Raw genomic sequence first — 57,113 nt, forward strand, 5'->3', positions numbered from 1 at the left:
GAACTCGGTGGTCATGCTCGGCGCGCACCTCGACAGCGTCCCCGAGGGTCCCGGCATCAACGACAACGGCTCCGGCTCCGCGGCCGTGCTGCAGACCGCGCTGGCGATGACCGCACTCGCGCCGGTGAAGAACAAGGTGCGCTTCGCTTTCTGGGGTGCCGAGGAGCAGGGGTTGATCGGCTCCACCCATTACGTGGAGACGCTGCCCGCCACCGGCCGTGCCTCGATCCGGCAGTACCTCAACTTCGACATGCTCGGCTCCCACAACGGTGGCTACTTCGTCTCCGACGGCGACGGGTCATCGCACCTGCCGGACTCCTATGCCGGGCCGCGAGGGTCCGGGGAGATCGAGCGGGTCTTCACCGACTTCCTCACCCGCAGAGGAGTCGGCCCCGAGCCCTCCGGATTCGACGGCCGCTCCGACTACGACGCGTTCGCGCAGGCGGGCATCGCCACCGGCGGCCTCGACTCCGGTGCCGACAAGGTCAAGACCCCGGAGCAGGCGACGCGCTGGGGCGGGACCGCGGGTGAGATCTTCGATCAGAACTACCACACCGCGCGCGACACCTTCGCCAACGTCAACCAGAAGGTGCTCGGCACCATGGCCCCGGCCGTCGCGTACGCCGCGGGGTACTTCGCGATGCTCTGACCCGGGTCGCCGCGATCGGCTACCCTGACCGCGTGAGACGAATTGCAGAATCCATCTCAGACGCCGCTGTCGCGGGCGGTGGCGACGTGGGCGCCGACGCCCTGCCGACCGCCTACCGCTGGCCGTTGGGTGACTCCGCGCATCGTCGCCTGGCCGAGCGGGTCAAGCGATGGACCGGCGTTGACCTGCTGCCCGACGAGCGCATCGCGCAGCGCTACGGCGAGTTGCTGTGTGCGGGTGACCCGGTGGCCGAGCGGTTCGTCGCCGACACCTACCGCGGCGAGCTCGGCCCGCAACGCAGTCGCGAGTTGCTCGACCGCGCGCTCGACGAGGGAATCGACGCCGTCGACGATGCACCGGAGTCCATGCGCGCGTTGTTCGCCGACTTCGACGCGATGCCCGACTGGGCCGATCCCGCCCAGATCGAAGCCGGCGCCGCGGTGTGGCGTCGGTGGGCGTACGCATTGGGCGGCGTGGGCAACGCCGGAACGATGGACACCTACACCGAGGGGTCTTTGGCGGTGCCGCTGTCGTTGGCCGGTGGTTATGCCGGTGAGCGCGCACTCAATCGCTATCTGGAGACCAGCCGCTGGTGGATCGAGGCCTCGCGGCCGGGAGCCATTGTGCGCCAAGGAAGTCTGGCCCGCGCGATCACCATGCGCGTTCGGGTGATGCACGTGTCGGTGCGCGCCGGAGTCCGGCGCCACGACGAGTGGGACGACCAGAAGTGGGGGCTGCCGATCAGCCAGAGCGAGATGATGCTGACCCTGCTCGGCGGTAGCGTGGGGCCCGCGATGGGGCTCTACGGATTGGGCTACCTCACCTCGAAGGCCGAACTCGAGGCATCGTTGGTCTTCAATCGCTACCTCGGCTATCTGCTCGGGGTGCGCGTCGACGACATCTATCCGCGGACCATCTCCGACGGTCTACGCCTGCTGTATCTGTTCGACGCCACCCGATCGCACGATTCCGGTTCTGCCGGAGCCGAACTCGTCGAATCGTTCGTGCCCGGCTTTGCGCCGCGACCCGATATGACCCGACGCGATCGATGGCGCGCCTGGTATCACCTGCAGGCACAGTCGGGATATGCGCGACTGTTCATGCTGCCGCAGAATCGCCGGCGATTCGATCTCCCGGCCGGCTGGATCGGCGTCGCGCTCCTGCTCGCGCAGGTGCCCCCACGACTCGTCGGTGAGGTGGCCCGACGACTCGTACCCGGAGTGGACGAGCGTCTGCAGCAATGGTCGGTGGCTCATTGGGAGCGTTGGCACACGTGGCAATCCGATCGTCCGGCGGAGTTCGCCGCGCCCTCGGAATTGCGGCGTTGACGGGGAGTGGTTCTGTCACCGCGTCGAATAGCGCAACAGCGCAAAGCCATTGGTGAACGACGTCGCTTCCAGTAGGCGTAGCTGCGGAGCGGACCCGTGCTCGGGAAACAGCCTGCGGCCGCGGCCCTGCACCGCGGGGTAGACGTACAGACGGAACTCGTCGACGAGGCCGGCCGTGATGAGCGCGTGGGTGAGCATGATGCTGCCGGTGACGACGATGTCGAGGCCGTCGCGTTGTTTCAGTGCCGCAACGGATTCGGTCACGGACGTGCCGGGCACGATGGTCGAGTTCTGCCACTCGGGTTCGGTGAGGGTGGACGACACCACATACTTGTCGACCGCGTTCAGGTAGTCGGTGATGCCCGTCGGATCATCGTGCTGGTGCGGCCAGTAGCCACGAAAGTCCTCGAATGTCCGGCGTCCGACCAGGAGTGCGTCGGATTCGGCGTCCTGACGGTGACTCTCGGCCATCAGGTCCGGGGTCTGGTCCGTCGGGTCGAACCACGACGTCAGCATCTCGATCGATCCGTCCAGGGTGACGTTCTGGGTGACGACGAGCTTGCGCATGACTTCTCCTCTGCCGGTGGTTGTGGCACAGAGACAGACCGCCCGGCGCGCGTGAACTCATCGCGAGGGCACCCGCTCACGCCCCCAACAGCGCCTCCCGATGTGCATCGACGACCTCACGGATCGCCTCGACCATCGCGGCCACCGCGGGCCGGCGATAGGCCTCGGTCCGGGTCACCAGCCAATAGGTCAACTGGGCGTTGACATCCGGGAGGACGCGTACCAGATCGTCGTGTCGGTCGGCCAGATAACAAGGGAGTAAACCGATCCCGGCGTGGGCTCTGGTCGCCTCGACGTGGACGAAGACGTTGGTCGAGGTGAGTCCCTCGGCCATCTGCGGGACCAGGGTGCGGGCGAGGTCGAGATCGTCGACCTGGAGCATCGAGTCGACGAAGTAGACGAGCGGATGCGAGGTCAGCTCCGTGGCGGTGTGTGGCATGGCGTGTTCGGCGGCGTAGCGCCGTGACGCGTACAGCCCGAGCCGGTAGTCGGCCAGCCGCATGGCCTCGGCGCGGTGGACCGTGCGGCTCGCCGACCACGATCTCGATGTCGAGGCCGGTGCGGGTGTGTGAGGCCAAGCGGGTGGCGGTGACGATCTCGACCCCGATACCTGGATGTCGGGTGCGCACCGCGACCGCGGCGGGCGCGGCGAGCAGGGCGGAGAAGCCGTCGGTGGCCGAGATCCGGACCACGTCGTTGATCGACACACCGTCTCGCGCATCGGTACCGAGGTCGCGAACGGCAGCCTCGATCTGTTCGGCCGCGGCGAATGCGCGCCTGCCGAGATCGGTGAGCTCCCAACCGCCGGGTCCGCGCGCCAACGCGCGGCCGCCCAAGGCCTTTTCCAGGCTCTCGATTCGCCGCGCGACCGTCGTGTGGTTGAGGCCCAACGAGTCGGCTGCGGTGGTGAAGCGGCCGGTCCGCCCCACTGCCAGTAGCACCAGCAGGTCGTCGGAGCTGGGGCTGGTGGACGGCATATCTGCATATTTGCAGATTCGATGCGACGAAGAGGTCATTGAAAGCGCATTGCTGGGCATTGATACTCGGACGAGATGTGAGTGGCATCACACCCGGTGCCCAGAAGAGGAGTGATCATGGCCAACCGTGAGAGCGCAGACGGGCCGAATCCCGACGCTGCGCAGACCTATCGACCCTCGGGGCTGCGACGCGTGGTGGCGGCATCGATGGCCGGCACCGTCGTCGAGTGGTATGAATTCTTTCTCTACGGCACCGCCGCGACCCTGGTCTTCAGCAAGGTGTTCTTCCCCGCGGGCGGCAACGAACTCGACGCCATCATCGCCGCGTTCGTGACCTACGCCGTCGGTTTCGCCGCCCGCCCGCTCGGCGGGGTGGTCTTCGGTCACTACGGCGACAAGTTCGGCCGCAAGAAATTACTGCAACTGAGCCTGGTGCTCGTCGGAGTCTCGACATTCCTGATGGGCTGTCTGCCGACCTTCGGTGCCATCGGCTATCTCGCACCTGTACTGCTGGTGGTGCTGCGCTTCGTTCAGGGATTCGCCGTCGGCGGTGAGTGGGGTGGCGCGGTGTTGCTGGTGGCCGAGCACAGTCCCGACCGCAGCCGCGGCTTCTGGGCGTCGTGGCCGCAGGCCGGTGTCCCCGTCGGGAACCTGTTGGCCACGATGGTGCTGCTGATCATGACCTCGACGTTGAGCGACGCGGCCTTCCTCGGCTGGGGGTGGCGGGTGGCATTCTGGCTGTCGGCGATCATCGTGTTCGTTGGCTACTACGTGCGCACCAAGGTCACCGACGCCCCCATTTTCGTTCGCGCACAAGAGGAGATCGAGTACGCCAAGGCCACCTCGTTCAGCGTGCTCGAGGTGATTCGGCTCTACCCGCGCGGCGTGCTGACCGCGATGGGGCTGCGTTTCGCCGAGAACATCATGTACTACCTCGTCGTGACCTTCTCGATCACGTATCTGAAGGTCGTCGTGCACGCCGACACCGAACTCATCCTGTGGTGGATGCTCGTCGCCAACGCCGTGCACTTCGCGGTGATCCCATTGGTGGGGCGGCTCTCCGACCGCGTCGGCCGCCGACCCGTCTACGCCCTCGGCGCGTTCGCCACCGCCTTCTGGGGATTCTTCGCCTTTCCGATGATGGACACCGGTCATCACCTGGTGATCATGTCGGCGATCATCATCGGCCTGGTCTTCCATGCCTTCATGTACGCCGGTCAGCCGGCGATCATGGCCGAGATGTTCCCCACCCGGATGCGGTATTCCGGTGTGTCCCTCGGCTATCAGGTCACCTCGATCGTCGCCGGATCGTTGGCGCCGATCATCGCCGCCGAACTGCTGAGCAGCTTCCATTCCTCGGTACCCATCGCAATCTACCTGGCCGGCGCCTCGGTGGTCACCTTGATCGCCGTCGCCTTCGCCCGTGAAACCCGCGGTGCATCACTGGAATCCATCGACGCCGCCGACGCCCGGGACAATCTCGATGCGCCGCGGGCGCGGACGGAGGTCACCGCATGAGCGCCGCCGGAGTCGATCTGAGTGGCCGTCGCGCGCTGATCACCGGTGCCGCCAACGGAATCGGCGCCGCCTGCGCCCGTGGTCTCGCCGCCGCGGGGGCACAGGTGACGATCGCCGACGTGGACGGGATCGCCGCCAAGCAGGTCGCCGCCGACCTCGACGGCGAGGTCTGGACGGTCGATCTGACCGACACCACCGAACTCGACGATCTCACCCTCGACGTCGACATCCTCGTCAACAACGCCGGTATCCAATCGGTCGCGCCAATCGAGGAGATGGCGCCGGACACCTTCCGCCGGATGCACCGGCTGATGGTGGAGGCGCCGTTCCTACTGATGCGTGCGGTGTTACCGGCCATGTACCGCAACGGTTTCGGGCGGATCGTCAACATCTCGTCGGTCCACGGGCTGCGGGCGTCGGCGTACAAGTCGGCCTACGTCTCGGCCAAGCATGCGCTCGAAGGACTGTCGAAGGTCGCCGCACTCGAGGGCGCCGCACATGGTGTCACCAGCAACTGCGTCAATCCCGGCTACGTGCACACCGATCTCGTCGACCGACAGATCGCCGATCAGGCACGCGTGCACCACATGTCGGAGACCGAGGTGGTCGAGAACGTGCTGCTCGCCGAGAGCGCCATCAAGACCATGACCACCCCGGACATGGTGGCCTCCCTGGTGGTCTGGCTGGCCTCGGACAACGCGGCGATGGTCACCGGTGCGTCCTACCCGATGGACGGCGGGTGGAGCGCGAGCTGAGAAGGATTGCCCCGCAGACGATCCACAAAGCAACTGCGCGGTGTGCTCCTGGGGGCACACCGCGCAGTCGCTGGTGAATGACGTCGGTTACGTCACGGGGGTGCTCACCGCACCGTCGGGCGATCGACGCCGAGGCCGATGTCGACGGTGGTGCGCTCGCCGGTGACGACGCGCGCCTGCACCGCGGTCGGCTCATACATGTTGGCGACCAACGTGAACTGGGCGTCGGTGAGTCCCTCGATCCGGTAACGGCCGTCGGAGTCGGTGGTCACCGACGCGACGATCGTCTGATCCGGCCCGATCGCCGACACGGTTGCCCCGATCAACGGGGTGCCGTCGACGGTCCGGACCGTGCCCTGGACGCCGCCGGTGGCCGACAACACGATCTGCGCCTCTGCGGCAGAACCGGTTTCGACGGTGATCAGCTGGCTTGACGGCGCATAGCCGGGCGCCGAGGCCGTCACCGCGACGGTGTCCCCGGCCGACAGACCGGTGACGGTGAACCGGCCGTCCGAGTCGGCCTGCGCGTTGGCGATGACCGCACCCGACTGGTCGGTGACAACCAGATTCGCGGGCAGCGGACGATGCGCGTCGCGGACCCAACCCCGCAGTGACGCACCGCCACCGAGGGCGAAGTCACGGCGGAAGACGAGATCGCCGACCACCGAGACCGCCAGCGCCCGCGGGGAGAGCCCGGGAGCGGTTGCGATCACCGTGTAGGTGCCGTCGGCCAGATCGGTGACCGCGTACGACCCGTCCGGGTGAACCGCGGCGGCGCCGACCTGATGGCCACGCAGATCGGTGACGGTGATCGCCGCATCGGTGACCGGCGATCCGTCACCCGAGGTGATCAGACCCGCGATTCGCGGTCGCACCGGCTGCGTCCCGGCCTCGCCGGCCGAGGTCAGCAGATGCCGCGGAGCAGTGGTCGTGCGCGTCGACTCCTCCTCGGTGACCAGTTCGGACGGTGTGCCGAAGCCGACGTCGCCGGCCACGGCGGCCAACTCCGCGCCCAGGGTCTCCGGGGTCGCCGGCTTCTTCTTCGAGCCGGTGAACAGCGAGGCGATGGCGCCGAGGACGCAGCAGATCAGTGCGAAGGTGAATGCCGCGGTGAGGCCGTCGGAGAACGGATCGCTGATCAGGTGCGGGAAGAACTGCAGTCCCGTGAGGTGATCGACGCTGGACTGGGGGAGCCCTTGGAGTGCTTGGCCGGCGACTTCACGGATCGGGTTGTAGCCGAGGAATGCGGCGAACAGGATGCCGACGGTCGGGATGTGGGCGATCCCGTCGGCGGCGGGTGCGGGCATGCCGTTGGCCGTCAGACCCGAGTACATGGCGTCGGGCAGGTGGGTGGAGAGCCCGGCGATCATCAGCGAGAAGAACAGGCCGATGGACAGGACCATCGCGGCGTTCTGGAAGGTGGTCATCATGCCCGCGCCGGAACCACGCGAGGTGACCGGAAGCGAGTTCATGACCTCGGCGCGGTTGGGTGAGGCGAACAGGCCCATCCCGATGCCGTTGATCAGGAGCACCAGAGCGAACACCCAGTAGGTGAAGTTCACCGGCATCGCGATCAGCGCACCGAAGGTACCCGCGGTGATCAACATGCCCATGGTGGTGAACCACTTGGTGCCGAGCTTGTCCGACAACGCCCCGGAAACCGGTGCACTGATCAGGAAGCCGATGGTCATCGGGATCATGTAGATACCGGCCCACAGCGGGGTGCGGGAGTAGTCGTAGCCGTGCTGCGGCAACCAGATGCCCTGCAGCCAGATGATGAGGATGAACTGCAGGCCGCCTCGGCCGATGGAGCCGGCGAGGTTGGCGAGGTTACCGAAGGTGAACGACCGGTTCTTGAACAGGCTCAGTTCGAACAGTGGGCTGTCGACCTTGGTTTCGATGAACACGAAGGCGGCCAACACGATGACGCCGCCGATCAACCCGGTCAACACCCAGGGGTTGGTCCAGCCCATGGCGTGGGTTCCGTAGGGCTGGATGCCGTAGGTGATGGCGATCAGGATCGCGATCAGGCCGATGGCGAAGGTGATGTTGCCCCACCAGTCCATCTTGGCGTGCTTGCGCTCACCGAGATCGTGCAGCTTCAGATACGCCCAGATGGTGCCGATGACACCGAAGGGCACCGAGACGAGGAAGATGTAGTGCCACTGGATCGGGGCGAGGATGCCGCCGATGAGCAGGCCGAGGAAGGAACCGGCGATGGCGGCCACACCGTTGATGCCCATGGCCAGACCGCGCTGGTTGGCGGGGAAGGCGTCGGTGAGGATGGCCGACGAGTTGGCCATCAGGAAGGCGCCACCGACGCCCTGCACGATGCGCCAGAAGATCAGCCAGATCGCTGCCTCACTGCCGTCGAACCAGGTGATGGCCAGGAAGATCGACGAGATGGTGAAGATGGCGAAGCCCATGTTGTACATGCGCGCTCGGCCGAACATGTCGCCGAGGCGGCCGAAGCTGACCACGAGGACGGCGGTGACGACGAGGAAGCCCATCATCATCCACAGCAGGTAGCTGGTGTTGCTGCTGTCGAGGGGGTTGACGTTGATGCCCTTGAAGATGTCGGGCAGTGCGATGAGCACGATCGAGGAGTTGATGGTGGCGATGAGCATGCCCAACGTGGTGTTGGACAACGCAATCCACTTGTAGTGAGGACCGAGCTCCTCCAGCGAGCGCTGCCGGGACCGGCGTGGCGGTCCGGCAGCGGCGCCGGTCTCGGCGACTGCGGTATTCGACATGTCCTGCCTTTCAGATCAATATGTCAATTCTGTGCGGTCGGCGCTGACCGTGTCCGCGAACAACTGGGGTGACGGAGTCATCCGTCGGTCCGGACTGCCTCCACCTCGAGGGAAATCCGTGCGGTGCCACCGATCTGGGCCACACCGCTGATGAGTGTGTCGTCGAAGCTGATGCCGAAGTCGTTGCGGTGCAACGTCCCCGTCGCGCCGAAGGCCGCGCGACGGCCACCCCAGGGATCGTCGACCTCGCCCTGATAGCTCAGTTCCAGCTCGACCGGAACCGCATGTCCGCGCAGCGTCAGCGTGCCGGCCAGGGTCCAGGTGTCGTCACCACGCGGCCGGACGCCGGAGGCGGCGAAGGTCGCGACCGGGAAGCTCTCGACGTCGAAGAACGCATCCGAACGCAGGTGCTCGTCACGCGTCCGGTTGTCGGTGTCGATGCTGGCGGTCTTGATCTCGGCGAACACCGAGGACTGCTCGACCGATCCGGGGACCTCGATGTGCCCGGTGAAATCGGTGAAACGTCCACGGATGGTGGAGATCCCGAAGTGGCGCACGCTGATCTCGAGCAACGAGTGTCCCGGGTCGATCTCCCAGTGTCCGGAGCTCGGGGTCGGTGCGTCGCCTGCGCGCACCGCGGTGATCTCGCCGAGACTGACCGTCCCGGCGCCGGCCACCACGGCCACCCGCGCGGTCGGCTGGTAGCCCTCGGCGGCGATGACCACGGTGTAGGTCCCGGTGCCGAGGTCGTCGGCGACCGCGGTGCCGTTGTCGTCGGAGCGGGTGACGGCCTGCTGCGCGCCGGCGTCGGACATGATCGTCATGATGGCGTCGCGAACCGGCCGTCCGGCGGTACTGACGACGCGTGCGGTGATGGTGGCGTTCATGCCTGGCCCCTTGCGCCCAAGACGAATTCGTGGTTGGCGACGCGACCCGCCGCGACGTCGATGGTGGCCGCCACGGGTGCGTAGCCGTTGGCGACGACGGTGTAGTCACCCGGGGTGAGGTTGGCGAACAGGTAGCGGCCGACCTCGTCGGTGAGGGTGCTCGCGGCCATCTCCCCGGCATCGTTGAGCAATGCCACCTGGCTGTGCCCCACGGGGGTCCTGGCGCCGGTGGTGCCGTCGGTGATCACGCCGGTGAGTTCGGCTGCGGTGCGCAGCACGGTGGTGATCTCGCCGTCGGCGAGGTGCACGGTCTCGGCGACCGGATCGCAGCCCGCGGCGGTGACGATGACGGTGAGGGTGTCGTCGCCGAGCCCGCCGATCTGCCAGTGGCCGGCACCGTCGGTGACCGTGGTCGCCACGACCTGCCCGGTACGGTCGGCGATGGCGACGGTCGCACGGGCAACCGGCTCGCCGGTGGCCGAGGTGGTCACGGCGCCCGCGAGGGTCCCCATCGACGCGAGGATGACCTCGGTGTCGACCGGGGCGGTCCCCACGGTGACGGTGACCGCGGCCGGCTCGTGGCCGGCGGCCGATACGGCGAGCACATAGTGGCCGGCACCGGCGACCTGCACACCGAAGGTGCCGTCGGCACCGGCGATGGTACGGGCGGCCTGGCTGCCGCCGGGGTCGATGACGGTGACGGTGGCATCGGCGATCGGGCCGCCGTCCGGGCGGTGGACCACGCCCTGGATCAGACCGACAACCGAGTCGCCGCGACCCGAACTGTTGAGGCCTGAACCTCCGTGACCGTTGATGGCGGGTTCCATCAGGCTCCTTCCTCTGCAGTGTGTGGGGCTGTGGACGGGTGGTCGAGCTCGCAGACGGTGTCGGCGAGCAGTCGCATCGAGCGGGTGACCGCGAGGCGGTCGGCGGGTTCGAGGCGGTCGAGTGCCTCCTCGAACAGGTCCGACTTCCGGGAGGTGGCACCACGCATGTACTGGTAGCCGGTGGCGGTGGGGGTCAGTAGGCTCACGCGGCCGTCGTGCGGATCGGTGGTGCGGGTGACCATGCCGGATTGCTCGAGGCACGCGACGACCCGCGACATCGTCGGGCCGGCCACCGACTCCCGCGTGGCGAGTTCGGTGGCGCGGATCGGGGCGTTTTGCGCGATCGTCCACAACGCCGACAGCTGACCCGGCGACAACGGCCCGGCGTCGGACCGGGCGCGGATGGCACGTCCGATCCGGATGAGGTCGCGATGGATCGCGGCCGCGTCGCTGAGGGTCGCGACGGACGCTGCGCCGGACATCTCGTCCATGACTCACCACCGAACGGATTGATAGTTGACCTTGGGTAACTAATTACTTAGTTACTCTAAGCGAAGTACCCGTCAGATCGCTCGTCGGATCGGTGTGAAGTGGGTTACAAGTTTGCTGAAAGATTCTGCAGATCAGGAAGATTCGGACATTACGTACATCGGTGATGTCGGGTCTGCCCGATGGGGCGATCTTCGCTGACGTCCGAACGTGGTTCAGTGGGCGACGGCGTACGTTCGGAGCTGGGCGGCGCCCGGCCCGGTGAGAGCCCCGTCGGCGACCGGTCGTCCCGACACCGCGAGCAGGAGATCGATCGCCCGACCACGCACCGTGGGGCCCTCGCCGTAGAGCATCTCGGCGTCGGTGACCACGAGGTGCATCCCGTCCACCCGCTCGCGCCCGCCTCCCCAGGCGACCCGGGTGCGCGTCTGGTGGACCAGCGCGGTCATGACGTGCTCGACGGGGAGGTCGGCGTCGATACCGAGAGGTCGGCGGATGTCCTCACCATGGACGAACACCTCGACGAGCCGCGTCGCCGGTGCCGCCGGCGGGGTGCGGCGCAGCTGTGCCGACCGTGCCAGACGGGCAAGGGTCTCCCGTGGGTCCGTAGCCTTCGCCGAGACGATCCCGCGGTCGTTGTCGGCGTCGAAATCGAAGCGCGAGCGCATCATCCGCCACACGAAGGCGGTCCGGGTGGTGCGGGCGCCGTCGGTCAGATGGGCCAGCACGTCGTGGACATCCCAGCCCGGGCACAGCGAGGGTGTGGTCCAGGCGTCCTCATCGACGTTCTCGAGTGCATCGACGAGCCGTCGGCGTTCGGCGTGCACGACCGGCCATACCTCGCGCCGAGAACCCATCGGTCACCCTCCACTGCTGTTGATCTGCCGGCGGTCTGATTTCCTGCTCCGAAGATGCTGACTCGCCGGGCGCCCAGAAGTCATCGCGGTGCAAGCCGCCGACCGAATGACCGGAGGGCCGCTCCGATCGGTGATCACGCGATCTCCTGGGCTAGCGTGTTCGCCATGATCGGGATCGACGACTCGCGCCACGGGGCTCGCGCGGGTGGGCCCGTCTCGGGTCCCTGGTGGTCACGCACGTGGTTCCTGAATACGTTGTCGGCGCTGACCTTTCTCGGGCTGATCGCCTTTCACGTGTGGTGGTGGCAGGGTCACGGACGGCCCCTGTTGTGGGTTCTCCTGCTGGGCACCCCGATTCTGGCCTTCGTGCCGTCCGGGGTGATCATCAAGTGTGCGCGCCGGCGGTGGGTTCGGGAGTGGGCGTCCGCCAATGGTTTTCACCATCTTCCCGAGTCCGGGTGGCCGTTACCGCCGTGGGACTTCACACCGTTCTCTGTCGGGCGGGCCCGACGCAAGCGGGTGCGCGACGCGATGACCGGTCGCATCGGCGAGTATCCGGCGACGTACTTTCACTACACCTGGCTCAACAACAACCGGGTGAATCTGACGACGCACTACCGCAACGTGTTCACCCTCGGGTTGCCTGCGGCGCTGCCGCGACTGACGATGGGCGTCACCATCGACACCACCACCGGAGAACGCGTGCTGTTCGAATCGGCGGACTTCAACGAGAGATTCAGCGTCCACTCGACGAATCCGGCCTTCGCGCACGCCGTGTTCACGCCACGTACCATCGAGCGCCTCACCGCACTGGGCCGCACGAGCGGCGCGGTGATCGGGACGAAGTTCGAGATCGTTGGCGACAGCCTGGTCGGCGTGACGACCCTGGGCAATCGGCCACATCAGATATCGGAGGTGTTCGCCGCGATGGCGCTGATCGCCGACGGGATCCCGCGATTCATCTGGACCGACTTCGGTGCGTCATCCAGTGCGGGTGAGAGGAGCGTGTCGTGAGTACCTGGATCGTGGTGTTCGTCGTGGTCGTGCTCGCAGGTGTCGGAGTGTGGTACCTGTCGGCGTTCAACGCTTTCGTCCGACTGCGCAACCTCGTCGCCGAATCGTGGAAGCAGGTTGACGTCGAGTTGCAGCGCCGCCATGACCTCGTACCCAATCTCGTTGCAGCCGTGCGTCAGGCGGCATCATTCGAGCAGGGTGTGCTCGAGTCGGTCACGCGTGCCCGCACCGACGCACAACGGTTGACGGCGCGCGACGACGCCGACGTCGCCGCGGTCGCCGCGGCCGAGGAGTCGTTGAGCACCTCGCTGACCCGGATGCAGGCGCTGGCCGAGCAGTACCCGCAGGTGCAGGCGGTGCGTGGATACGACGCGCTGCGGCGTGAACTCGCCGACACCGAGGACCGGATCGCCGCCGCACGTCGGCTCTACAACGCCAACGTGCGCGCACTGAACACCAGGATCGAATCGATGCCGTCGGCGTGGGTGGCCGCCGCCCATCATGTGGGCCGCGCAGAGTATTTCGAGCCGACGTCGCCCGCGGTTCGTGACGTGCCCGACGTCGGCGACCTGCTGCGCCGGAACCGTCCCGAGGCCTGAGCGGCGGTGTCGTCGGCACGTACTCGTGCGGTTCACGTGCAGGTAGGCCGCTGATGGCGCGGTGTTCACACGCGCACGGCTCACTGGGCTCATGCGCATCGTGCAACTCGCGAACTTCTACGGAGAGCGATCCGGTGGACTACGGACCGCCGTCGATCGGTGGGGTGCGGGTTACGTCGGCGCCGGACACCAGGTGGTGCTGATCGTGCCCGGCGCACGATATGCCGAAGAGGTGCTGCCATCCGGCGTCGCGAAGGTGTCGGTACCCGCACCGCGGGTGCCGTTCGCCGGCGGCTACCGGCTGGCCCCACCACGACGTGTGGCCGATATTCTTGCGACGCTGCGACCGGACGCCATCGAGGTGTCGGATCGACTCACGTTGCGCGGCTTCGGAAATTGGGCCCGACGCCGTGACATCCACTCGACGATGGTGTCGCACGAGCGACTCGACCGACTCCTCGGCCTGATGCTGCCGGCCGCCGTGGCGCGAGTGCTCGCCGACCGCGCCAACCGTGCCACCGCAGACACCTACGACTCGGTGGTGTGCACCACCGCATTTGCCGCCACCGAGTTCGAGAAGATCGGTGCGCACAACCTCGTTCGCGTACCGCTCGGCGTCGACCTCGACCTGTTCGATCCGCGTCGGCTCGATCCCGAACTGCATCAACGGTGGACCGAACCGAATACCGCGTTGCTGGTGCACTGCGGTCGGCTGTCGGTGGAGAAGCGCGCCGATCGCAGCATCGCCGCGGTAGCCCGACTGGACCGCGCCGGGGTTCCCGCACATCTCGTCGTCGCCGGGGACGGGCCGATGCGAACAGCGTTGCAGCACAGCGCACGTGGTCGCGGATTACCGGTGACCTTTCTCGGTCACGTCCCCGATCGCGGGCAGGTGGCGGCGTTGTTGGCCAGCACCGACGTCTCGTTGGCGCCCGGTCCGCACGAAACCTTCTGCCTGGCCGCCCTCGAATCGCTCGCATCGGGGACGCCCGTCGTCGCCTCCCGCTCGTCCGCGGTCAACGAACTCGTCGATGACACCTGCGGTGCTGTCGCCGAGAACTCCGGTGCCGCTTTCGCTTCCGCGATCGAGCGGGTGCTGACGGTGCCGCGTGCGCAGCGTGAACGTGCCGCTCGGCAGCGGGCCGCCGCGTTCGCGTGGCCCGAGTCGGTGCGGCGGATGCTCGCGGTGCATCTCGGCGCACCCGACCCCGTGCTCAGGACTCGGCCGTATCACCCTGCATGACAGCCGGATCCATCCACGCGATCTGCCACGAGTGGCCGTCGGGGTCGTCGAAACTGCGGCCGTACATGAAGCCGTGATCCTCGGTGTCACCTGGCTTGGCGCCGGCCGCGATCGCCCGGTCGACCAAGGCATCAACAGCCTCGCGGGACTCGCCGTCGAGGCAGATGATGCACTCCTTGGTGGTCGTCGCATCAGCGGTGTTCGCGGCATGGAAGGAACCGAAGAAGTCGCGTGTGAGGAGCATCGCCACGAAGCTCTCGCCGAGGACCACGGTGATCGCGTTCTCGTCGGAGAACTTCTCGTTGATGGTGTAGCCGAGGTCGGTGAAGAACTTCCGCGAGCGGGCGAGATCGTCCACGGGCAGGTTCAGGAACATCATGTTGTGCATCGGAGGGCTCCTGCGGTTGTGCGGTGTCCTGTTCCGGACAGGGTCACACAGGTAGACCCGACGCGGTGACGGAACTCATCGCGACCCGTCTCCGCGCCGCATGACGGGTTAGCCTGGGGTGTGGTCTACCTCTCACTCCTCCTCGCCGCGGTCGCGGTGGGTGCGTGGGTGCTGTCGTATCGACGGTCGGCGCAGGTCCGGCGCGACCCCGACCTGTTCGTCGCGCTGGCAGACCTCGACGACGACGCCGCAGTGTCGGGCAGGGAGGTGCGTGCGGCCGCGGTCATCGAGGAGAAGCATCATCTCGAAGCACGCGCCGCCTGGCCGTCGGGTGCGGTGGCCGCGTTGGGCGTGGGGGCCGCCGTCCTCATCGTCCAGGACCCGTCCAACACCGTCGACGGTGGCCGATTATGGTGGCTGACAAGCGAATTGCTGACGCTGGCGGCGTGCTCGGCGATCTGGACGGTGTGGTGTGTCCACCGTGCCTCCCGGCTGGCGGTAGGGCAGCGGCAGTTGCATCGAGGGCCTCAGGGCTGAGCGGCTGGGTCGCCTTGGCGTCGACCGTGCGCTCATTTCCGTCGACCGTGCGCTGTTTTTCATCGATCGGGCGCTGTTTCGCATCGATCGGGTAGAGGGTTCACCTCGACCGCACCGCACGTTCGGCGACGGCCACCACCAGTCGCCGCGGCGCGAACCGACTGGAGCCCGCGCTGAGCCTGTTGAACGCCCCGTCGACGACGCTGGGCTTGCCCGCGTCGAGTGCCGAGAGCGCGGTGTCGACGACCTGCCGGGTGCTGCGTCGCGAGCCGACCGCCGCATCGTCGGAGCCTGCGACGTCGAAGAACGCGGTGTCGGTGGCGCCCGGGCAGAGTGCGAGCACGCGGACGCCGTCGCGCTTGGCCTCCCACCACAGAGCCTCGCTGAGCGAGAGGACGTAGGCTTTGGTCGCCGCGTAGACGGCCATGTGCGGCACGGGCTGGAAGGCGGCGGTGCTCGCGACGTTGATGATCGAGCCGGTCTTGCGGGCTGTCATGCGCTGCAGGTAGATGGTGGTGAGGTCGGTGAGCGCGGCCACGTTGAGGGCGACCTCGTCGCGGATCCGTTCGGCGTCGGCGTCGGCCAGATCGCCGTGGGTACCGAAACCGGCGTTGTTGATCAGGAAGTCGACGTCGACGCCGAGCGCGTCGACCTCGGCGACTAGCGATGCCGCGGCGCCGGGTACGGACAGATCCGACCCGATCACGTCGGCCCGGATCCCGTGCTTGCCACGCAGTTCCTCGGCGAGGGCGGTGAGCTTGTCGACGCTGCGCGCCACCAAAATGACGTTGGCGCCCTTGGCCGCAAGCGTCCTGGCGAACTCTTCGCCGATGCCGCCGCTGGCGCCGGTGATGAGTGTGGTGATGTTGCGATACTCCATGGTGATCACGTCCTGTCGGGTTTGATGTCGAGGCCGGAGGCGGCCAGCATCATGAGAATGTCGGTGTAGCGAGCCAGATCTCGATCCCGGCTGTCGGCGGCCCCCGCGTCGACCAAGGTCTTGATGCCGTCGAACGCGCCCACGAGTACGGCGGCAAGGGCGTCGGGATCGATGTCGGTGCGCATCTGTTCTGTGTCTTGGCCCTCGCGAATGATGTTGGCGACGAGCGCGATCCACGCGTCCACGGGTTTGACGAAGTCGGTGTCCTCGCCGGCGAGCTCGCGAACCAGACGGATCACGCTCCATGCGCCCGGGTTGTTCTGGAGGTGACTCAGCATGGCCGGGACCACCTCCATGAGTTGGAGCACCGGCGTCGGCTGAGCGAGTACTCGCGTCTGCACGGCCTCGATCCACAACTTTTCCTGATGGTCGACGACCGCTCGCGCAAGCTCGGCCTTCGACCGGAAGTAGAAGTAGAAGGCCCCCTTGGTGAGTCCCGATGCTGCGATGAGGTCGGCGAACTTGGTTGAGCTGTAACCGTTCTCGGCGAAGCGCTGGGCAGCGACCGTCAGCAGGTGGGCGCGGGTGGCGGCACCTTTGGCGGTCGATGGTTCGGCTGGACTCACGGGTCGAGAATAAACCAACCGGTAGGTTTTAACAAACCGGCAGGTATGTTTTGTGCGCTATCGGGGTGGCGGTAGCGCATGAATCTCGCGTGCCGGAGCCGAGGATGTACTCGGCTGGGCGTGTTGCTTCGGCGAAAGCGATACTCGAATCGAGCTGGCTCAGTCGAAGTAGTGCGGCTGACCGAGATCCTCGAGGAGACCTGGTTCGGTCGGCTCCCAGCTCAGCAACGCGCGAGTCGCCGACGACGAGGTCGGGTTGTCGACCCCGACGAACCCGGCGAGGTAACCGAACATCTGCGGAGCGTCGTCGGGTCCCACCGACTTCACCGGGAGGTCGAGCCCGCGTCCGATCGCAGCCGCGATGTCACGGAACGGCACCCCGTCGTCGGCGACCGCGTGCAGGCGCGTTCCCGCCGGGGCCGATTCCACCGCGAGCCGATAGAGGCGCGCGGCGTCGCGGGTGTGCACCGCAGGCCATCGGTTGGCGCCGTCGCCGAGGTAGCCGGCCGCACCATTTTGGCGGGCGAAACCGATCAGTCCGGGGACGAAACCGTGGCGGTCGAGATCGCTGTGCACGGTCGGTGGCAGCCGGACGATCGATGACCGAACTCCCTTGTCCGCCAAGCCGATGATCAGGTTCTCGGTGTCGATCCGAGGGCCGCCGTCGAAGGCGTCCGACTCGAGCCCGGGCCGTCCGGTGATCCCCATCAACGCGAGCATTGCGGTGCCGGAGGTTCCGACCAGCGCCTTGCCCGTTCCGGTCAGTTCGTCGGCGATCGCGTTCACCGCGGCCAGGTCGGCGTCGGCGGCTCCGGCCATGTCGCCAACCTGCATCAGGTCATGCCGGAACGCAAGGTGGACGACACCGTCGGCGGCTACCGCGGCCTCGCGGAGAACGTCTAGACCGCTGAGGTCACCGCGCACCACCTGAGCACCTCGTGCGGCGACCACCTCGGCTGCCTCGTCTGAGCGCGCCAGCCCGGCGACCTGGTGTCCAGCGGAAACAAGTTCTGGGATGAGTGCCGCCGCGACGTGGCCGGAAGCGCCGGTGATGAATACCCGCATGGAAGACTCCTGTGGTGTGTGATGTCACGTTCTGACATCACACACCTTACCTGTGATGTCAGAAACTGTCATCACCTATCATCGTCACATGGGACGATGGCCGGACGGTTCACGGGAGCGGCTGATGCTCGCTGCCCTGGATCTGTTCGTCGAGCGCGGGTTCGACAAAACCTCGGTGGCCGATATCGCCGAGCGTGCCGAGGTCACCGAGCGCACCTTCTACCGCCACTTCGGCGACAAGCGAGAGGTGCTCTTCGACGGCGGCGCCGGGCTGCGGGACGCCGCGATGTCGGCGCTCGACTCAGTCGCACCGGATGTGGGCCCGCTCGAAGCGGTGGGCGATGCCCTCGAAGCCGCGGTGGCAGCGTTCTTCACCATGGAACGCCAGCCGTTCTCACGACGCCGACAAACGGTGATCGACGCGAATCCCGAACTGCAGGAACGGGAATTGTTCAAGATGGCCACCCTCACCGCGGCTCTGACCGCCGGGCTGTGCGATCGCGGCGTCGACGAGACAACGGCCCGACTCGCCGCCGAAATGGGCATCACCGCGTTCAACTCGGCGTTCGCGCAATGGATCGACGAGGACGATGGGCGGGCGATGGATGTTCTCATCCGTGCCGCGCTCGACGACGTCCGCACCGTCGCCCGACGCTTGAGTTCCTGAACACCGGCGTTCCGCGGGACGTCAAGTCGGAGTCCGTGCCACCGGAGCCTCGTGCCGACGAAACCCCCGGCCTGAAAGTCTCTGACCAGGGGTTTGCTGGAGCCGATGACGGGAATCGAACCCGCGTATTCAGCTTGGGAAGCTGATGTTCTGCCATTGAACTACATCGGCGTGCGGACCCGCGGACCCGCGACGGCAATGCTAGCAAAGGATCTGTCGAGCGCGTCACAGCAGGTCGCGACATGCGGCGCGTTCAGGTCAGCGTCGCGACCCCGTCGCCGGTGAGATCGGCCATGGCGATGCCACGGCCCGTCATGACCAGCATCAACGACTCGGCGGGACCCCGGACCTCGGGCCCGTCGCCGAACGTCCAGTCGAGATCCGTCGCCACCCAGCGGACCGGGGCAAGACCGTCGGTGAAGCCGCGCGACGCCTTGGGGGTGACGAGGAAGTCCAGGACGGTCCGGCGGCGCGCGGGATCGGTGGTCGATGGCAGACCGAGTGGTCGGCGGATGTCGGCACCGTGAATCACGATGTCACTCAAGGGTGCAAGCGGCCCGTTGCCGGGCGGGGTGAACCGCTTGTCGGCCTTGTCGCGCAGCACTGCGGCCAGGTCGTCGTAACGCTGCGCGACCTTGGCCGTCACCGCGACGTTGGCCTTGTCGAAATCGCCGAACGAACGGATCATCGCGAGGACGATCGTCGGCGTCGATACCACCAGCGGCATCACCAGATGCGCCACGACGTCCCGACAGGTCCAGCCCGCGCACAACGACGGTGTGGCCCACTGTTCGTCGGTGAGGCCGCTCAGTTGGTCGGCCAGACGCCGACGCTCGTCGGCGATCTCGGCGAAGAGCTGCTCGTCGTCCATGGGTGTGACGGTACGTCTTCCCGGCGTCGTAGATGTAGTAGAACGTCACTCCCTGGGCGAACCTTCTGCTACGTCTGCGCACGCTGGTCCGATAGCCTCGCAGTGTGCTGCTCTCCGACCGCGACATCCATGCCGCCATCGACAGCGGGCGCCTCGCGCTGGACCCGTTCGACGCGGCTCTCGTCCAGCCGTCGAGCATCGACGTGCGCCTCGACGGACTGTTCCGGGTGTTCAACAACACCCGCTACACCCACATCGACCCCGCGCAGCGCCAGGACGAGCTGACGACGCTGGTCGAGCCGGCTCCGGGGGAGCCGTTCGTGCTGCATCCGGGCGAGTTCGTGCTTGGCTCGACGCTGGAGGTGTGCACCCTGCCTGACGACCTCGCCGGCCGACTCGAGGGCAAGTCGTCACTGGGACGTCTCGGGCTGCTGACGCACTCGACTGCGGGGTTTATCGACCCGGGCTTCTCCGGTCACATCACCCTCGAGCTGTCGAACGTCGCGAACCTGCCGATCACGCTGTGGCCGGGAATGAAGATCGGGCAGCTCTGTCTGCTGCGGCTGACCAGTGCCGCGCTGAACCCGTACGGAAGTGCCGCGGTCGGCTCGAAGTACCAGGGGCAGCGGGGGCCCACGCCGTCGAAGGCGTATCTGAACTTCGTGCGCGACGCGGACTGAAGGGTCGTGGGCGGGTTCCGGCTTCGGTGACGGTGGTCTCGAGGTTCGTCGCTATCGCTCCTCTCGCCTCGACCATCGGGGGAGGCGTCGGCTTTCGGGTGGAGGGCGGGTTCCGGCGTCGGTGACGGTGGTTGCGAGGTTTGTCGCTGGCGCTCCTCTCGCCTCGACCATCGGGGAAAGGCGTCGACCATCGGGGGTGGTGTCGGCGATCGGGGAGAGGGCATCTGCCATCGGGGGAGGCCTCGACCATTGGGGAGAAGGCGGGAGTTCACCGACGCGTCGCTGCGTCGCCACGCCATGGTGGGCTGTGCGCCCGACGCCACGCGTACGTCTACTCCTATGAAGCTCACCGTGATCGGATGTGGTTACCTCGGCGCGACGCACGCGGCCTGCATGGCCGAACTCGGGCATGACGTCCTCGGGGTCGACGTCGACGCCGAGAAGGTCGCCCGCCTGCGCGCCGGTGAGGTGCCGTTCTTCGAGCCCGGACTCTCCGACATCTTGCGCCGCAACATCGCCGCCGGCCGCCTCGAGTTCTCGACGTCGATGCAGGCGGCCGCCGACCACGGCGACGTGCACTTCGTCGGCGTGGGCACCCCGCAGCAGGCGCGCGGGTACGGCGCCGATACCTCGCATGTCTTCTCGGCGGTGGAAACGCTCGCCGGGCTCGTGCGTGGGGAGCACCTGATCATCGGGAAATCGACTGTCCCGGTGGGTACCTCGGCCGAGCTCGCCGAGAAGATCGCGGCGATCACAGGCGACCTCGCCGACGTCGAACTGGCCTGGAGTCCGGAGTTCCTGCGTGAGGGATTCGCCGTCGAGGACACCCTGCGTCCCGATCGTATCGTCGTCGGCACCGATCCGGCGCACGATCCGTCGTCGAGTGCCGCCGTTGCGGTGATCGGCGAGGTGTATCGCGAGATCCTCGACACCGGCGTCCCCATGGTCACCACTGATTGGGCCACTGCGGAATTGGTGAAGACCTCCGCGAATGCCTTTCTGGCGACCAAGATCTCGTTCATCAATGCCGTCAGCGAATTGTGTGAGGTCGTCGGCGCCGATGTCTCGGCCCTGGCCGACGCCATCGGCTACGACAACCGGATCGGTCGACGATTCCTCAACGCCGGCTTGGGTTTCGGCGGTGGTTGCCTCCCTAAGGACATCCGCGCGTTCATGGCACGCGCCGAGGAGCTCGGTGCCGGACGCACCTTGCGCTTCCTGCACGAGGTCGACGCGATCAACATGCGCAGGCGCGCAGCGATGGTCGATCTGATCGAGGACGCCTGCCCCGGTGATCTCATCGGTGCCAACATCGCGATCCTCGGCGCCGCATTCAAACCCGAGAGCGACGACGTCCGTGATTCGCCTGCTCTCTCGGTGGCGGGCCAACTCGCGTTGCGGGGTGCGTCGGTGACGGTCTTCGACCCGAAGGCCTCCGACAACGCGCGTCGCATGTACCCGATGCTGCACTTCGCCGACACTGCGCGCGCCGCGGCCGTCGACGCCGACGTCCTCGCACTGGCCACCGAATGGGCCGAATTCGTCCACATGAGCCCTGATGAGTTCGACGGCGTCGTCGCGCAACGCGTCATCGTCGACGGCCGCCGATGCCTCGCGGCGGCGCAGTGGCGGGCGGCCGGTTGGGAGTATCGAGCCCTTGGCGGCGAGGTCCGCCGACCATCGCCGGTGACCGCATCGGCGGGGGTCGCCGGTCCCGCCGACCGTATGACCGCCCTCGCATCGGTCCGGTCACGACGCGGTCACATGCTAACTTGACAATCGATGGGCGCAGGGGGGGCGTCCGGGCGACCGGGATTCATCCCGGTTCGACCGGGGTAATCGGTCGACGAGTGCAGCGCCCCCGACGACCGCAGGAATGTCACCCACGATGATCGAACAGTCACACACCGCAACCCGCGTGATCGACGCGGCTCTCACCGAGCCGGTCCGGCAGCGGGTCTCCACCCTCGGCGCGCATGTCGCCGCGGTCGTGGACCTTGACGTCACCGGAGCGGTGATCGTGGTCGCCGACACCGTCGATGACCAGGTACTTCTGGCCGCACCCCCGCTGCACGACATCACGCCGCGCGAGCTCGACCGCGCACTCGCCGACCACCTTGTTGCGGTCGGCCGGGTCAACCGCCCCACCGATGACGAGTGGCGCGACGAACTCCGCAAACTGGCCGGCCGGGCCCGCACCCGGCTCGCGGCGTCGGGCGGCGCGTTCATCATGGGCGAGCGGCAGGTCCGACTGTTCCGCGTGACGCGACGCGACGTCGAGGTGGCCACCGCCGCGTTGGTCGCCGACCTTGCGGCGCACCTCGACGACGTGCTCGCCCAGGCCGGGGCAGCCGAGGCGCCCGTCGTGCTCACCACCACCCACACGCAGTGGCCCGGATTGCCCGCGATGCTCGCCGACGCCCGCCGCAAGCCGGTCATCGTCGTCGACGACGAGGCGAGCCTGCACACGCCGACCCATGGCGTGACACCGACGCCGTCCGGCGATTTCCTGACTCCCGGCCCGGTCAGTGGTGACGTCGTCAGCGTCGTGGAGCCCGCACCGATCGCCGCAGGGCTTGCCACCGAGCCACCTGCCGCCGAGCCGCCTGCCGCTGAGTCGACTGCCCCAGGGGCGCCCGCCGAGCCGTCCACGCCGGAGGTCGCCGACGCCGTCACCGAGGAGATCCTCACGGTGACCGACAAGATTCCGGTACTACACGGCAGCGATCATCCCCACCGCGACGATCCACTTCTCGAGGATTCCCTCTTCGACGACCACGACGCGCTTGTCGGTTCGGAACTTCACCCGGCAGATCGCCGGTGGTATTCGCGTCCGCGGTGGCTGCTCGGTGGTGCGGTCGCCGGGGTGCTGCTCGTCTTCGGGGCCGCGATGGCCGTGTCGTCCGCTGGTAGCTCGCCCGCACCGTCGCCCCCCGCGGCCGCGGTCTCGACGACCACCGAGCAGGCCGCCGCGACGTCGTCGACGCCTACCTCGCCGGCACAGTTCGCCGACCCGTCCGATCTGGTGCAGGCGCGTCAACCCGCGGTCGTCTACACGACGCCGCCGCCTCCGCCGCCGGTCCAGACCAACTCGCGCACCCCCAACAACCCGCCGCGTCGGGCTCAGCCGCGACCCGCGCCCCGGCTGACCATCCCGATCCCCGGTCGCCCGCCCATCGTCATCCCGTGAGGCGCGCGAGCTCGGCGAGTTCTGCGCTCTCAGGTCAGTCGGCGAGCTCGGGATCCTGGCCGGATTCGCGTGCGGCGTCGAGGTAATCGGCGAGCTGGCGTGCCATGTCCCGGTCGAGTGCGCGGTCGAGCGCGTTGTGCGCCGAAACCTGGCCGGAGCGACGGAGTTCGGTGAGGAGCCGGGTGGTCTTCTCGGACTCCTCGGCAGTCTGCGGAATCCACCCGTCGGCGTGCCCCAGCGTCACCTGGCGCCGGCCCGCGGAGATGAGGGTGTTCGCAGCGGCATCCATCGCGCGATCGAGTTCGGCGTGGACGTCGAGGATGTGGCTCAGCGTGAGACCGAGTGCGACGAGACGGCCGTAGCCGGCGACGGTTTCGGGGTCGAGGATCACGTACCCCTGGGGATCGGGATCGTCGGAATCGGGGCGGATGAGGCCGAACTCGGTGAGTCGCGCGATGTTGTCGGGGTCGGTGGTGTGCAGCATCTCCGCGAGTTCGGTGGCGCTCACCGTCGCCGATTGCGTCGTCGACCACCGTTCGGAGACCACCTCGCGCAACCCGAGGACGTCGGCGAGGTCGTCGCCGCGCTGCACCCCGGTGAGGAATTCGCCGATGTGGCGGATCGTGAAACCACGCTTGAGCAGGTCGTTGATCACCTTCAGGCGCTTGAGGTGGGCATCGGTGTAGATGGCGATGCGCCCGCGTCGGAGCGGTCGCGGGAGCAGGCCCCGATCCTGATACCCGCGCACATTCCGGGTGGTCGTCCCGGCCGCGCGCGCCAGGTCGTCAATCCGGTATTCGGTCACGATTGCACATTCTCTCAGATGGGCCTCGACGTTCGGCCAGGTCGGCGAACTGCGAGAGTTCAGGGACGCAGTCCGCGTGCGATCAGTGCAATCACTGCGGCGTAGTTCTGTGCGGAGTCGATGAACGGTGGGCCCGAGTCCGCCAACTCGAGGCTGACCGCGCCGTGGACGCACGACCACACCTGCATGGCCAACCCCAGCGGGTCGCCCTCTCGGATCACCCCGGCGACCTGGCCGTATCGAATGACGTCGGCGAGTGCGTCGAAGGCCGACCGGGCGGCGTCGGTCGACGGATCGCAGTCCGCGGAGAACATCAGCGCGTAGAGCATCGGGTAGTCCAGGGCGAACTGCCGGTAGGCCCGCCCGCTGTGGGCCAATCGCTCGGTGGCGTCGGCCTCGGTGGTGGCAACCACCCGACCCAACTCGACGAAGGCATCGCTGACCAGGGCGTCGAGTAACCCTTCTTTGCCGTCGAAGTGGTTGTACACCCCCATCGGCGCGACTCCCGCGGCCTTCGCGACCGCCCGCACGGTGAGGCCGTTGACCCCGTCGGTCTCGAGGATGCGACGCCCGGCGCGGATCAGATTGGCGCGAACCTCGGTGGCAGGGGTGCGGCGCTGGGGTGAGGAAGTGCGCGTCGAAGGACCGGGCGTCGAGGGACTGGCCATGTTTGACAACCTACTAGAACAGTGTTCTTCTTGGGTAGAACAACGTGCTACAACAATGGATCGTCGTCACAGAACTCCTCTGGCCGTTTTCCGAAAGGACGTGTGATGCGGACTCGTTGGTGGGCGCTGGGCGCCCTGTGCTTCGCCGAACTACTCGTGATGATCGACAACACGATCGTCAATGTCGCGCTGCCGACCATGTCGCGCGATCTCGACGCCGGCATCTCCGGACTGCAATGGATCGTCGACGCCTACACCCTCGTGTTTGCCGGCCTCCTCGTCACCGGCGGATATCTCGGTGACCGCTACGGGCATCGCCGGATGCTGCTTTTCGGCATCGCCGGATTCGTCGCCGTCTCGGCGCTCGCGGCCGAGTCGCAGACCCTGGGACAGCTGATCAGCGCCCGTGGCGGGCTGGGACTCTTTGCCGCACTGGTCTTTCCGGCGACCCTTGCCCTCATCACCACGATCTTCGCGGAGGGGCGCGAACGTGCTGCGGCCGTGGGGGTCTGGGCGGCGACGTCGGGCGTGGCGGTCGCGATCGGCCCGGTACTTGGTGGGTGGCTGCTCGAGCACTTCAGTTGGTCGTCGGTGTTCTGGGTGAACCTGCCGATGGGCGTGATCGCGTCGGTCGCCATCCTCGCCGTCGTACCCGGAACACGTCCGACGACGGTGTCCCGCTTCGACATCGGCGGTCTGCTGCTCTCGATCGTCGGCCTCGGCCTGCTGGTCTACTCGCTGATCGAGGGCCCGCACTTCGGATGGGGCGATCCGCGCACCGTCGGCGGTCTCGCCGCTGCCGTGGTGGTGATCGGCCTGTTCATCTGGCGCCAACTCGTCATCGAACACCCGATTCTCGACGTCCGGCTCTTCGCCAATCGCCACTTCGCCACCGCCGCGGGCATGGTCAGCGTCGCATTCTTCGCGCTGTTCGGATTCATCTTCCTCATCACCCAGTTCTTCCAGGCGGTCAAGGGATACGGCCCGCTCGACGCCGGCGTGCGCACACTGCCGTTCGCGGTGGTGATGGCCGTCTTCTCGCCGGTCGCGATGACGCTGGCGCATCGCTTCTCGCCGCGGCCGGTGGTGGTGGCCGGAGCGCTACTGATGGCCGGAGGCTTCGCCCTGGTCGAATTCTCCACGCGCACTTCGGGTTATTGGGAACTGATCATCTGGTCGATGTCGCTGATGGCCATGGGATTGGCGTTCATCTCCGGCCCGTGTACCCAACTGATCATGGATGCGCTCAAGCCCGAACAAGCCGGTGCGGGCAGTGCCGTCAACGACACCACGCGGGAAGTCGGCGGCACGCTGGGGGTTGCGGTGCTCGGGTCGGTGCTCACCTCGGTGTACACCTCGGGGGTCGGGGACAAGCTTGCCGCACTCGGAGTTCCCCACGCGGCGGGCGCCATCGCCGAACAGTCGGTGATGGCCGGTGTCGAGGTCGCCGGGCGGGCGCCGGGCGCCGCGGCCGACGCCATGCGCGCGGCCGTGCAAGACGTCTTCGTCGACGGGCTGCACTCGGCGGTGTGGGTCGCGGTGGCCATCACCGCGGCCGCGGCAGTGGCCGCAGCAGCGCTGTTACGGGGAGCGCCGCGTGGTGTGATGCGCTCCGCGGATTCCATTGCTGCCGAAAGTGATACCGCCGACGACGTGTTGGTCAGAGATCGAGCGTGAGGTGATCGCCCTGGGCGCGTGAGACGCAGGTCAGGATCTGGCCTGCGGCGCGCTCGGGCTCGGTGAGGATGTTGTCGCGATGGTCGATCGCCCCGGCGAGGGTCCCGAGTTTGCAGGTTCCGCAGAAGCCCTGTCGACACGAGTACGGCACCGACGGGATCTCGCGCTGCACAGCAGACAGTAGTGATTCGGTTGCACCGACCGTGATCTCGGCGCCGGTGGAGGCGATGGTCGCGGTGAACTCGCGGCCGTTCTCCACCGGTGGCGGGGTGAATCGCTCATAGTGCAACTCGATGTCGGGGCGGTCGGCCAGATGTCGGCGCAGACTCTCCAGCATCGGCACCGGACCGCAGCAGTACACCGCGAGACCCGATGGGGCACGACCGGTCTCGGGGTCGACGTCACCGAGGAGCGCCTCCATCGACGGCAGTCCGTCGGCGTCGTCGGTGCGGATGGTCACCTTGTCGCCGAAGCGTGCGACCTCGTCACGGAACGGGATCGACTCGGGGGAGCGGCCGGTGTAGATCATCGACCAGTCCAGACCGAAGCGTTCGGCGGCGGCGAGCATCGGCAGGATCGGAGTGATGCCGATGCCCGCGGCGATGAACCGCAGCTTGGTCGCCGCGGAGCCGTGACCCGGAAGAGAGATCGGAAATGCGTTGCGCGGGCCCTTGATCGAGAGGAGATCGCCGACCTTCAGCGTGTCGTGCACTTCGATCGATCCGCCGCCGCCGTCGGGGATACGGCGCACGGCGATGCGATACGTGTACTGATCGGCGGGATCGCCGCACAGCGAATACTCACGCATCCGGCCCGAGGGCAACAGCAGATCCAGGTGTGCTCCGGCGTGCCAGCGCTGCAGCAGTCCGCCGTCGGGGTCGGCAAAGGTCAGCGCGACGACGTTCTCGTCCTCGGCGACCACCTCACGGCCGACGATGCGCACCACGGTGATGCCGTTGTCGGCGACGGTGTCGTGCAGCGGCGACAACGGCCGCCACAGTGGCCACCAGATCTTCGAGATGGCCGTGCCGACGGTCAGCAACGGGTCGTGGCGCCAGCGCCCGTAGAGATGCGGTGGCGGAGAGGTCAACGTCGTCGTGTGGGGATGTGCGCGCTGGTTCATTTCGTTGCGGCTCCTCAGCTCGCGTTCCGGGCCGCCGGTGAGGCCGCCAGATAGGCGACGGCCTGTGCGGTGGAACCGATTTCGTTGGGGTGGAACCCCGGACGGAAGTAGCTGAAGGTCGAGAAGACGATCTTCCACATCTTCGGCAGGACCCCGGCCCGGACGCCGCGGAAGTAGTGGTACTCGCGCTGGAAGAAGTTGTAGTCGATCGTCGGGTCGGACTTCATGATGAACCGGAACCCACGATTGACGAGTAGAAGCAAGACCGGCAGTGCCACCAACATGGCCCGCCCGCGACGCAGGTAGCTGTCGCCGAAATACACCGCGACCTCGTGAGCGACTGCCCGATGTTCGACCTCTTCCGCGCCATGCCAGGTGAACAGATCTGTCATCGCCGGGTCGGCGCCGTGCTCGACCCAGGTGTTGTTGAGCGCGAAGTCACCGAGGATGGCGGTGTAGTGCTCAAGCGCGGCGATCAGCCACAAACGTTCGATGAGGTGCTTCTGGCGTGCCGCCGGAGTGGCTTTCTCCAGTGGCCCCAACAACTTCCGGAAGATCCACTCCATCTGCCGACAGAACGGGCGCGGATCGATGCCGTGGTGGTCGAGGAACTCCCACAGCACGTGGTCGTGGGCCTCGGCATGCATGGCCTCCTGGCCGATGAATCCGCGCATCGTCGCCGCGAGTTCGTCGTCGCGCACCAGTGGCAGTGCCTCGTTGTAGGTCTGGACGAACCATCGTTCTCCCTCTGGGAGAAGGAGATTGAGCACGCTGATGAAGTTCGACGCGACCGGGTGTCCGGGAATCCAGTGCAGTGGTGTCTGCGTCCAGTCGAAAGCAACGTTGCGGGCGTGCAGTTCGACGGGGCCCGGGTCGGACCCGTCGGCGTCGGCGGGCTCGCGGGAGTCGTTGATGGAATGGGCGTGGGCAGGCATGGTCGTTCCTTTCACGGGCGCGTCGCGCCGACGTCCTGACGTCGGGCGATGACACGCGAGATCCACGGGGTGAAACGGTAGATGCGATAACCGATCCGGGCTTCGGGGGCCACCGGTACCACGGCCTTGTCGGCGCGGATCGCCGCGACGATCTGTGCGGCGACCTCGTCCGGGGCCGGTGCGTCGCTGACGGCGGGGCAGATGGTGCTGACGCCGATGTGATGCTCGGCGAGCTCTGCGCGCAACGATTCGCCGTAGAGCAACACCCCGGCCTTGGCTGCGGCGAAGATGCCCAGCCCCCGTTGCGGGGTGAAGGCCGCCGCGGACGCGAGATTGACGATGTGGCCGCCGGTTCCGCGTGTCACCATCTGCCGGCCGAACTCGCGGCACCCGGTGAGCACACCGCGCAGGTCGATCTCCAACAACCGATCGACCTGTTCGTCGGTGGCATCGAGCGACGATCCGGACAGGCTGGTCGCGGCGTTGTTCACCACGATGTCGGGGATCCCGTGCTCACGCTCGACGTCCTTCGCGAACTCGATGAAGGCGTCGGTGTCGGCGACGTCGAGGTGATACACCGCTGTGGCCGAACCGCTTTCCTTGCACAGGCGGGCGGTCTCCTCGGCGCCTGCGGTGTCGACATCGGCGAGGACGACGTCACATCCGAGTTCGGCGAGGGCCCGTGCCGTTTCGCGACCGATATCGCTGCCCGCTCCGGTGATCACCGCGAGCCGGCCCGTGAACGCCTGGCCGGGACCGAAACGTCGTGTTCGCGTGAAGCTCTCGGGGACGAGACGATCACCGTCGAGGGTGGCGAGGAGGTTGCGCACATTCTCGGCGATGTAGGCGGGGTGCGTCGAGGGCAGCCAATGCCCGGTCGCGCCGTCGCGGCGCCACAGCCGGGTGACGTAGCGGTGGGTGGTCGAGAATGTCGCCGGACGGATCGCGAAGTCGCGGGTGTTGAGCAGTTCGAGAACCGGTACCGCGACCGTGCGCGGTGACGGGAACAGCAGGCGCCGACCGATGTTGGCACGGTAATACCGGACCCCGGAGTTCATGTCGCGGCGCAGCGTCGCGGCGGTGGTGATCGCGTCGCGCGGTGTGCCGTCCATCAGGTGCAGGAACTCACGCCACACCCGGGGGGAGCCGAGAACTCCGAGGAACAGTCGAGGCAGCAGCGGCAGATGGAACAGGCCGATGTAGGTGGAACTGACCATCTGCGAGATGGAGGTGCCCAGATTGCGTGGCGTCGGGTGAGTGATGTTGTGGCGCAACAACGCTCCGACATGGTCGAGGCTCGGTCCGGAGATGGAGGTGAACGACGCGATCTGCGTTGCGGCGCCGCTGCGCGAGACCGCCTCCCAACTCTGGATGGACCCCCAGTCGTGCGCGACGACGTGGACCTTGCCGCCCGGGTTGACCGCGGCAGCCACGGCGAACAGATCGTCGGCGAGATTCTCGATCCGATACGCCGACACCGGCAGCGGGCGATCGCTGTCACCCATGCCGCGGGTGTCATAGGCGAAGACCCGTGCGTGACGGGCCAGATGGGCGGCGACGCCGTCCCACACCACGTGGGTATCCGGCCAGCCGTGCACGAGAAGGATCGTCGGCGCATCGTCGGCGGTGGCCGTGCCGTCGTCGGCGACCGCCTCGAACAGTGCGAGGTTCACCCCTGCGCTGTTGACGTTTCTGCGCCGCTTCCAACTCACCATCGACTCCTCGATCCCCTGGATGGGAGTACACGTTACCAACGGTTACAGGAATAGCCAATGGGCAGGCTCTGCATACGAGAACACCGACGTCCGAGGCTCCGACGTCGGTGTGTCGGTACCTGTGACTGCGGGTTGCTACTGGCGGTACGAGGAGAGGAAATTGCCGATCCGCTCGATCGCCTCGCCGAGCTCACGTGCCCACGGCAGGGTGACGATCCGGAAGTGGTTGTGGTCGTCGAGGTTGAAGCCGGTGCCCTGCACCACGAGGATCTTCTCCTGCAGCAGTAGATCCTGGACGAACAGCTCGTCGTTGTGGATCTCGTGGATCTCGGGGTCGAGATGCGGGAAGGCATACAGCGCGCCGCTGGGTTTGACGCAGCTGACGCCGGGGATCTGATTGAGCTTCTCCCAGGTGACGTTGCGCTGCTCGAACAGGCGCCCGCCGGGCTCGACGAGGGCGTCGATGCTCTGATACCCGCCGAGGGCCACCTGAATCGCGTGCTGGCCGGGCACGTTGGAACACAAGCGCGTCGAGGCGAGGATGCCGAGGCCCTCGATAAAGCCCTGCGCATGCTCCTTCGGGCCGGTGAGGACCACCCAGCCGGCGCGATAACCACACACGCGGTAGGCCTTGGAAAGTCCATTGAAGGTGAGGCACAACAGATCCGGGGCCAGTGAGGCGATGTTGGTGTGGGCGGCGTCGTCGTAGAGGATCTTGTCGTAGATCTCGTCGGCGAGGATCAGCAGCGAATGCCTGCGCGCGATGTCGGCGAGCTTCTCGAGCACCTCGCGTGAGTAGACCGCGCCCGTCGGGTTGTTCGGATTGATGATCACCAGTGCCTTGGTGCGGTCGGTGATCTTGGCCTCGACATCCTCGATGTCGGGGTTCCAGCCGTTGCTCTCGTCGCACCGATAATGCACTGGCTGACCGCCGGACAGTGCGGTCATCGCGGTCCAGAGCGGATAGTCCGGTGCGGGAATGAGGACCTCGTCGCCGTCGTTGAGCAGTGCCTGCATCGTCATCGTGATCAGCTCGGAGACACCGTTGCCGAGGATCACGTCGTCGACGTCGAAGTACGGGAAGTCGGGGATGAGCTCGTAGCGCGTCACGACGGCCCGCCGGGCGGACAGCACGCCCGCGGACTCGGAGTACCCCTGGGAGTAGGGCAGGGCGTGGATCATGTCGCGCATGATGACGTCGGGGGCCTCGAAGCCGAACAGTGCCGGGTTGCCGATGTTGAGCTTCATGATCCGGTGGCCCTCGGCCTCCAACCGGGCCGCGTGCGCGTGCACCGGCCCCCTGATCTCGTAGCACACGTTCTGCAGCTTCAGGGACTGCTCGAGCGGCTTGAGGTTCTGGTTCAGGTGGGATACGTAAGGCCTACTCACGGGTTCAATTGTCGCAGCCGCAGGCAAATCGATTTCTCGGGGTTGCTGAGTGCGCCGACAGCGCTCTTCCTTTCGCCGACAGCGCCCTCTGTTTCGCCGACGGCGCTCCTCATGGCGTCGACAGCGCCCTTCGACGAGCCGAAAGCAACGAGCCCGTCCGGAATCAACCGGGCGGGCTCGTTGCGAGCGGAGCTTTCAGGCGTCGATCGTCACGACCGGTGACCGGGTCGCTTCTTGCCCGCGGCCAATCCGAAGCCCTTGGCCTTCGACGCACCGACCTCGCCGATCGTCCGATCGTCCGATGTAGAGCCGTTCGACGCCGATCCGTTGGACGACGCCGGAGGGGTTTCGTCCTCGGCAGGCGCCGTCGGCTCCTCAGCGGGCGCTGTCGACGTCTCTTCGGGCGCTGTCGCGGGTGCGGCGGGTGCGGCGGGTGCGGCGGCAGTCTTCGCTCCGGGGCGTTTCTTGCCTGCGGCCATGCCAAAGCCCTTGGCCTTGGCGGTGCTCGCCTGCGTGACTGCATTCGCCGTGCCGGCCGACTCCGTGTCGGCGGTCGCCGCGGCGTCGGGCGCGGACTCGGCGTCGTCCACCTGGTTTTCCGCGGGGGCGGTCACTCCGGCGTCGGCAGCGGCCGCATTCGGTTGCGCGGGGGACTTTGCGGCGCCCCCGGGCTTCTTCATGGGCTTCTTGCCGCCACTCATCGCAAAGCCCTTGGCGGCCGCCTTCTTCGGGGCACCGCCGGTTTCACCGGACTCGGTGGCGGCGTCGGCGACGGCGGCCGACGACTCCTGCTCGGCCGGTGCGGGTGCCGCAGACTTCGCGGCGGCGCCGGGCTTCTTGCCGCCCTTCATGCCGAATCCCTTGGCGGCGGGCTTCTTTTCGGCAGCTGCGGTCTCGGTTGAGCCGGTCTCGGTTGAGCCGGCGTCGGCAGCGGGCGCCGGGGCGGAGCTCGCGGCGGCACCCGGCTTCTTGCCGCCCTTCATGCCGAATCCCTTGGCGGCGGGCTTCTTCTCGGCGGCTGCGGCCTCGCCCGAGGCGGTCTCACCCGAATCCGCTGGAGCGGCCTTGGCGGCGCCGGGCTTCTTGCCGCCCTTCATGCCGAGGCCGACCTTCGGCTTCGGCTTGGCCTCGGTCGTGGCACCCGCAGATGCGGCGGCCGCGGCAGGAGCCTTCTCCTCCTCGGGTTCGGGCTCCGGCTCCGGTGCGGGCTTGGGAATCGGACCGAGGAAACGTCCACCCCGCTTGACCTCGGGGGCCCCACGCGTGACCGACTCCAGCAGCAACTGCGCGACGTCGACGACCTCGACCTTGCCCTCGTTCTCGGTGCCCGAGGTCCGGGCGGTCACACCGTCGGTGAGCATCACGCGGCAGAACGGGCAACCGGTGGCGACCTTCTGCGGGACGTCGCCGCCGATCTTGTCGCCGAGGGTGTCGAGTGCCTCGTCGACCCGATCGATGTTGATGCGCTTGCCGATCTGCTCTTCCATCCACATGCGGGCGCCACCGGCGCCGCAGCACATGGATCGTTCGCCGTGTCGCGGCATCTCTCGCAGGTTCGACCCGGAGGCCGCCATCAGCTCGCGCGGGGCGTCGTAGACCTTGTTGTGGCGACCGAGATAGCAGGGGTCGTGATAGGTCACGCCCTCACCCAGCGGTGCGACGGGGACCAGACGCTTCTCCCGAACCAGGCGGTTCAGCAGCTGCGTGTGGTGGACGACCTCGTACTTTGCGCCCAGCTGCGGGTACTCGTTGCCCAGCGCGTTGAAGCAGTGCGCACAGGTGACGACGATCTTCTTGCGCTGCTGCGGAGCGGTCGCGAAGACCTCGTTCATCATCTCGATGTTCTGCTGCGCCAACATCTGGAACAGGAACTCGTTGCCCGCGCGGCGAGCCGAGTCACCCGTACAGGTCTCGCCCTCGCCGAGGACCAGGAAGTTCACCGCGGCGATGTCGAGCAGCTCGGCGACGGCCTTGGTGGTCTTCTTCGCGCGGTCCTCATAGGCGCCGGCGCAACCCACCCAGAACAGGTACTCGAAGCCCTCGAACGATTCGACGTCCTGGCCGAACACCGGGATCTCGATGTCCATCTCGTCGATCCAGTTGGTGCGCGCCGAGGAGTTCTGGCCCCACGGGTTGCCCTTGTTCTCCAGGTTCTTGAACATGCCCGCGAGCTCGGTCGGGAAGTCCGACTCGATGAGCACCTGGTAGCGGCGCATGTCGATGATGTGGTCGACGTGCTCGATGTCGACCGGGCACTGCTCGACGCACGCTCCGCAGGTGGTGCAGCTCCACAGGGTTTCGGTGTCGATGACCGCACCGAGTTCACCGTCGATCGCCCCGGTGCCGGCCGATTCGCCGACCAGCTTGCGGGCGGCCTCGGCGCGCGCGGCCTCGGGGATCTTGGCGAGCTTGGCCTCGTCGGGATTGCCGTCGGCGTCGACGAGACCCACCTCGTCGCCACCCATGTCGGTGCGCCCACCGGCGATCAGGTAGGGCGCCTTGGCCTGCGCGTGGTCGCGCAGCGACATGATGAGCAGCTTGGGGCTCAACGGTTTTCCGGTGTTCCATGCCGGGCACTGGCTCTGGCAACGGCCACACTCGGTACACGTGGTGAAGTCCAGCCACGCCTTCCAGGAGAAGTCCTCGGCCTTGCCGGCGCCGAAGGCGTCGACGTCGGGGTCGGCGGTCTCCATGTCGAGGACCTTGCCCGCCGACATCATCGGCTTGGCCGCACCCAGTGCGACACCGCCGTCGGCCTCGCGCTTGAGATAGATGTTGAAAAACGCGGCAAAGCGGTGCCAGGCCACACCCCAGTCGATGTTGGAGCCCACCACGGCCAGCCAGATCATGCCGCTCATCAGCTTGATGACCGCGGCACCGGTGACCCAGTACTCCGAGGACCCTTCGAAGAGCTGGGCGAAGTAGTGGGTGAAGAAGGAGGTCCAGATGGGCGGATTCTCGAGGCCGGCCGAGATCTTGAAGGTCTTGACGAAGACCATGCCCAGACCCTCGAGCAGCACCACCCACTCGACGAAGTACGCGGCACCGAAGCGGGAGCCGGAGAAGCGCGACAGGCGCTCGGGTACCCGCGGGTGATTGAGCTGGCGGATGATCATCAACACGGTGATGCCGATGACGGTGCCGAGGCCGAGGACCTCGTCGGCGAAGATGTAGATGTTCCAGGCGCCGATGATCGGCCAGTGAAAGTGCGGGTCGAAGATCTGCCCGTAGGCCTCGAACCAGAAGATCGCGCCGATGAGGAAGCCGAACATCACCAGCCAGTGCGCCCAGCCGACCGTTCGGAATTTCACCATCCGGGTGTGGCCGACGAACTCTTTGAGCATCGTCCACAGTCGCGGGAGGATCGGGAAGTAGCGTGAACTGTCGACGCGCTGGCCCTGTGCGATGGCGCGGACCATTGTCCACACGCCTCGCAGGAACAACGCCCAGCAGAACAGGCTGATGACCGCGGCAATCGTGCCGATGGTGATCGTCGTGGCATTCACGGCGTCACGGCCCCTCTCTGGTTGTCTAGAGACCTTCCGGCGCGGGCTGACGTGCGCGGGGTCCGACGTCTACTACGGGTAACCGTAATTGCTGAGGTCGTGCAAGCGCTGCCAAGGCTGACCTAAGTAACGTTCGGTCGGTCTCCGGGGTTGTCCAAAAGAGAATACTCGCCGGTAACTTACTGTCTAGTCAGTAGTGGCGGGTGTGACATTCGCGACCTTCTCGAGTTCCTCGAGGGCGGTGTCGAGATGGGTGAGCAGCCGCTGCAGGCTCGGCAATTCCTTACGCGCGCCGATCAGGCCGAAGTTCACGTGCTCGGCGGTCGTGGTGACGGTGATGTTGAGCGCGAGGCCCTCCATGGCCACCGACACCGGATAGACGCCGTCGAGGCGGGCCCCGTTCCAGTACATGTGCTCGCTCGGACCCGGCACATTGCTGATGATGATGTTGAACTGCGGCGGCGTGTAGCGCACGAAGCCGGGGATGGTGGCGAACGCCAGCGATGCGATCGTCGCGGCGCCGTACGCGAGCGCCTGCAGCGGGGCGAGTCCGCGGATCACCTTCTTCGACTCGCGCATCGAATTCACCAGGGTGTGCAGCCGGCGCTCCGGATCGGGCTGATCGGTGGCCATGTTCGCCAGGATCGCGGTGATGGAGTTGCCGTCCTTGCCGTCGGGTCCGCCGAGGTGCATCGAGACCGGAACCGCAGCGATCAGTGGCGACGACGGCAGGGCGTCGCGGTCGATGAGGTAGGACCGCAGCGCACCCGAGCACATGGCGATGACGACGTCGTTGAGAGTGATCTCCAGCTGCTGGGCGACCGACCGCAGGCGCTCGGTGGGCCATTGCTGGGCGGCGAACCGGCGTGCACTACCGATCGGGACGTCGAGGATCGTCTTGGGTGCCGGACGGAACGGCGCGGCGAAATCCTTGTTGGTCATCGCCGTCCACGCGATCTTGGTGGTGGCGGGGACCATGCCGACGAGCTGTCCGCCGACGTCGAGAGCCGCACCCGTCAGCCCCATCGCGCCCGACAGGCCGGGGATGCGGGAGGGGCTCGGCGCCTTGGGTTTACGCGAGCGTCGATAGAGTGCCGGATCCCACGGCGCCGACCCGTTGCGGTCGCCGGGATCGGTGGACAGGGTCCGTTGCAGCATCCGCAGCGCCGAGACGCCGTCGATGAGTGAGTGGTGGATCTTCGTGTAGAGAGCGACGCGGCCGTCGTCGAGGCCCTCGACGATGTGCACCTCCCACATCGGACGATTGCGATCGAGCAGCGCGCTGTGGTGCAGCGATACGTAACGCAGCAGTTCGCGGACGCGGCCGGGCCGGGGCAGTGCCGCACGACGCACGTGGTAGTCGAAGTCGATCTCCTCGTCGAACGACCACGCGGTATATCCCATGACGCTGGCCGGGCTGGCCGGGCGCTTGCGGAACAAGGAATGCAGCTCGGTGCAGGCGTAGAACCGCTCGACCATCTCCTCGGCCAGCTCGTTCGACGACTGGCCCTCGCGCGGGACGAACAGCTGCAGCCCTCCGACGTGCATCGGCTGCTCGCGGGTCTCGGCGATGAGAAACATCGATTCCGTGATCGGCATGTACGGCATGCGGGCCACCCCCTCCTGCTGACTCGAACTGTGGCTGGGATCACACTACCGCCTCTTGCGGCAGGCGCCCACACGAGATCCATCGACGCAGGCCAAAGGTCCCGGGTGCTGGCGGGCCGGGCTACGGTGGGCTGGTGGATCTGCGGAGCGCGGCCCGGCGTGCGATCCCGGTGGTGCTGATCGTCGTCGAACTCGTCGTCACCATTTCGGCGACATGGGTGTTCGTCGCCGCCCACGGTCGTGTGCCGGCGCCGGATCGGGTACCGCGAGGCTCGACGGTTGTCGTCTTCGGGTCGCTGGTCTCCGACGGCGAGCCCGGTGATTATGTACGGGGCCGACTCGACACCGCGCTGGACCTGTACCGATCCGGAGTGGTCGCGCGGATCATCAACTCCGGCAACGGTTCTGCCGATGCCGGAGACGAGCCCGCGGTGATGCGCACCTATCTCGAACAGCGGGGTGTGCCGTCGGGGGTGATCGTCGACGATCCTGCGGGGTTCGATACCGCGGACACCTGCCGACGCCTGCACACGGTGTACGACGTCGAACGTCCGGTGCTCATCACGCAGGACTTCCACGTTCCGCGAGCAATTGCGTTGTGCCGCAGTCTCGGTGTCGACGCCATCGGGGTGGATGCGCGCTGTGAGTGCTCGGTGATCACGCAGGCGCGCAACGTGATCCGTGAGGCGCTGCTTGCGCGCCCGAGGGCATTGGTGACGGCGGTGACGGGATGGTGACTGTGCCGATCTGGTTCTGCAGTGCCGATCAGGCTGTGCTGCGGGCTGATTCGGACACCATCTCGGCGATCGCGGCCTTGCCCGCGGGACTCTCGTGATAAGGGGCCGACCCCTGGTATCCGAAGAGCCACGGGTCGGGCGAGCACACCCCGTGGTCTCGCCCGGCCGTCGACACCGCCACGACGCGTGCGTCGCCGCGTCTCGACGCGGTCGCGATGGCGGCGTTCAGCCCGCGATACACCCCCTCGGTCTCGGTCTGCTGCTCGGTGGTCAAGGGCAACTGGCCGCACTGGGTGCCGTCGACGAGCGGGAGATAGTCGACGAACAGGACCGACGCCCGCGGCGCACGTTGGTGAATCGCACGCAGCATGCGAACCAGATCGTCGGTGAGATGGGCGAATTCGCGCGCACCCGGAGGCGGGGACGGCTTGGCATTGCAATGTTCCGGTCGTACTCCGACGACCGGGCCGACCGCCTGGCAACTGTAGGCCATGACTCGTCCGACGTAGTGGACGTTGTTGCCGCCCACCGTGACGGTCACCAGCGAGGTGTCGGGGGTGAGGGCGTCGATCTGCGGTCGACTCGCCCGTCCCGGCTGGGCGCGGTCGACCACGTCGGCCACGACGGCGCCCGAGCAACTCGCATCGGTGAGTGCGAGTGCGAGGTGTCGTGCGACCAGGCTGGGATAGTTGTCGGCCGAGCGCATGCACCGCTTGTCGGTCAGCTGCGTCCCGCCTGGTCCAGCCGCATATGAACTTCCCAGTGCCACATACTTCTTCGTCGGTGACACCGATGGTGACGGCGATCTGCCCGACGGCGACCCATCCGACGATGATGCCGGGCCTGCCGGGTCGGGCGCGCCGCAAGCCGCGACGAGACCCGTGAGGATCACCAAGAGCGTGACGAGGTATCGACCGGCGTGGTGTGTCCCCGATGACGTCACACAGCCATTGTGCCTTCGCGTGGCTGTGTGGACGGCGCGCCTCGCCCGGACCGGCTACCTGCCGGCGTCGTCGGCCGTGGTGTTCGCGGTGCGTCCGGTCAGCTCTGCGAGGCGCGGTCCCGGCGCCACGGCATCGGGATCGGCAATCGTGGGCGCCCGGTGACGTAGAGCGACCCGGGAAGGTGACGCAGAATCTCGACGAGGAGCAACGAACCGGCCAGGGTCAGCAGGTAGACCACGAAGGTACTCCAGGGCTCGCCGATGAGAACCAGCATCGCGGGCCGGCCGTTCATCTGCGGGTAGAGGATGAAGAACAACACCAGAACATGGCAGAGGAACACGCTGAAGGATCGGTTGGAGGCGAACGACACCGCGCGGGCGAACCGCGGCGTCATCTCGCGCCAGTGCTCACCCCAGTGCGCGGCCGCCGCATACAGGCAGGTCATCGCCACGACGAGAAATGGCACGAGCGCGGGGTAGAACGCGGAGTTGTTGTCGTGCACCGGCTTTCCGTCGTACCACACCCCGTAGAGGTACGTGCCCAGGGCGAGGGCGGCCGTGGCCAGCAACGCGCCGAACAGCCACCAGCCCTTACCGGACAGCCAGCGTCCGATCTCTTCGCGATGCACCGCGGCGATTGCCCCGTAGAAGATGAAGAACTGGTACGGGATGAAGGTCGCGTAGTTGTGCCACCAGTACGTGGCGACCGAGGCCGGCGGCTCCCAGTAGGTGATGGTGACGGTGATCGCGAGTTGTGCGGCGAGGCTGGCCAGCAGCACCCACTTGTGTTTGCCCACGGTGGCGCGCACCAGCCACAGGACCAGCGGGAAGAGCAGATAGACCTGCAACATCACGAACAGGAAGTACATCTGGAAACCCGAGAGGCCCCACATCGCGAGTTTGCCGAACTCGTTGAGGCTCGTCGGGACCTCACGCAGCCGTCCGTGTACCCACATGTCCTCGACGACCCAGTAGATGAACGACCAGATCACATACGGGAAGATGACGAGCTTGATGCGCCGACGCCAGAACGACAGCGTCGAGAAGTCACGCTTGTCGAAGTTCTGGTACATCAGCACGAAGCCGGTGAGCGCGAAGAAGGTGTTGCGGGTGAAGTGCAACAGCATCGAGGTGGTGTTGACCGGCAGGCTGGTGAATTCGTCGGTGGTCTGGGTGAGGCAGTGTACGAAGATGACGAGGGAGAACGTCGTCGCGCGGATCAAGTCGACGTGATGCAGATAGGCCCGCTTGGAGCGCTGCCCGACGGACGGGGCGGAGGCCGAAGGTGCCTGCGTGTGCACGCCGGTGGTGGTCGCGCGCGTGAGTGCTGTCGTCATTCCTCAACTCTCGAACGGCTGCTCGGGACGGATGATCGCCACGTTGCGCGGGGTGGTCCGCGACACGGCCGACGTGCGGATGCGCCGTCGCATCCGAAGACCGTCGTGATCTATCCGTGATCAAAAGTCACACTATCAGCGCCACCTTGCGGGTCGCTGAGACAATTCTGGACATACGTTCCCAAGTGAACAATGTCACATGAATTTCGCGAATCCGACATTTACTCGCCTGATTGGCGTCGTCCTGACGTCATCGTTCCCTGTAGGCGACCGATGGGATTGCACTGAACGAAATCCTGTTGCCGATCCAGCGAACCCGGCACCCTGGCTCGCGCCTGCCTGCCCCGGCGACGCGCGACGCGTGATCCGCGAGCCGAATCCGGGCGGACCACGAGGACATAAGGGAGAGGACAACACATGACAGATCAGCACAACGAGGGCGCATCGAAGAGGTCGGTGGCCATCGTCGGCGCCGGACTGGCCGGGACCAGCGCGGCACTGGGGTTCGCCGACGCCGGCTTCGAGGTCACCCTCTACAGCGACCGCAACCGCGAAGAACTCCGTGACAAGGTTCCGCCGACAGGGGTGGGCGTGCTGTTCGGCAAGCCGCGGGAGTCCGACGCCGAGATCATCGAAGATCTCTACGAGGTCGGCAACACCACCGGCATCAGCGTTCGCCTGCACGCGGGTGACGGGGACGAGCGCGCCGATGTGCTCGCATTCAATCCCGACTACGGCTATGTGGCGCAGGCGGTGGATCTGCGCCTGCGGGCCGACGACCGGCTCGGTCGCTTCCTGGATCGTGGCGGGCGTTTCGAGGTGGGGCATATCGACGCCGCTCGCCTCGACGAGATCGCCGGCGCCCACGACGTCACCCTCGTGGCCACCGGCAAGGGCGGGCTGTCGGCGCTGTTCGAGGTCGACGAGTCCCGCACGCACTATCGCGAGCCGCAGCGTCGGCTTCTGCAGGTGACGCTGGAGGGTGTCGACCACGGCCCGGACACCTTCGCCTACCGCTCACGCGAGGGTGGAAAGCACTCGCTGTTCAATCTCGACAGCGACAACGGGGAGATCTTCGTCGGCCCGTTTCTGCACAAGGATGCCGGATCGACGTGGTCGTTCATCGTGTTCGCCAAGCCCGACGGGCAGTGGGCCCCGCTCATCGACAACGTCGTCGACGCACGATCGGCACGCCAGACCGTCCTCGACATCTTCGAGAAGTTCTTCCCGAAGGACGCCCCGGTGGTCTCGCAACTGCAGGTGATCGAGTCCGATCCGTACTCCTGGCTGACCGGCGCGGTGACCCCGACGGTCCGTAAGGCCGTCGGACACACCGCGAGTGGTCATGTGGTCGCCGCCATCGGTGACACCGCGATCGCCGTCGACCCGGTTGCGGGTCAGGGTGCGGCGAACACCCTCATCCAGGTTGCCGAACTGGTGAAGGCGGCTCGCGCCCGGTTGGCCGACGACCCGAATGCCGCCCTCGACGAGAACTGGCTGATCAACGAGTTCGAAAAGCACTGGGAGCGGCGTGGTCACGCGGCCACCGAGGTCACCCGCCTGTACCTCGGCGATCCGGACTTCGCCACCCACCTCGAGCTCGCGTTCCCGGCGGCGGCGGTGAACACCGACATCGCCTCCGCCTTGTTCGGATTGCTGTCCGACCCGAATCCGTTGCTGTCGTTGAAGTCTCGCGACGACGTGTTGGGCTTCATCTCCGCCGTGGCCGGCGAGCCAGCCGACGATGTGCTGGCCCGGTTCACGCCGGCCGGGGAGTTCAGCGCCGCTCCCGAGCAGAAGGAGACCGTCCCCGCCTGAGCGACATCGCCGGTGGTCTCTGGACCGCCGGGGTTGTGCCATACGAATACAGATTCCACCAAGTTGGCCGAAAAACCCCGATTTCCGGGGTCGAGGGTCCGCTCACGTGGAATCTGTATTCGTATGCGGCGCGTTCGATCAGCGGTCGTCGTGCGCCGGCGCCGTCAGGCCGACCGCGGCGACGATTTCGTCCACGAGGCGATCGAAGGTTCTCGACGACGGCGAGACGATCGACGAATGTGTCTGTCCGGCAAAGACTATGAGCCGGGCGTTGCCGCCGGCCGCGGTGTCCGCGGTGACGTAATCCTGGGTGAGAATCGCCGGCACGGTGGTGTCGAGGCTGCCGACGAGCCCGATCACCGGGACCTGCGGGTCGAGGTTCTGGATCGGGTCGACAGCGGAGTACCGACGCGGTACCCGCTGCGGTGAGCCGCCGAGCACGCGCACCACATTGCGATCGCCGAGCGCCGCGGCACGACGCATGTCGAGCGGACCGGCGATCGACATCGCCACCGCGGGCCGATATCTCACCGGTACACCGAGAGCGTCGACGCTGCGGTAATCGCGGGTGGCGGTCCACACCGCGAGCTGGGCGCCTGCCGAGTGACCGACCACCACGGATCGTCGTGTGTCGATGATCGGGTATTCGCGGGCCACGGCCGGGATGTCGTTGACTGCGGCGGCGACGTCGGAGAATGTGGTCGGCCAGCCACCGCCGCTGCCCACACGCCGGTACTCGACGTTGAGTACCGCCACCCCGCGGTCGGCCACGGTGGCGGCGAAGACGTTGAAGCTGCCAGCGCCGATGGTCTTGCCCCACCCGCCGCCGTGGATCAGGATAACCAGCGGTATCCGGCCCAGGTGCTGACGGTCGGGGAGATACAGATCCATCCAGTTCTGAGTCGGATCGGGGTGGGGGACCGGGTAGTCGATGCGTTCTATCCGGAGCCCGGCGGGTGCCACGGGCACCGGGGGTGGTGCCGCGTCGTGGGTGGCCGCGCAGGCCGCGAGCCCGAGTACGACGCAGAGAGCCGCGACCGCATACGCGAGCGCCGACCGCACGCGCGCGACACGCGACGGCGGCGGGGATACGCGCTCGGTGGGCACCTCAACATTGTGTCGCCCTCGCGTCGGGACCGCCCATCCGACACCGACATTTCCGCTGTGTGATACCCAAAGGGCACAAAACAGGTCAGGAGGGGCAGCGATGCACGGTAGGGGTTGGGGTCTGGCGGAAGCGCCCTCGCAGCGCGGGCGGGTGGCGGTGGTGACCGGCGCCAACTCCGGCATCGGGCTGGAAACCGCACGCCAGCTCGCCGGATTGGGTGCGCGGGTGGTGTTGGCCTGCCGCAATCCGCGCTCCGCCGCCGAGGCTCGTGACTCCATCGCGGCAAGCGTGCCCGACGCCGACCTCGACATCGCTCGCCTGGACCTCAGTGATCTTGGGTCGGTACGGGAATGTGCGGAGAAGCTCTGCGCCGACTACCCCGTCATCGACATCGTCGTCGACAATGCGGGCCTGATGCGGCAGCGGCGCGAACTCACCGCGGATGGCTTCGAGATGGACTTCGGCACCAACTTCCTCGGCCACTACGCATTCAACGGCTTGTTGCTCGGCGCGGTGACCGCCGCCGAGGCCGGGCGCTTCGTGACGGTCGGTTCCAAGGTGTATCGCGCGGGCCTCATCGACTTCGACGACCTGACCATGGACCGGGGGTTCACCGCCGCGCGTGCATACTCTCGCGCCAAGTTCGCGCAGCTCGTGTACGCGGTCGAATTGCAGCGGCGACTCACCCGCGCCGGGCATCGTGCGCTGTCGGTGGCCGCGCATCCCGGCGCCACACAGTCCGGTGTCATGCGCGATCAGAACGCACTCCTGCAATGGTTGTTCACCACGCCGTCACTGCGCTGGGTGCGGCGCACCTTCATCATGGAGGCGCCCGGCGGGGCGCTCATCACCGTGCGTGCCGCCACCGATCCGGCGGTGCTCGGCGGTCAGTACTACGGCCCGCGTGGCGTCCTGGGGTTCAGTGGTCCGCCGGTCCAGATCCCGTTGGCCGAGAAGGCCACCGACCCGGCACTGGGTCGGCAGCTATGGGAGTGCGCGGAGAAGCTCACCGGGGTGCATGTCGATCTGTAGGTCGATCGGGCGATGGCGATTTCACCCGTAGACGTGACCGTCGACCCGTACGATCAGACCGATGACTCGATCAGCCGGCTTCCTGCGTATCGGAATCGCCTACACCGTGGCCATCGTGGTCGGCTTGGTCTGGTTGCTGTGGGGTCCGCACCTGCCGATGCCGTGGCTGGACGCGTTGATCGCCGACGTGCTCGCGACGCTGGTGATCTTCATCTTCAGTCGGGTGCACCATAATTCGAGCTTCTACGACGCCTATTGGAGCGTGATCCCGCCGCTGCTGGTGGTGTGGTGGTGGGTCGACGGCGACGCGGGGATCGCGGCGGTGCACTGCTGGTTGCTCACCGCGCTCGTGGTGGCGTGGTCGATCCGGCTGACGGTCAACTGGGCCAAGGGATTTCCGGGGCTCCATCACGAGGACTGGCGGTACCCGATGCTGCGCGATCAGGCCGGGCGCGCCGAGGTCGTCGTCGATCTCACCGCGATCCATCTGATCCCGACACTGCAGGTATTCCTCGCGCTGATGCCCGCCTACGTCGCAGTGCGCCAACCGGATACCGAGGTGCCGTGGCTGACCGCGGTCGCGCTGGTGGTCGGGGTGGCCGCGCTCGGTCTGGAGACCGTCGCCGATCGTCAGCTGCATGCGTTCGTTGCGACGGCCCCGCCCGGAGCGGTCATGGATCGCGGGGTGTGGTCGTGGTCTCGGCACCCGAACTACTTCGGCGAGTTCGGATTCTGGCTGTCGCTGGCGTTGTTCGGGGTGGCGGCGGCTCCGTCGGACGCGTGGTGGATGTTCGCCGGGGCGGTGGTGATGCTGGCGATGTTCCTCGGCGCCAGCATTCCGATGATGGAACGGCGCAGCCTCGACCGGCGCCCCGATTATGCGAGGGTGATCGGCCGGGTGTCGAAGTTCGTGCCCTGGCCACCACGACTGACCGTGCAGACCGATCCGGCGTGAGTGGGCCACGGGTAGTGATCGCCGGGCTCGGCGACACCGGCACCCTCACGGCGATCCACCTCGCACGTCACGCCGACGTCGTCGGGATCACCGTCGCACCAGGCCTGATCAGCGGGCAGGAACTCGGCATGCGGTTGACCCGTCCCGACGCGTGGGCACACGAATATGCGTTGCCCTACCGGCGATATCGCGCGCTCGACGCCACCACGATCGTGCACGGACGCATCACGTCACTGGACCCCGACGTGCGGCGACTCGCCGTCGCCCGACCCGACGGCACGACCCTCGACGAGTCGTATGACGCCCTGGTCATCGCAACCGGCGTCACCAACGGGTTCTGGCGGACCACCCGGTTCCGCGACGAGAAGCAGGTGTCCGCGGAATTGGCCGACCACCATCGGCAGATCCGCCAGGCGCGCTCGGTGATCGTCGTCGGCGGCGGGGCGTCGGCGGTCAGTGCGGCCGCCAACATTGCCGCCCACAGCCCGGATACCGAGGTGGACTTGTACTTTCCCGGCCCATCGCCGCTGCGGACGCATCATCCGCGCACCTGGCGCACCGTCGGCGGACGACTCGAACGCGCAGGGGTTCGACTGCACCCCGACCATCGCGCCGTCCTCGACGACGTCGACACAACCCGGCTCGACGGGGGCACGGTGTACTGGACCACCGGCCAGCCCCCGGCGCACGCCGACCTCGTGGTGTGGGCGGTCGGACGCGCCATCCCCAACACCGACGGGCTGCCCACTGCGCTGCTCGACGACGACGGCTTCGTGCAGGTGACGCCGACCCTGCAGAACCCGTTGTATCCGAACATCTTCGCGGTCGGCGACGTCGCCGCCACCGATCCGCTGAGGTCGTCGGCACGCAACCGCGCCGACCGGCTGGTCGCCCACAACGTCCGCGCCCATCTACGGGGCGGCCGGATGCGGACGTACCGACCGCCACACCGACGGTGGGGATCGGTACTCGGTCCGCAGACCGACGGTCTGCAGGTGTTCGCGCCGAACGGCCGCGCGTTCCGATTCCCCGCGTGGGCGGTCGAGAGAGTGCTCTGGCCGGTCATCGTGCGGCGCGGGATCTACCACGGTGTTCGTCGCGAACGGTGAGACCACGATCGGTGACGTCACGATCGCGTCCGTACCGTTACAGTCCGAGGTTCAACTGTCAGGTTTGTTCTGTATTCTGTGGTCCTGTCTCACGTGAAAGGGGGAGCCACCATGATCGACAACATCTTGTGGAACGCGATTCAATCCAACGACACCGTGCTCGCTGTGCTGCAGTTCATCTTCAGCGGAGTGAAGTAGAACATCACCCGACATGCCCCGATTCTCGATGAGGATCGGGGCATGGTGCTTGTCTGACGATATCGGCGCGCGAGGCGCTCACCCGGCGAATCGTCCGGCGAACGCGCGCAGAGGCAGGTCGGCGCTGGTGACGATACCGGGCGGCGCGGCGACGACCGCGCGGATCGCATGCAGCGCGGGCATTCCAGTGACCGTCATCCCGATCGACGCGAAACTCTGCGGATCGGAGAGATCGACGCCGGGCCGCGGGAAGATCATGTGCTTGTTGTAGACACAGGGATCGCCCTGGATCTGAGTCAGGTAGCAGCCCTTGATGTCCCACGAGGGATCGGTGTGTGGCGTCATCTGCCACTCCAGGTGCGACTCGACGCGAGGCACCCCGCCGACCATGCCCTGATACCGGATGTAGCTGCCGCCCAGCGAGCCCTTCAGCAGCTGGTACCACCCGAGGTCGACATCCTTCGTGCAGGCGCCGAGCTCATAGCCGAACGTGACCTCGTCGAGTTCGAGGTCGAAGGCGTCGGCCATCAGATACACCGAGTCGGCGAAGACCGCGGTGTATTTGTACAACATGTCCGGCAGACGCGGATCATTCACGGGCAGGCCATAACCCACTTCCCGCCAGGTCTGCGCGGAGTGATGGCAGGACACGTCGACCGACTCCGTGACGGTGATGTTCTCGATGTCGGCGACGTCGGCGGAGTTGACGATGCCGAGGATCTGGCAGAGCCCCGGATTCATCCCCGTGCCGTAGAAGGTCGACCCGCCACGAGCGCAGGCATCGGCGATCACCTCACTGACGCGTCGCCCCGATGGGTGCGGGTGGTTGGTGTCACGGTGGTAGCCGGTGATCCAATCGGCGGTGGTCACGACGTCGATCCCCGCTTCGAGGACGGCGACGTAGAGGTCTTCGTCGGGGAAGACGCCGTGGAAGGTCACCACGTCCGGGTGCGCGGCGATGATCTCCGCGACGGACCCGGTGGCGCGGACTCCGATCGGTCCGATGCCGACGATCTCTCCGGCGTCGCGGCCGATCTTGTCCTCGGTGTAGCAGTGCAGCCCGACGAGCTCGAGATCCGGGTGGCGCTGGATGCGCCCGATGGTCTCGGTGCCGAGATTGCCGGTGGCGACCTGGAATACGCGGATGGGAAGGCTCATCGGGACTACCTCTCGCCGTGGTGTGGTGTGGTGTGGTGCCAGGGATCAGGCGCTGGTGACGTGCGCGGACGGATGCAGCGGAACGATGGCCCCACTGTGCGGTGTGCGGGGGTCGGTTCCCAGATGCTCGCCGTCGGGATAGAACTGCTCGGCCCAGCGGCGAAGGGCGGTGAACCCGGCGAACTCCTTGCGGGACAACGCCGGTGGGTCGGAGTAACGCTGGTGTGACCAGATCTCGACGTCGGCGGCGAACTGCTCGATCACCAGGTCGGCCATCGTCTGCCCGTAGGGGGTCATCCCGACGGCATCCTCCTCGCCGGGTTTGCGTCCGATCCACACGGTGAACCGGACGTCGCAGGTGCGCTCGTCGACCGGGGTGACCGCGGGCATCGTCCGGTTGTCGATCATGCCCCAGGATCTCGTCACCGAGCAGCCGAGTCCGGCGTTGATGGAATAGACTCCGCTGTCGGCATTCTCGAGGGTCTTACCCTCCTCGAACGCGATCGTGAAATCCACATAGGAGACCGGGCCGTCGAAGTCGTGCCGGGTGAACTCCGGCATGAACGGTGTCTTGTGCACGAAAAGGAAATGCGCGAAATCGACACCGTTCTCCAGCACGTACTGCGGGTGCAGTTCGAGCCCGCGCCAACAGCGGATCGCCGCGGGCACCGGCGAATAGTAGCGGCGCGCGGCGTCGGCGTCGTCGCCGAACGCGGTGAAGATGTCGGGCACCTCGAAATACGGTGCGCGACCGTGCTTGTCGTACCAGATCCAGATCGACTCGTTGCGCTCGACGACCGGATGGCTACGGATACGACGCCCCTTGTTCGGGCGCGCCTCGTACGGGATGCACACATTGCGGCCTTCGCTGTTCCACTGCCAGCCGTGAAATGGGCACTCGAGGTTCTCGCCTTCGACATGTCCGCCGTATCCGAGGTGGGCACCGAGATGCTCGCAGTACGCGTCGAAGACCGAGACCCGGCCCGACGCCGACCGCCACGCGACCATCTCCTGGCCGAAATAGGTCATCTGGATGACCGCGCCGACCTCGACCTCCGCCGACCACGCGACCTGGAACCATCCGGTCGGTTCCATCGACAACGGAGTCTTGGCCACCTCGGGTCCTTCCGGCAGTTAGCCTCGCCCGCGGGCTGTCGCGAGCGGTGTTCCCACCAGAAAAGTAGAACCCTCTACGAAAAAATACAAGAGGGTTCTACGAAAAGCCTCGCGCAGTAGGCTCCAGGTCATGACAGAGGCTGCGGTGCGTCGCCCCAACAAGCGGGGGCAGGCGACGCGGGACGCGATGCTCGACGCCGCGGTGGCGTCGCTGGCCACCGGTGATCCGGGATCGGTCTCGGGCAACCGCATCGCCAAGGACATCGGGGCGACGTGGGGTGCGGTGAAATACCAGTTCGGCGACATCGACGGACTCTGGGCGGCGGTGTTGCGCCGTACCGCGGAGCGTCGCGGGACCCTGCCGGTGCGCGCCTTCGACCACCACACCACGCTGCGCGAGCGTGTCCACGCCATCGTCGACCTGATGTACGAGGGACTCACGGCGCCGGACTCGCGCGCGATCGAGACCCTGCGCGCCGCTCTGCCGCGCGAGTCCGCAGAACTCGAACGCCTCTACCCGCAGACCGCCGCCGAACTGCGCTCGTGGGCGCCGCAATGGAACACCGCCTGCCAGAACGCATTCGGGGATCTCACGGTCGACCCCCACCGTGTGACGGCGGTGGCCGCCTTTCTACCCGGCGCAATGCGGGGGCTGGTCTCGGAGAAACAACTCGGCAGCTATAGCGACCTCGATGTCGCGCGTCGCGGACTTGCCGATGCCATCGTCGCCTACCTCGCGCCGACCGTGGAGAGCGGTCAGGACGAGGCCTGATCCGACTCCGACTTCGCGATCTCGGCGCGGACCTCGTCCATGTCGAGGCCCTCGACGGCGTCGATGAGCTGCTCGAACTGCGCTGCGGGCAGCGCGCCGGGCTGATTGAAGACGAGGACGCCGTCGCGGAAGGCCATCAGCGTGGGGATCGACCGGATGCCCAGGCTCCCGGCGAGTTGCTGCTGCGCCTCGGTATCGATCTTGCCGAAGGTGATGTCGGGGTGTGATTGGGCGGCCTTGTCGAAGACCGGCGCGAACTGGCGGCAGGGCCCGCACCAGCCGGCCCAGAAATCGAGGAGCACGATGCCGTCCTGTTCGACGGTGGCTCCGAAGTTCTCGAGAGTGATCTCGTGTGTACTCATACCCCTGTCAAGGCCGACCCACCAGGGCCTATTCCCGACTCTCGGTCAATCCACCGGGACGCCCAGGCCGGCGCGCGCCTCGGCGATCTCCCGGGTGATCCGCGCCGCGTCCCATCCGAGCTCGGCGCCGGCGATCTGTGCCATCGCGGTGAGGTCGTCGTCGGCGGGCCGACCCACGGTCCCGATACCGGTGCGTCGCAGCAGCAGATCGAGCAAGGTGCGTGGCGATTCGTGTCGCGCGGAGTGGGCCACGGCCGCCAGGGGGATGCCGTCGCGTGTCATCGGGCGCGCCAGCTCCGGGCATTCGATCGCCCGCGCCAGCACGTCGTCGGCGTCGGTGCCGTAGATCTGCTCGACGATCGCGACCGTCCGTGCATCGAGCCCGCCGGCCCGACTGCTGTGCTCGCCGGTGGGTAGACAGCCCGCGAGAAGTGTTGACGCGCTGGAACTCCGGCGTACCGACAGTCCCTCGCGCTCGGACAGGGCGGTGACCGCCTTCTGCGCGAACGCCCGCGAATTGGTGTACTTGCCGCCCGTCGCGGTGACGATGCCGGCGAGTCCGTCCTTGCGGTGGTCGACGAGTTCCGAAGCGCGACTGGCGTTGTAGGTGTCCTCGCCGTTCTGCTCGGTCAGTGGTCGCAGGCCGCCGTAGGCCGCGACGACGTCGTCGAGATCGAGCCGGACCGGGACCATTGATGCGGAGTTGATCGCGTCGAGGAAGGTCTCGATCGATGCGCGGGTCAGCCGCCAGTCCTCGACCGCGCCCCGGTACGGGGTCTCGGTCGGTCCGATCAGTGAGAGCCCACGCCACGGCGCGAAACTGAAATGTCCGTGCCCGGAAACGGTGAGCACCATCGTCGTCGACAGTTCGCGGGTGACGAGATAGATGCCTTCGGATCGGACCGTCGGCGGTGGTCCGGCGATGTTTTCGGTGAGCGGGCTGCCCGCCAACACGTCACGTGCCCATGGTCCGGTGGCGTTGACGGTGACGCGTGCGCGCACCTCACCGGCCGCGCCGGTGAGCCGATCGCAGATGTGTGCCCCGACCACCCGTCCGCCGCCACCGATGATCGTCTGTACCGCAACACCATTGGCGACGAGTGCGCCGTGCTCGGCGGCACTGCGCAGAAACGCCAGGGTGAGGCGTTCGGGGAAGGCCATCATCGCGTCGTGGAACAGTGCGCCGGAATGCAGGTCGGTCAGGCCGCGTGCCGCGAGTTCGTCGTGATCGAGAATGCGATGGTGCGGAATGTGTTTGGTGGGATCGCCGATCCGGTTGCGGTCGGCCGAGAGGAGGTCGTAGGCGGTCAGTCCGACGCGTTCGACGATGCCGGGATCGGGCAGCACCATCGGGATCGGTGAGACCAGGTTCGGGGCGATCGACATCAGGGTCCGTCGCTCCGCCAGGGACTCGCGCACCAGCCGGACATCGAACTGCTTGAGGTATCGCAGCCCGCCGTGGATCAGTTTGCCCGTCGCCGCCGAGGTCGCACCGCCGAAGTCGGACCGTTCGACGAGTGCGACGTCGAGTCCGCGGCTCGCCGCCTCGTAGGCGATCGCCGCACCGGTGATGCCGCCGCCGATGACCAGGACGTCGACCGTCGTCGTGGAAGCACCGAAGTCGTTGCGCCGCAACCGGGGTGCGGTGCTCATCGGTCGGCTCCGGAAGGGGCGGAGCCGCCGAGATCGGCCCGGATGCGGGCGAGTAGATCGGCGCGTTCGCTCTCGACGTTGAGCCAACTCAGGCGCAGGACGCGTGCGGTGGTCATCCACGGCGCGATTCGCTCGGGCCCGATCCCGGTGCGGCGTCGGTACTCGGCGAGGTAGAACCGCAGCATCACCCGTCGAACCGATTGGTAGACAACGCGTTGCAGCGTCGAGATACCGGGGAACAATTCGGCTTCGGTGAACAGCAACGATGTCGCGGCGACGTCGGCGGCCGGGTCGCCGACCGCCGCCGACTGCCAGTCGATGGTGGCCAGTCCGCCGTCGTGTTCGAACACGTTGAGCGGATGGAAGTCCAGGTGCAGCACCGAATCACCGCTCGGCAGTGCGCGGATTCGACGGCGCAGCGCGTCGCGTTCGGCGTCGTCGAGGTCGGACAACGGGGCGGTGTCGAGCAGTGACACGGCCACCTCCCGCACGTCGGGGAAGGCGTCGCTGCGGACGGCGTGGATGCGCGCGTGCTCGGCGGCGAGCATCCGGGCCACCGCCGGGATGCGGTAGGGCCGCCGCTCGGCAACGGTGGTGAGGGCGACGCCGTCGAGGCGATCGAAGACGATGCCGACCCGGCCGTCGTCGAGCACGGTGGTGCCGTGACAGCGAATCGGGGTGATGCCCAACGTGTTCGCCTCGACCGAATCGCGGACCTCGGTGGCGATCGCGGCGTCGTTGAGGACGCCGGTGAAGACCTTGACGACCCGATCGGGGCCCCACTCGAAGATGTCGGCGGTGCGGCCGGTGGCCAGTTGACGTCCGGGCGTCGCGGTCATCCGACCTCCCTCGTGCCGCCGTATCCGATGCGCAGCGCGTGCTCGATGACGCCGTGCTGCTGGGTTTCGTTCAGGGTACGGGGCGCTCCGATGGCGTGTGCGCGCCAATAGATCTCACACAACCATTCGAGGAGCAGGGCGTTGTCGGCGGCGGCGGCGAGGTCGTTGCCGAGGGCCACCGCACCATGATTGGCCATCAGTGCCGCGAGGCGTTCGCTCAACGCCGAGTGCACCGCGGTGGCGAGTTCGGGGGTGCCGAAGGTCTCGAAGGGGGCGACGCGCAGCGATCCGCCGAGGGAGAGCTGTTGATAGTGGATCACTGGCAGTTCGGTGCACACGACGGACAGTGCCGTCGCGAACCGGGAATGGGTGTGCACCACCCCGGACAGGCCCGCGAACTGCGGCTGCCGGTACACCCCGAGATGGAGGTCCACCTCGGAGCTCGGGGAGAGATGGCCGTCGAGCACCACGCCGTCGAGGTCGACGACGGTGACCTCGTCGGCGTCTGCGGAGGTGAGATCGATCCCAGAGGCGGTGATGGCAACCACCCCGTCGACCCGGGCACTGACGTTGCCCGCGGTACCGATGAAGAGCCCGCGTTCGCCGAGGTGGCGGGACATTGCGGCGACGCGTTCGCGCAGAACGGTGGTGTCGATTCTCACGCACAACAGCGTGAGTCGGCGGAAAACCAAAGTCAAGTTTGGTTATGTGTTGCTCGACGTTCGGCGGATATGGTGGGCCGGTGTATTCCGCTCCAGATGAGCCGGCTCCGGCCGCTCCGCCGACAGACGATCTCTCGTCGGTACCTCTGAAGCGCACGCCCACCCAGTCGCGATCACGCGAGAAGGTCAGCAAGGCCCTCGCCGCCGCCGACCGGATCGCGGTGCGCGAGGGTGTCGACGCGCTGACCCTGACCCGGGTGGCCGAGGAGGCGGGGCTCTCGGTCGGCGCCCTGCATCAGTACCTGCCCGATCGTGACGCGATCGCCGCCGCCCTCGTCGCCCGCTACCACGAGCGCATCGAGAACCTGATGGACGACGTCATCGATCGCATCGAGGTCGAGGAGATCGCCGACCCGGTCGCCGAGGTGATCGGTCACATCGCGGGGATCTACACCGACGAGCGCAGTGTGCAGATCGTGCGGTCCATCGCGCGCCTGCCCGGCGGACCCGGCCGTGCGCACAAGGCGCGGATGGCGGTCAAGGTCTGCGAGCTGATGCAGGCGTGCGGACTGACCGGATGCGATATGACGGTGGCGCGCACCGTGTTCGCCGCGGCCGACGCGGTGATGCACGAGGCGTTCAGCGCCGTGGACGAGGACGGTTCGAGCACTCCGGATACGGCGCTGCTGGCCGAGTTGGAGGAGATGATCCGGGCGTACCTGGATCAGCGCTGACCCGGAGGGTCTTGATCAGCGCTGACCCGGAGGGTCTTGATCACCGCTGACCTGCGCGATGCTCCCCGGAGGAGTCGCCGACAACCTCGAGCGCCGACAATCCGACGAGCAGCGCGCGCAGACCGAGTAGGAGGCCCTCGACGTCGGTGCTGCCGGGATCGGCGATGCGATGCAGCGAGAACCCGTCGATCATCGCGAGCATGGCGTCGGCGGCCAGCGGGTTCTCGACACCTGCGGCGCGCAGTGCGCGGCGGGCAACCTCGCGGGTGGCCTCGATGATCGTGACGACCCGCTCGCGCAGCTCCGGCTTGCGCGAGGCGTAGAGGTAGATCTCGAACTGGGCGACGGTGTGCGGGTCGTGTTCGCTGCGGATGAAGTCGACGAAGCTGCCGATCAGCCGGCCCGCGGATGCGGGGCCGTCGCCGACCGCGCCCTCCAGTTCGCCGAGCCGGGCGACCTCGCGGTCCATCGCCTCGGTCACCGCTTCGGCCATGAGCTCGTCGATCGACTCGAAGAAGTAGCTGGTCGACGATGGGGGTAGTCCGGCCGCCGCGGCCACCGCCCGGTGGGTGACGGCGGCGAGCCCCTGCTCGGCCATGATCTCGATGGTCGCGTCGAGTAACTTCTGTCGTCGCTGACGGCTGCGCCCGCGGACGCCCCGCTCGGTGCTCTGGTGGCTGGTCATCACACCGCGCTCGGCGCGGGGCGCCAGCGTGTCGTGTCGATGCGCCGCGCCAGCGGGATGACCGCGATGAGGCCGGCCGCGGGGATCAGGAATCCGAGTCCGATCCCGGAGCCCGATGCGATGGCGCCGATGACCACCGCGCCCAGGATGACGCCCGCGTAGTTGAAGAGGTTCACCCGTGCGATGACCTCGTCGCGGCGTGCGGGCAGGATGCGTCCGGCGGCGGCGAAGGTCACGGGGATCAGGATGCCGCCGCCGATGCCGGCGATGGCCAGGCCCACGATCGCCCCGGCGAAGGCCGGGACGGCGGCGATCACCGCACAGCCGGCGATGCCGATGCCGATCGCGGCCAGGGCCAGACGTGTGATGCCCACCCGGATCTCCAGGCGGTCGGTCACCAGCCGAGAGAGCAGGGTGGTGACCTGATAGAGCGCATACCCCAGTGGGGCGAGGTGGGCGAGGTTGTCGAAGGCGTTGGTGAGGTAGACGGTGCTCCACGTCGACACCGCGGAGTCGAGCATGTAGATCGCCATCAGCGTGGCTCCGACGAGCCAGATCGCGCGGCGCGGCAACGGGATTCGTTCCGCGTCGGGCGCAGGTGACGGCTCGGCGTCGGGTTGGGCGTGGACCGCTTCCCGGGACGGATCGAGGCCGACGACGCCGAACACCGCGACCGCGAGTTGGGTCGCGCCGGCGGTCAGCAGCGCTCCGATCGCGCCGGCCGCGGTGGACAGGAAGGCGCTCATGGCCAGCGCACCGAGGGCGGCCGCCGCGGTGTAGGCGGCATAGAAGCGTCCGAGATGCGGTGTGGCGGTGCGGGCTTCGAGCATGGTGCCCTGCATGTTCGCGGCGGCATCCATGGTGCCCAGGCCGATGCCGTAGACCACCACGGCCGCGATGAAAGCGGCAAACACGGGCGCGAACGCCATCGTCGCGATCGCCGCCACCTGCACCGTCAGGGCGGTGCAGACTGCGACCCGGCTGCCCCGGCGTACCGAGATCAGGTCGGCGGCCACCGAGCCGATACCGGCCATGACGCACGTGCCGAGCAGGATCACCGCGACGCCCTGGTCGTTGATTCCCCAGGTGTCCTGGAAGGTCGGCAACGCCGTCATGACCGCGGCGTAACCGAGTCCCTGTGCGGCGTATCCGCAGGCCACCGCGGTCTTGCGGACCCGCAGTGAGGGCAGTCCCTCGACCGTGTCCGGTCCTGTCGGCGTGATCTGCATGCCTGGTCCCCCTGTCGGTGTGCGGGTCAATTATCACCGAGATTCCAGGGGAGGAACGCCGAATGTGGGCGAAGAACGACGCGAGAGCCGCACGCCGCTCAGGTGAGCCCGGACTGCTCCGCCGCAGCCACCGCAGCCTCGCCCGCGGAGGTGTCCTTCAGGGCGACGCCCGACGCGCCGAGTTGGCGGGCGCCGGCGACGAGCGCCGCGACGATCCGGGCGGCGTCGTCGTACCCGAGACCGTCGGGTGGGTGGATGTTGGAGATGCAATTGCGTTCGGAGTCACGCCGACCCGGCTCGGGGGCATAGGTGAGGTAGATACCGAGGCTGTCGGCGACCGACAGGCCCGGCCGTTCGCCGATGATGACGATCAGCATCTCCACACCGAGTGCCTCGCCGATGTGGTCGCCGAGGGCCACCCGGGCCTGGGAGGCGAGAACCGGTGGTGCGACGGTGAATTGCGGTGTCAGAGCAGATGTCAGGGCGTCGACGAGGGCGACGGCGTGGGTGTCGACGGCGGTCGCCGACAGTCCGTCGGCGATGACGATGCCGATGTCGGCACCCGAAGACTGGATCGACGACAGATCCGCGGGCATCCGGCCGAGGTCGGGCCGCCGCAGATATTCGGCGCGGGAGGAGGCCTGGCTGGTCACCGCGAGCGGTTCGCCGAAACCCAACTCCCGCAAGCCCTTGCCGACGGTGTCGATGTCCATCGGGGTGTGGACGGCGTCGCGGGCGGCGGCGTGATCGGCCTGGAAGGTCAGGACGTCGTGCGTCGAGAGGGTGTATCCGCTGCGCCGCAAACCGATTCGCGCCTGCGTGGTGCGGCGCATCAGATCCCACGGGTCGTGGGCGGGGGTGTTGTCGGTGGCACTCATGAGGCGGCCAGTTCGCGCAGCGGTGAGGTGTGCGGATCGAGTGGGGTGACCCGTCCGCCGTCGTCGGCCATGCCGATGGTCTGCATCCACGCCTCGAATTCCGGTGCGGCGCGCAGCCCCATGACCTCGCGCAGGTAGAGCACGTCGTGAAAGGACAGGCTCTGATAGCCGAGCATGATGTCGTCGGCGCCGGGCACGGTGATGACGAACGGGCAGCCCGCCAGGCCGAGCAGGCTCAACAGGGTGTCCATGTCGTTCTGATCGGCCTCGGCATGGTTGGTGTAGCAGACGTCCACACCCATCGGCAGGCCGAGGAGCTTGCCGCAGAAGTGATCCTCGAGGCCGGCGCGGATGATCTGCTTGCCGTCGAACAGGTATTCCGGCCCGATGAATCCGACGACGGTGTTGACCAGGAGCGGGTCCAGCGCCCGGGCGACCGCATACGAGCGGGTCTCCAGGGTCTGCTGGTCGACCGGCCGACCCCCGGTGCCCAGGTGAGCGCCCGCCGAAAGTGCCGATCCCTGACCGGTTTCCAGGTACATGACGTTGTCGCCGACGGTGCCGCGCCCCAACGATCGTCCGGCCTCGTTGGCTTCGCGCAGCACGGCGAGGTCGACGCCGAATCCGCGGTTGGCGCCCTCGGTTCCAGCGATGGACTGGAAGACCAGGTCGACCGGTGCGCCCTCCTCGATGAGCCCGATGGTGGTGGTCACGTGCGAGAGCACACACGACTGCATCGGGATGTCGAAGCGGGTGCGGATCTCGTCGAGCAATCTCAGCAGGGTGGCGGTGGCGTGCGGTGAGTCGGTCGCCGGGTTGATCCCCACCACCGCGTCGCCGCAACCGAGCAGCAGTCCGTCGAGCAGCCCGGCTGCGATGCCGCGCGGATCGTCGGTCGGATGGTTGGGCTGCAACCGCGTGGCCAGCCGGCCCGGCAATCCGATGGTCGTGCGGAACGCCGAGATCACCTCGATCCGACGGGCAACGGCGATCAG

General features: G+C 67.3%; 52 protein-coding genes, 1 tRNA gene and 1 pseudogene (2 of these 54 only partly in view). 20 read left to right on the forward strand and 34 right to left on the reverse strand.

Features of this window, described 5'->3' with window-relative positions; genetic code table 11:
- On the forward strand, nt 1–649 hold the 3' end of the coding sequence (locus QNM97_RS25650) for a M28 family peptidase (protein ID WP_283820894.1). The gene continues 770 nt to the left of window position 1, outside the view; only the last 649 of its 1,419 coding nucleotides appear in the window; the start codon falls outside the window, past its left edge; its stop codon occupies nt 647–649.
- An 86-nt stretch (nt 650–735) separates the two neighbouring features.
- Complete coding sequence (locus QNM97_RS25655; protein WP_283823330.1) at nt 736–1,977, forward strand: oxygenase MpaB family protein; 1,242 nt, start codon at nt 736–738, stop codon at nt 1,975–1,977.
- Between the two features lie 15 nt (nt 1,978–1,992).
- Here QNM97_RS25655 and QNM97_RS25660 read toward each other — a convergent pair whose 3' ends face one another.
- Together QNM97_RS25660 and QNM97_RS25665 are read right to left on the reverse strand one after the other, a co-directional pair.
- A complete protein-coding gene (locus QNM97_RS25660) occupies nt 1,993–2,544 on the reverse strand; it encodes a dihydrofolate reductase family protein (RefSeq protein WP_283820895.1) in 552 nt (183 codons plus the stop codon).
- Nucleotides 2,545–2,620: 76 nt separating this feature from the next.
- Nucleotides 2,621–3,521 (reverse strand): annotated as a pseudogene (locus QNM97_RS25665) (LysR family transcriptional regulator).
- A 117-nt stretch (nt 3,522–3,638) separates the two neighbouring features.
- Here QNM97_RS25665 and QNM97_RS25670 point away from each other — a divergent pair.
- On the forward strand, nt 3,639–5,039 hold the full coding sequence (locus QNM97_RS25670) for an MFS transporter (protein WP_283820896.1): 1,401 nt from the start codon (nt 3,639–3,641) through the stop codon (nt 5,037–5,039).
- Entirely contained in the window at nt 5,036–5,794 is a 759-nt protein-coding gene (locus QNM97_RS25675; RefSeq protein WP_283820897.1) for a 3-hydroxybutyrate dehydrogenase, read from the forward strand. Before QNM97_RS25670 ends, QNM97_RS25675 begins: the two co-directional genes overlap by 4 nt.
- A gap of 104 nt (nt 5,795–5,898) precedes the next feature.
- Here the strand turns inward: QNM97_RS25675 and QNM97_RS25680 are convergent, their stop codons facing one another.
- From QNM97_RS25680 to QNM97_RS25700, 5 genes are all read right to left on the reverse strand, one after another.
- On the reverse strand, nt 5,899–8,547 hold the full coding sequence (locus QNM97_RS25680) for an MFS transporter (protein ID WP_502874962.1): 2,649 nt from the start codon (nt 8,545–8,547) through the stop codon (nt 5,899–5,901).
- Between the two features lie 77 nt (nt 8,548–8,624).
- Nucleotides 8,625–9,434, reverse strand: a complete 810-nt coding sequence (locus QNM97_RS25685) for a YceI family protein (RefSeq protein WP_283820898.1) — start codon at nt 9,432–9,434, stop codon at nt 8,625–8,627.
- A complete protein-coding gene (locus tag QNM97_RS25690; RefSeq protein ID WP_283820899.1) occupies nt 9,431–10,261 on the reverse strand; it encodes an MSCRAMM family protein in 831 nt (276 codons plus the stop codon). The genes QNM97_RS25685 and QNM97_RS25690 overlap by 4 nt, the downstream gene beginning before the upstream one ends.
- On the reverse strand, nt 10,261–10,752 hold the full coding sequence (locus tag QNM97_RS25695; protein WP_006370039.1) for a MarR family winged helix-turn-helix transcriptional regulator: 492 nt from the start codon (nt 10,750–10,752) through the stop codon (nt 10,261–10,263). Before QNM97_RS25695 ends, QNM97_RS25690 begins: the two co-directional genes overlap by 1 nt.
- A gap of 213 nt (nt 10,753–10,965) precedes the next feature.
- The gene (locus tag QNM97_RS25700; protein WP_283820900.1) at nt 10,966–11,607 is read right to left on the reverse strand and encodes a maleylpyruvate isomerase family mycothiol-dependent enzyme; all 642 of its coding nucleotides are present in this window, start codon (nt 11,605–11,607) and stop codon (nt 10,966–10,968) included.
- Between the two features lie 165 nt (nt 11,608–11,772).
- On the opposite strand from QNM97_RS25700, the gene QNM97_RS25705 reads away from it, so the two are divergent.
- The 3 genes from QNM97_RS25705 to QNM97_RS25715 all read left to right on the forward strand — a co-directional run bounded on the left by QNM97_RS25705 (nt 11,773) and on the right by QNM97_RS25715 (nt 14,463).
- Nucleotides 11,773–12,621 (forward strand): DUF3137 domain-containing protein, encoded by an 849-nt coding sequence (locus QNM97_RS25705; protein WP_283820901.1) that lies wholly within the window; start codon nt 11,773–11,775, stop codon nt 12,619–12,621.
- A complete protein-coding gene (locus QNM97_RS25710; RefSeq protein ID WP_283820902.1) occupies nt 12,618–13,220 on the forward strand; it encodes a LemA family protein in 603 nt (200 codons plus the stop codon). Before QNM97_RS25705 ends, QNM97_RS25710 begins: the two co-directional genes overlap by 4 nt.
- Nucleotides 13,221–13,311: 91 nt before the next feature.
- The gene (locus QNM97_RS25715) at nt 13,312–14,463 is read left to right on the forward strand and encodes a glycosyltransferase (protein ID WP_283820903.1); all 1,152 of its coding nucleotides are present in this window, start codon (nt 13,312–13,314) and stop codon (nt 14,461–14,463) included.
- Here the strand turns inward: QNM97_RS25715 and QNM97_RS25720 are convergent.
- Entirely contained in the window at nt 14,435–14,851 is a 417-nt protein-coding gene (locus tag QNM97_RS25720) for a VOC family protein (protein WP_283820904.1), read from the reverse strand. The genes QNM97_RS25715 and QNM97_RS25720 overlap by 29 nt on opposite strands.
- Nucleotides 14,852–14,971: 120 nt before the next feature.
- Between QNM97_RS25720 and QNM97_RS25725 the strand changes: the two genes are divergently transcribed.
- Nucleotides 14,972–15,388: a hypothetical protein gene (locus tag QNM97_RS25725; protein ID WP_283820905.1), complete on the forward strand. Its 417-nt coding sequence runs from the start codon at nt 14,972–14,974 to the stop codon at nt 15,386–15,388.
- Nucleotides 15,389–15,488: 100 nt separating this feature from the next.
- Here the strand turns inward: QNM97_RS25725 and QNM97_RS25730 are convergent, their stop codons facing one another.
- From QNM97_RS25730 to QNM97_RS25740, 3 genes are all read right to left on the reverse strand, one after another.
- Nucleotides 15,489–16,268, reverse strand: coding sequence for an SDR family NAD(P)-dependent oxidoreductase (locus QNM97_RS25730; protein ID WP_283820906.1), 780 nt, complete (start codon nt 16,266–16,268; stop codon nt 15,489–15,491).
- 5 nt (nt 16,269–16,273) lie between these two features.
- Nucleotides 16,274–16,894: a TetR family transcriptional regulator gene (locus QNM97_RS25735; protein ID WP_283820907.1), complete on the reverse strand. Its 621-nt coding sequence runs from the start codon at nt 16,892–16,894 to the stop codon at nt 16,274–16,276.
- Nucleotides 16,895–17,053: 159 nt separating this feature from the next.
- Complete coding sequence (locus QNM97_RS25740) at nt 17,054–17,959, reverse strand: SDR family oxidoreductase (protein ID WP_283820908.1); 906 nt, start codon at nt 17,957–17,959, stop codon at nt 17,054–17,056.
- Between the two features lie 88 nt (nt 17,960–18,047).
- Here QNM97_RS25740 and QNM97_RS25745 point away from each other — a divergent pair, with 88 nt between their 5' ends.
- Nucleotides 18,048–18,626, forward strand: a complete 579-nt coding sequence (locus QNM97_RS25745; RefSeq protein WP_283820909.1) for a TetR family transcriptional regulator — start codon at nt 18,048–18,050, stop codon at nt 18,624–18,626.
- Between the two features lie 97 nt (nt 18,627–18,723).
- Here the strand turns inward: QNM97_RS25745 and QNM97_RS25750 are convergent.
- Together QNM97_RS25750 and QNM97_RS25755 are read right to left on the reverse strand one after the other, a co-directional pair.
- Nucleotides 18,724–18,797: transfer RNA gene (locus QNM97_RS25750), tRNA-Gly, on the reverse strand.
- Between the two features lie 82 nt (nt 18,798–18,879).
- Nucleotides 18,880–19,497, reverse strand: coding sequence for a maleylpyruvate isomerase family mycothiol-dependent enzyme (locus QNM97_RS25755; protein WP_283820910.1), 618 nt, complete (start codon nt 19,495–19,497; stop codon nt 18,880–18,882).
- Nucleotides 19,498–19,601: 104 nt separating this feature from the next.
- On the opposite strand from QNM97_RS25755, the gene dcd reads away from it, so the two are divergent.
- The 3 genes from dcd to QNM97_RS25770 all read left to right on the forward strand — a co-directional run bounded on the left by dcd (nt 19,602) and on the right by QNM97_RS25770 (nt 23,367).
- Nucleotides 19,602–20,177, forward strand: coding sequence for a dCTP deaminase (gene dcd / locus QNM97_RS25760; protein ID WP_014361808.1), 576 nt, complete (start codon nt 19,602–19,604; stop codon nt 20,175–20,177).
- A 339-nt stretch (nt 20,178–20,516) separates the two neighbouring features.
- A complete protein-coding gene (locus QNM97_RS25765; RefSeq protein WP_283820911.1) occupies nt 20,517–21,953 on the forward strand; it encodes a UDP-glucose dehydrogenase family protein in 1,437 nt (478 codons plus the stop codon).
- Nucleotides 21,954–22,065: 112 nt separating this feature from the next.
- The gene (locus tag QNM97_RS25770) at nt 22,066–23,367 is read left to right on the forward strand and encodes a hypothetical protein (RefSeq protein ID WP_283820912.1); all 1,302 of its coding nucleotides are present in this window, start codon (nt 22,066–22,068) and stop codon (nt 23,365–23,367) included.
- 34 nt (nt 23,368–23,401) lie between these two features.
- Here the strand turns inward: QNM97_RS25770 and QNM97_RS25775 are convergent, their stop codons facing one another.
- Together QNM97_RS25775 and QNM97_RS25780 are read right to left on the reverse strand one after the other, a co-directional pair.
- Nucleotides 23,402–24,172: a MerR family transcriptional regulator gene (locus tag QNM97_RS25775; protein ID WP_208793092.1), complete on the reverse strand. Its 771-nt coding sequence runs from the start codon at nt 24,170–24,172 to the stop codon at nt 23,402–23,404.
- Nucleotides 24,173–24,231: 59 nt separating this feature from the next.
- Nucleotides 24,232–24,840 carry a TetR/AcrR family transcriptional regulator gene (locus QNM97_RS25780; RefSeq protein ID WP_283820913.1) on the reverse strand — a complete coding sequence of 203 codons (609 nt, stop codon included), beginning with the start codon at nt 24,838–24,840 and terminating at the stop codon, nt 24,232–24,234.
- Nucleotides 24,841–24,945: 105 nt separating this feature from the next.
- Between QNM97_RS25780 and QNM97_RS25785 the strand changes: the two genes are divergently transcribed.
- The gene (locus QNM97_RS25785) at nt 24,946–26,517 is read left to right on the forward strand and encodes an MFS transporter (protein WP_283820914.1); all 1,572 of its coding nucleotides are present in this window, start codon (nt 24,946–24,948) and stop codon (nt 26,515–26,517) included.
- On the opposite strand, the gene QNM97_RS25790 is transcribed toward QNM97_RS25785, so the two are convergent.
- The 6 genes from QNM97_RS25790 to QNM97_RS25815 form a co-directional block, all read right to left on the reverse strand.
- Nucleotides 26,501–27,640, reverse strand: a complete 1,140-nt coding sequence (locus QNM97_RS25790) for a PDR/VanB family oxidoreductase (RefSeq protein ID WP_283820915.1) — start codon at nt 27,638–27,640, stop codon at nt 26,501–26,503. The genes QNM97_RS25785 and QNM97_RS25790 overlap by 17 nt on opposite strands.
- 14 nt (nt 27,641–27,654) lie before the next feature.
- A complete protein-coding gene (locus QNM97_RS25795) occupies nt 27,655–28,575 on the reverse strand; it encodes a metal-dependent hydrolase (RefSeq protein WP_123931526.1) in 921 nt (306 codons plus the stop codon).
- An 11-nt stretch (nt 28,576–28,586) separates the two neighbouring features.
- A complete protein-coding gene (locus QNM97_RS25800) occupies nt 28,587–30,290 on the reverse strand; it encodes an SDR family oxidoreductase (RefSeq protein WP_283820916.1) in 1,704 nt (567 codons plus the stop codon).
- A 135-nt stretch (nt 30,291–30,425) separates the two neighbouring features.
- Nucleotides 30,426–31,679 (reverse strand): pyridoxal phosphate-dependent aminotransferase, encoded by a 1,254-nt coding sequence (locus QNM97_RS25805; protein ID WP_283820917.1) that lies wholly within the window; start codon nt 31,677–31,679, stop codon nt 30,426–30,428.
- A 209-nt stretch (nt 31,680–31,888) separates the two neighbouring features.
- Nucleotides 31,889–35,185 carry a heterodisulfide reductase-related iron-sulfur binding cluster gene (locus QNM97_RS25810; protein WP_283820918.1) on the reverse strand — a complete coding sequence of 1,099 codons (3,297 nt, stop codon included), beginning with the start codon at nt 35,183–35,185 and terminating at the stop codon, nt 31,889–31,891.
- Between the two features lie 186 nt (nt 35,186–35,371).
- The gene (locus tag QNM97_RS25815; RefSeq protein WP_283820919.1) at nt 35,372–36,793 is read right to left on the reverse strand and encodes a WS/DGAT/MGAT family O-acyltransferase; all 1,422 of its coding nucleotides are present in this window, start codon (nt 36,791–36,793) and stop codon (nt 35,372–35,374) included.
- A 134-nt stretch (nt 36,794–36,927) separates the two neighbouring features.
- Here QNM97_RS25815 and QNM97_RS25820 point away from each other — a divergent pair, with 134 nt between their 5' ends.
- Nucleotides 36,928–37,530, forward strand: coding sequence for a SanA/YdcF family protein (locus QNM97_RS25820; RefSeq protein WP_283820920.1), 603 nt, complete (start codon nt 36,928–36,930; stop codon nt 37,528–37,530).
- Between the two features lie 28 nt (nt 37,531–37,558).
- On the opposite strand, the gene QNM97_RS25825 is transcribed toward QNM97_RS25820, so the two are convergent.
- Nucleotides 37,559–38,236, reverse strand: a complete 678-nt coding sequence (locus QNM97_RS25825) for an SGNH/GDSL hydrolase family protein (protein WP_283820921.1) — start codon at nt 38,234–38,236, stop codon at nt 37,559–37,561.
- Nucleotides 38,237–38,571: 335 nt separating this feature from the next.
- A complete protein-coding gene (locus QNM97_RS25830; RefSeq protein ID WP_283820922.1) occupies nt 38,572–39,810 on the reverse strand; it encodes an acyltransferase in 1,239 nt (412 codons plus the stop codon).
- Between the two features lie 417 nt (nt 39,811–40,227).
- Between QNM97_RS25830 and QNM97_RS25835 the strand changes: the two genes are divergently transcribed.
- On the forward strand, nt 40,228–41,628 hold the full coding sequence (locus QNM97_RS25835; RefSeq protein ID WP_283820923.1) for a styrene monooxygenase/indole monooxygenase family protein: 1,401 nt from the start codon (nt 40,228–40,230) through the stop codon (nt 41,626–41,628).
- Nucleotides 41,629–41,766: 138 nt separating this feature from the next.
- On the opposite strand, the gene QNM97_RS25840 is transcribed toward QNM97_RS25835, so the two are convergent.
- Complete coding sequence (locus tag QNM97_RS25840; protein WP_283820924.1) at nt 41,767–42,735, reverse strand: alpha/beta hydrolase family protein; 969 nt, start codon at nt 42,733–42,735, stop codon at nt 41,767–41,769.
- 100 nt (nt 42,736–42,835) lie between these two features.
- On the opposite strand from QNM97_RS25840, the gene QNM97_RS25845 reads away from it, so the two are divergent.
- The 3 genes from QNM97_RS25845 to QNM97_RS25855 all read left to right on the forward strand — a co-directional run bounded on the left by QNM97_RS25845 (nt 42,836) and on the right by QNM97_RS25855 (nt 45,832).
- Nucleotides 42,836–43,768, forward strand: a complete 933-nt coding sequence (locus QNM97_RS25845; protein WP_283820925.1) for an oxidoreductase — start codon at nt 42,836–42,838, stop codon at nt 43,766–43,768.
- A gap of 61 nt (nt 43,769–43,829) precedes the next feature.
- On the forward strand, nt 43,830–44,723 hold the full coding sequence (locus tag QNM97_RS25850; protein ID WP_283820926.1) for a DUF1295 domain-containing protein: 894 nt from the start codon (nt 43,830–43,832) through the stop codon (nt 44,721–44,723).
- Nucleotides 44,720–45,832: an FAD-dependent oxidoreductase gene (locus tag QNM97_RS25855; protein WP_283820927.1), complete on the forward strand. Its 1,113-nt coding sequence runs from the start codon at nt 44,720–44,722 to the stop codon at nt 45,830–45,832. The genes QNM97_RS25850 and QNM97_RS25855 overlap by 4 nt, the downstream gene beginning before the upstream one ends.
- Before the next feature lie 276 nt (nt 45,833–46,108).
- On the opposite strand, the gene QNM97_RS25860 is transcribed toward QNM97_RS25855, so the two are convergent.
- Together QNM97_RS25860 and QNM97_RS25865 are read right to left on the reverse strand one after the other, a co-directional pair.
- On the reverse strand, nt 46,109–47,188 hold the full coding sequence (locus QNM97_RS25860) for an NAD(P)H-dependent amine dehydrogenase family protein (protein WP_283820928.1): 1,080 nt from the start codon (nt 47,186–47,188) through the stop codon (nt 46,109–46,111).
- A gap of 45 nt (nt 47,189–47,233) precedes the next feature.
- Complete coding sequence (locus QNM97_RS25865) at nt 47,234–48,304, reverse strand: Rieske 2Fe-2S domain-containing protein (protein ID WP_283820929.1); 1,071 nt, start codon at nt 48,302–48,304, stop codon at nt 47,234–47,236.
- Nucleotides 48,305–48,434: 130 nt separating this feature from the next.
- Between QNM97_RS25865 and QNM97_RS25870 the strand changes: the two genes are divergently transcribed.
- Nucleotides 48,435–49,076: a TetR/AcrR family transcriptional regulator gene (locus tag QNM97_RS25870; protein WP_283820930.1), complete on the forward strand. Its 642-nt coding sequence runs from the start codon at nt 48,435–48,437 to the stop codon at nt 49,074–49,076.
- On the opposite strand, the gene trxA is transcribed toward QNM97_RS25870, so the two are convergent.
- From trxA to QNM97_RS25890, 4 genes are read right to left on the reverse strand one after another with little or no spacing between them, the layout of a single operon-like run.
- On the reverse strand, nt 49,061–49,438 hold the full coding sequence (trxA, locus tag QNM97_RS25875) for a thioredoxin (protein WP_283820931.1): 378 nt from the start codon (nt 49,436–49,438) through the stop codon (nt 49,061–49,063). The two genes, QNM97_RS25870 and trxA, sit on opposite strands and share 16 nt — an antisense overlap.
- A gap of 45 nt (nt 49,439–49,483) precedes the next feature.
- Nucleotides 49,484–51,091, reverse strand: coding sequence for a glycerol-3-phosphate dehydrogenase/oxidase (locus QNM97_RS25880; protein ID WP_283820932.1), 1,608 nt, complete (start codon nt 51,089–51,091; stop codon nt 49,484–49,486).
- Nucleotides 51,088–51,930, reverse strand: coding sequence for a phosphotransferase family protein (locus QNM97_RS25885; protein WP_283820933.1), 843 nt, complete (start codon nt 51,928–51,930; stop codon nt 51,088–51,090). Before QNM97_RS25885 ends, QNM97_RS25880 begins: the two co-directional genes overlap by 4 nt.
- Nucleotides 51,927–52,592: a class II aldolase/adducin family protein gene (locus QNM97_RS25890; RefSeq protein ID WP_283820934.1), complete on the reverse strand. Its 666-nt coding sequence runs from the start codon at nt 52,590–52,592 to the stop codon at nt 51,927–51,929. The genes QNM97_RS25885 and QNM97_RS25890 overlap by 4 nt, the downstream gene beginning before the upstream one ends.
- A gap of 80 nt (nt 52,593–52,672) precedes the next feature.
- Here QNM97_RS25890 and QNM97_RS25895 point away from each other — a divergent pair, with 80 nt between their 5' ends.
- Nucleotides 52,673–53,326 carry a TetR family transcriptional regulator gene (locus QNM97_RS25895; RefSeq protein ID WP_283820935.1) on the forward strand — a complete coding sequence of 218 codons (654 nt, stop codon included), beginning with the start codon at nt 52,673–52,675 and terminating at the stop codon, nt 53,324–53,326.
- A 40-nt stretch (nt 53,327–53,366) separates the two neighbouring features.
- On the opposite strand, the gene QNM97_RS25900 is transcribed toward QNM97_RS25895, so the two are convergent.
- The 4 genes from QNM97_RS25900 to QNM97_RS25915 all read right to left on the reverse strand — a co-directional run.
- Nucleotides 53,367–54,011, reverse strand: coding sequence for a TetR/AcrR family transcriptional regulator (locus QNM97_RS25900; protein WP_283820936.1), 645 nt, complete (start codon nt 54,009–54,011; stop codon nt 53,367–53,369).
- The gene (locus QNM97_RS25905; RefSeq protein ID WP_283820937.1) at nt 54,011–55,240 is read right to left on the reverse strand and encodes an MFS transporter; all 1,230 of its coding nucleotides are present in this window, start codon (nt 55,238–55,240) and stop codon (nt 54,011–54,013) included. The genes QNM97_RS25900 and QNM97_RS25905 overlap by 1 nt, the downstream gene beginning before the upstream one ends.
- Nucleotides 55,241–55,338: 98 nt before the next feature.
- Nucleotides 55,339–56,118 (reverse strand): ethanolamine ammonia-lyase subunit EutC, encoded by a 780-nt coding sequence (eutC, locus tag QNM97_RS25910; RefSeq protein WP_283820938.1) that lies wholly within the window; start codon nt 56,116–56,118, stop codon nt 55,339–55,341.
- Nucleotides 56,115–57,113 carry the 3' portion of an ethanolamine ammonia-lyase subunit EutB gene (locus QNM97_RS25915; protein ID WP_283820939.1) on the reverse strand. 408 nt of this gene lie beyond the right edge of the window, so the window shows 999 of its 1,407 coding nt (coding positions 409–1,407); its start codon lies beyond the right edge, outside the window — the gene reads right to left on this strand; it ends in the stop codon at nt 56,115–56,117. The genes eutC and QNM97_RS25915 overlap by 4 nt, the downstream gene beginning before the upstream one ends.

Origin of the sequence: Gordonia sp. L191, from assembly GCF_030077625.1 — a bacterium.
GTDB lineage: Bacteria > Actinomycetota > Actinomycetes > Mycobacteriales > Mycobacteriaceae > Gordonia > Gordonia polyisoprenivorans_A.

Bases quoted from the DNA above. Each gene is read 5' to 3' on its own strand.
- QNM97_RS25660 (WP_283820895.1), bottom strand. From the start codon at position 2,544: ATGCGCAAGCTCGTCGTCACCCAGAACGTCACCCTGGACGGATCGATC.
- QNM97_RS25670 (WP_283820896.1), top strand. From the start codon at position 3,639: ATGGCCAACCGTGAGAGCGCAGACGGGCCGAATCCCGACGCTGCGCAG.
- QNM97_RS25675 (WP_283820897.1), top strand. From the start codon at position 5,036: ATGAGCGCCGCCGGAGTCGATCTGAGTGGCCGTCGCGCGCTGATCACC.
- QNM97_RS25680 (WP_502874962.1), bottom strand. From the start codon at position 8,547: ATGTCGAATACCGCAGTCGCCGAGACCGGCGCCGCTGCCGGACCGCCA.
- QNM97_RS25685 (WP_283820898.1), bottom strand. From the start codon at position 9,434: ATGAACGCCACCATCACCGCACGCGTCGTCAGTACCGCCGGACGGCCG.
- QNM97_RS25690 (WP_283820899.1), bottom strand. From the start codon at position 10,261: ATGGAACCCGCCATCAACGGTCACGGAGGTTCAGGCCTCAACAGTTCG.
- QNM97_RS25695 (WP_006370039.1), bottom strand. From the start codon at position 10,752: ATGGACGAGATGTCCGGCGCAGCGTCCGTCGCGACCCTCAGCGACGCG.
- QNM97_RS25700 (WP_283820900.1), bottom strand. From the start codon at position 11,607: ATGGGTTCTCGGCGCGAGGTATGGCCGGTCGTGCACGCCGAACGCCGA.
- QNM97_RS25705 (WP_283820901.1), top strand. From the start codon at position 11,773: ATGATCGGGATCGACGACTCGCGCCACGGGGCTCGCGCGGGTGGGCCC.
- QNM97_RS25715 (WP_283820903.1), top strand. From the start codon at position 13,312: ATGCGCATCGTGCAACTCGCGAACTTCTACGGAGAGCGATCCGGTGGA.
- QNM97_RS25720 (WP_283820904.1), bottom strand. From the start codon at position 14,851: ATGCACAACATGATGTTCCTGAACCTGCCCGTGGACGATCTCGCCCGC.
- QNM97_RS25730 (WP_283820906.1), bottom strand. From the start codon at position 16,268: ATGGAGTATCGCAACATCACCACACTCATCACCGGCGCCAGCGGCGGC.
- QNM97_RS25740 (WP_283820908.1), bottom strand. From the start codon at position 17,959: ATGCGGGTATTCATCACCGGCGCTTCCGGCCACGTCGCGGCGGCACTC.
- QNM97_RS25745 (WP_283820909.1), top strand. From the start codon at position 18,048: ATGGGACGATGGCCGGACGGTTCACGGGAGCGGCTGATGCTCGCTGCC.
- QNM97_RS25755 (WP_283820910.1), bottom strand. From the start codon at position 19,497: ATGGACGACGAGCAGCTCTTCGCCGAGATCGCCGACGAGCGTCGGCGT.
- QNM97_RS25765 (WP_283820911.1), top strand. From the start codon at position 20,517: ATGAAGCTCACCGTGATCGGATGTGGTTACCTCGGCGCGACGCACGCG.
- QNM97_RS25770 (WP_283820912.1), top strand. From the start codon at position 22,066: ATGATCGAACAGTCACACACCGCAACCCGCGTGATCGACGCGGCTCTC.
- QNM97_RS25780 (WP_283820913.1), bottom strand. From the start codon at position 24,840: ATGGCCAGTCCCTCGACGCCCGGTCCTTCGACGCGCACTTCCTCACCC.
- QNM97_RS25785 (WP_283820914.1), top strand. From the start codon at position 24,946: ATGCGGACTCGTTGGTGGGCGCTGGGCGCCCTGTGCTTCGCCGAACTA.
- QNM97_RS25790 (WP_283820915.1), bottom strand. From the start codon at position 27,640: ATGAACCAGCGCGCACATCCCCACACGACGACGTTGACCTCTCCGCCA.
- QNM97_RS25795 (WP_123931526.1), bottom strand. From the start codon at position 28,575: ATGCCTGCCCACGCCCATTCCATCAACGACTCCCGCGAGCCCGCCGAC.
- QNM97_RS25800 (WP_283820916.1), bottom strand. From the start codon at position 30,290: ATGGTGAGTTGGAAGCGGCGCAGAAACGTCAACAGCGCAGGGGTGAAC.
- QNM97_RS25815 (WP_283820919.1), bottom strand. From the start codon at position 36,793: ATGCCGTACATGCCGATCACGGAATCGATGTTTCTCATCGCCGAGACC.
- QNM97_RS25825 (WP_283820921.1), bottom strand. From the start codon at position 38,236: ATGCGCTCGGCCGACAACTATCCCAGCCTGGTCGCACGACACCTCGCA.
- QNM97_RS25830 (WP_283820922.1), bottom strand. From the start codon at position 39,810: ATGACGACAGCACTCACGCGCGCGACCACCACCGGCGTGCACACGCAG.
- QNM97_RS25835 (WP_283820923.1), top strand. From the start codon at position 40,228: ATGACAGATCAGCACAACGAGGGCGCATCGAAGAGGTCGGTGGCCATC.
- QNM97_RS25845 (WP_283820925.1), top strand. From the start codon at position 42,836: ATGCACGGTAGGGGTTGGGGTCTGGCGGAAGCGCCCTCGCAGCGCGGG.
- QNM97_RS25850 (WP_283820926.1), top strand. From the start codon at position 43,830: ATGACTCGATCAGCCGGCTTCCTGCGTATCGGAATCGCCTACACCGTG.
- QNM97_RS25860 (WP_283820928.1), bottom strand. From the start codon at position 47,188: ATGAGCCTTCCCATCCGCGTATTCCAGGTCGCCACCGGCAATCTCGGC.
- QNM97_RS25870 (WP_283820930.1), top strand. From the start codon at position 48,435: ATGACAGAGGCTGCGGTGCGTCGCCCCAACAAGCGGGGGCAGGCGACG.
- trxA (WP_283820931.1), bottom strand. From the start codon at position 49,438: ATGAGTACACACGAGATCACTCTCGAGAACTTCGGAGCCACCGTCGAA.
- QNM97_RS25880 (WP_283820932.1), bottom strand. From the start codon at position 51,091: ATGAGCACCGCACCCCGGTTGCGGCGCAACGACTTCGGTGCTTCCACG.
- QNM97_RS25885 (WP_283820933.1), bottom strand. From the start codon at position 51,930: ATGACCGCGACGCCCGGACGTCAACTGGCCACCGGCCGCACCGCCGAC.
- QNM97_RS25900 (WP_283820936.1), bottom strand. From the start codon at position 54,011: ATGACCAGCCACCAGAGCACCGAGCGGGGCGTCCGCGGGCGCAGCCGT.
- QNM97_RS25905 (WP_283820937.1), bottom strand. From the start codon at position 55,240: ATGCAGATCACGCCGACAGGACCGGACACGGTCGAGGGACTGCCCTCA.
- eutC (WP_283820938.1), bottom strand. From the start codon at position 56,118: ATGAGTGCCACCGACAACACCCCCGCCCACGACCCGTGGGATCTGATG.